The 54,789-nt window shown below is 70.0% G+C and carries 54 protein-coding genes (2 of these 54 cut by a window edge); 25 read left to right on the plus strand and 29 right to left on the minus strand.

Translation table 11 applies throughout. The features are described from left to right. Positions 1-200, minus strand: partial view of an energy-dependent translational throttle protein EttA gene (ettA, locus tag JI739_RS06595; RefSeq protein WP_201683006.1) — the 5' end (the start) only. 1,462 nt of this gene lie to the left of the window's left edge; only the first 200 of its 1,662 coding nucleotides appear in the window; it begins with the start codon at positions 198-200; the stop codon falls past the left edge of the window. Positions 201-415: 215 nt separating this feature from the next. After that, positions 416-2,632 (minus strand): DUF1631 family protein, encoded by a 2,217-nt coding sequence (locus tag JI739_RS06600; RefSeq protein WP_201683007.1) that lies wholly within the window; start codon positions 2,630-2,632, stop codon positions 416-418. 255 nt (positions 2,633-2,887) lie between these two features. Between JI739_RS06600 and JI739_RS06605 the strand changes: the two genes are divergently transcribed. The 5 genes from JI739_RS06605 (at position 2,888) to JI739_RS06625 (ending at position 7,771) form a co-directional block, all read left to right on the plus strand. After that, entirely contained in the window at positions 2,888-4,588 is a 1,701-nt protein-coding gene (locus JI739_RS06605; protein ID WP_201683008.1) for a DEAD/DEAH box helicase, read from the plus strand. 94 nt (positions 4,589-4,682) lie between these two features. Beyond that, the gene (locus tag JI739_RS06610; protein WP_201683009.1) at positions 4,683-5,471 is read left to right on the plus strand and encodes an SDR family NAD(P)-dependent oxidoreductase; all 789 of its coding nucleotides are present in this window, start codon (positions 4,683-4,685) and stop codon (positions 5,469-5,471) included. Between the two features lie 273 nt (positions 5,472-5,744). Next, positions 5,745-6,602 carry a hypothetical protein gene (locus tag JI739_RS06615; RefSeq protein ID WP_236589084.1) on the plus strand — a complete coding sequence of 286 codons (858 nt, stop codon included), beginning with the start codon at positions 5,745-5,747 and terminating at the stop codon, positions 6,600-6,602. Between the two features lie 31 nt (positions 6,603-6,633). Continuing rightward, positions 6,634-7,020: a lactoylglutathione lyase gene (gloA, locus tag JI739_RS06620; protein ID WP_201683011.1), complete on the plus strand. Its 387-nt coding sequence runs from the start codon at positions 6,634-6,636 to the stop codon at positions 7,018-7,020. Positions 7,021-7,102: 82 nt separating this feature from the next. After that, positions 7,103-7,771: a TetR/AcrR family transcriptional regulator gene (locus JI739_RS06625; RefSeq protein ID WP_236589086.1), complete on the plus strand. Its 669-nt coding sequence runs from the start codon at positions 7,103-7,105 to the stop codon at positions 7,769-7,771. A gap of 74 nt (positions 7,772-7,845) precedes the next feature. Here the strand turns inward: JI739_RS06625 and JI739_RS06630 are convergent, their stop codons facing one another. The 12 genes from JI739_RS06630 to JI739_RS06685 form a co-directional block, all read right to left on the minus strand. Next, positions 7,846-8,913, minus strand: a complete 1,068-nt coding sequence (locus tag JI739_RS06630) for a 2,5-dihydroxypyridine 5,6-dioxygenase NicX family protein (protein ID WP_201683013.1) — start codon at positions 8,911-8,913, stop codon at positions 7,846-7,848. Between the two features lie 30 nt (positions 8,914-8,943). Next, positions 8,944-9,777, minus strand: a complete 834-nt coding sequence (locus JI739_RS06635; protein WP_201683014.1) for an alpha/beta fold hydrolase — start codon at positions 9,775-9,777, stop codon at positions 8,944-8,946. Then, positions 9,774-10,550 (minus strand): maleate cis-trans isomerase family protein, encoded by a 777-nt coding sequence (locus JI739_RS06640; RefSeq protein WP_290428771.1) that lies wholly within the window; start codon positions 10,548-10,550, stop codon positions 9,774-9,776. The genes JI739_RS06635 and JI739_RS06640 overlap by 4 nt, the downstream gene beginning before the upstream one ends. Before the next feature lie 11 nt (positions 10,551-10,561). After that, positions 10,562-11,797, minus strand: a complete 1,236-nt coding sequence (locus tag JI739_RS06645; protein ID WP_201683015.1) for an FAD-dependent monooxygenase — start codon at positions 11,795-11,797, stop codon at positions 10,562-10,564. Positions 11,798-11,824: 27 nt separating this feature from the next. Next, positions 11,825-12,577: an ABC transporter ATP-binding protein gene (locus tag JI739_RS06650; RefSeq protein ID WP_201683333.1), complete on the minus strand. Its 753-nt coding sequence runs from the start codon at positions 12,575-12,577 to the stop codon at positions 11,825-11,827. Between the two features lie 11 nt (positions 12,578-12,588). After that, on the minus strand, positions 12,589-13,386 hold the full coding sequence (locus JI739_RS06655; protein ID WP_201683016.1) for an ABC transporter ATP-binding protein: 798 nt from the start codon (positions 13,384-13,386) through the stop codon (positions 12,589-12,591). Next, positions 13,383-14,381 carry a branched-chain amino acid ABC transporter permease gene (locus JI739_RS06660; protein ID WP_201683017.1) on the minus strand — a complete coding sequence of 333 codons (999 nt, stop codon included), beginning with the start codon at positions 14,379-14,381 and terminating at the stop codon, positions 13,383-13,385. The genes JI739_RS06655 and JI739_RS06660 overlap by 4 nt, the downstream gene beginning before the upstream one ends. Continuing rightward, on the minus strand, positions 14,378-15,250 hold the full coding sequence (locus JI739_RS06665) for a branched-chain amino acid ABC transporter permease (RefSeq protein WP_201683018.1): 873 nt from the start codon (positions 15,248-15,250) through the stop codon (positions 14,378-14,380). The genes JI739_RS06660 and JI739_RS06665 overlap by 4 nt, the downstream gene beginning before the upstream one ends. Before the next feature lie 22 nt (positions 15,251-15,272). After that, positions 15,273-16,406 carry an ABC transporter substrate-binding protein gene (locus JI739_RS06670; RefSeq protein ID WP_201683019.1) on the minus strand — a complete coding sequence of 378 codons (1,134 nt, stop codon included), beginning with the start codon at positions 16,404-16,406 and terminating at the stop codon, positions 15,273-15,275. Positions 16,407-16,612: 206 nt separating this feature from the next. Continuing rightward, positions 16,613-17,287: a sulfite exporter TauE/SafE family protein gene (locus JI739_RS06675; RefSeq protein ID WP_201683020.1), complete on the minus strand. Its 675-nt coding sequence runs from the start codon at positions 17,285-17,287 to the stop codon at positions 16,613-16,615. 10 nt (positions 17,288-17,297) lie between these two features. Further along, complete coding sequence (gene hemN / locus JI739_RS06680; RefSeq protein ID WP_201683021.1) at positions 17,298-18,671, minus strand: oxygen-independent coproporphyrinogen III oxidase; 1,374 nt, start codon at positions 18,669-18,671, stop codon at positions 17,298-17,300. 11 nt (positions 18,672-18,682) lie between these two features. Continuing rightward, complete coding sequence (locus JI739_RS06685; protein ID WP_201683022.1) at positions 18,683-19,120, minus strand: universal stress protein; 438 nt, start codon at positions 19,118-19,120, stop codon at positions 18,683-18,685. Between the two features lie 167 nt (positions 19,121-19,287). Between JI739_RS06685 and JI739_RS06690 the strand changes: the two genes are divergently transcribed. The 3 genes from JI739_RS06690 to JI739_RS06700 are packed head-to-tail and all read left to right on the plus strand — an operon-like array spanning position 19,288 to position 23,969. Beyond that, a complete protein-coding gene (locus JI739_RS06690; protein WP_201683023.1) occupies positions 19,288-21,525 on the plus strand; it encodes an ATP-binding protein in 2,238 nt (745 codons plus the stop codon). Positions 21,526-21,528: 3 nt separating this feature from the next. Further along, a complete protein-coding gene (locus tag JI739_RS06695; RefSeq protein ID WP_201683024.1) occupies positions 21,529-21,984 on the plus strand; it encodes a response regulator in 456 nt (151 codons plus the stop codon). Beyond that, the gene (locus tag JI739_RS06700) at positions 21,981-23,969 is read left to right on the plus strand and encodes a hybrid sensor histidine kinase/response regulator (protein ID WP_201683025.1); all 1,989 of its coding nucleotides are present in this window, start codon (positions 21,981-21,983) and stop codon (positions 23,967-23,969) included. The genes JI739_RS06695 and JI739_RS06700 overlap by 4 nt, the downstream gene beginning before the upstream one ends. 16 nt (positions 23,970-23,985) lie before the next feature. Here the strand turns inward: JI739_RS06700 and JI739_RS06705 are convergent, their stop codons facing one another. From JI739_RS06705 to rraA, 4 genes are all read right to left on the minus strand, one after another. Continuing rightward, positions 23,986-24,864 carry a PhzF family phenazine biosynthesis protein gene (locus tag JI739_RS06705; RefSeq protein ID WP_201683026.1) on the minus strand — a complete coding sequence of 293 codons (879 nt, stop codon included), beginning with the start codon at positions 24,862-24,864 and terminating at the stop codon, positions 23,986-23,988. Between the two features lie 89 nt (positions 24,865-24,953). Next, positions 24,954-25,376 (minus strand): hypothetical protein, encoded by a 423-nt coding sequence (locus JI739_RS06710; protein ID WP_201683027.1) that lies wholly within the window; start codon positions 25,374-25,376, stop codon positions 24,954-24,956. Between the two features lie 200 nt (positions 25,377-25,576). Continuing rightward, the gene (locus tag JI739_RS06715) at positions 25,577-26,770 is read right to left on the minus strand and encodes an FAD-dependent monooxygenase (protein WP_201683028.1); all 1,194 of its coding nucleotides are present in this window, start codon (positions 26,768-26,770) and stop codon (positions 25,577-25,579) included. Positions 26,771-26,772: 2 nt separating this feature from the next. Then, on the minus strand, positions 26,773-27,264 hold the full coding sequence (gene rraA, locus JI739_RS06720; protein ID WP_201683029.1) for a ribonuclease E activity regulator RraA: 492 nt from the start codon (positions 27,262-27,264) through the stop codon (positions 26,773-26,775). A gap of 145 nt (positions 27,265-27,409) precedes the next feature. Here rraA and JI739_RS06725 point away from each other — a divergent pair, with 145 nt between their 5' ends. From JI739_RS06725 to JI739_RS06760, 8 genes are all read left to right on the plus strand, one after another. After that, positions 27,410-28,888 carry an aldehyde dehydrogenase family protein gene (locus JI739_RS06725; RefSeq protein ID WP_201683030.1) on the plus strand — a complete coding sequence of 493 codons (1,479 nt, stop codon included), beginning with the start codon at positions 27,410-27,412 and terminating at the stop codon, positions 28,886-28,888. Between the two features lie 59 nt (positions 28,889-28,947). Further along, on the plus strand, positions 28,948-29,703 hold the full coding sequence (locus tag JI739_RS06730; protein ID WP_201683031.1) for an SDR family NAD(P)-dependent oxidoreductase: 756 nt from the start codon (positions 28,948-28,950) through the stop codon (positions 29,701-29,703). Between the two features lie 13 nt (positions 29,704-29,716). Then, entirely contained in the window at positions 29,717-30,781 is a 1,065-nt protein-coding gene (locus tag JI739_RS06735; RefSeq protein WP_201683032.1) for an aromatic ring-hydroxylating dioxygenase subunit alpha, read from the plus strand. A gap of 60 nt (positions 30,782-30,841) precedes the next feature. Next, a complete protein-coding gene (locus JI739_RS06740) occupies positions 30,842-32,032 on the plus strand; it encodes an ABC transporter substrate-binding protein (RefSeq protein WP_236589088.1) in 1,191 nt (396 codons plus the stop codon). 123 nt (positions 32,033-32,155) lie between these two features. Then, a complete protein-coding gene (locus JI739_RS06745; RefSeq protein ID WP_201683033.1) occupies positions 32,156-33,031 on the plus strand; it encodes a branched-chain amino acid ABC transporter permease in 876 nt (291 codons plus the stop codon). 19 nt (positions 33,032-33,050) lie between these two features. Further along, positions 33,051-34,034: a branched-chain amino acid ABC transporter permease gene (locus JI739_RS06750; RefSeq protein WP_201683034.1), complete on the plus strand. Its 984-nt coding sequence runs from the start codon at positions 33,051-33,053 to the stop codon at positions 34,032-34,034. Between the two features lie 3 nt (positions 34,035-34,037). Further along, positions 34,038-34,850: an ABC transporter ATP-binding protein gene (locus JI739_RS06755; protein ID WP_201683035.1), complete on the plus strand. Its 813-nt coding sequence runs from the start codon at positions 34,038-34,040 to the stop codon at positions 34,848-34,850. Further along, a complete protein-coding gene (locus JI739_RS06760) occupies positions 34,843-35,553 on the plus strand; it encodes an ABC transporter ATP-binding protein (protein ID WP_201683036.1) in 711 nt (236 codons plus the stop codon). The genes JI739_RS06755 and JI739_RS06760 overlap by 8 nt, the downstream gene beginning before the upstream one ends. 94 nt (positions 35,554-35,647) lie before the next feature. Here JI739_RS06760 and JI739_RS06765 read toward each other — a convergent pair whose 3' ends face one another. Then, the gene (locus tag JI739_RS06765; RefSeq protein WP_236589091.1) at positions 35,648-36,835 is read right to left on the minus strand and encodes a YihY family inner membrane protein; all 1,188 of its coding nucleotides are present in this window, start codon (positions 36,833-36,835) and stop codon (positions 35,648-35,650) included. A gap of 38 nt (positions 36,836-36,873) precedes the next feature. Here JI739_RS06765 and JI739_RS06770 point away from each other — a divergent pair, with 38 nt between their 5' ends. The 4 genes from JI739_RS06770 to JI739_RS06785 are packed head-to-tail and all read left to right on the plus strand — an operon-like array spanning position 36,874 to position 40,032. Then, positions 36,874-37,281: a DUF2069 domain-containing protein gene (locus JI739_RS06770; RefSeq protein ID WP_201683038.1), complete on the plus strand. Its 408-nt coding sequence runs from the start codon at positions 36,874-36,876 to the stop codon at positions 37,279-37,281. Next, positions 37,278-38,693: an FAD-binding oxidoreductase gene (locus JI739_RS06775; protein WP_201683039.1), complete on the plus strand. Its 1,416-nt coding sequence runs from the start codon at positions 37,278-37,280 to the stop codon at positions 38,691-38,693. Before JI739_RS06770 ends, JI739_RS06775 begins: the two co-directional genes overlap by 4 nt. A gap of 35 nt (positions 38,694-38,728) precedes the next feature. After that, entirely contained in the window at positions 38,729-39,541 is an 813-nt protein-coding gene (locus JI739_RS06780; RefSeq protein ID WP_201683040.1) for a thymidylate synthase, read from the plus strand. Then, positions 39,541-40,032: a dihydrofolate reductase gene (locus JI739_RS06785; protein WP_201683041.1), complete on the plus strand. Its 492-nt coding sequence runs from the start codon at positions 39,541-39,543 to the stop codon at positions 40,030-40,032. The genes JI739_RS06780 and JI739_RS06785 overlap by 1 nt, the downstream gene beginning before the upstream one ends. Here the strand turns inward: JI739_RS06785 and JI739_RS06790 are convergent. The 4 genes from JI739_RS06790 to JI739_RS06805 all read right to left on the minus strand — a co-directional run bounded on the left by JI739_RS06790 (position 40,011) and on the right by JI739_RS06805 (position 43,645). Further along, the gene (locus JI739_RS06790; protein ID WP_201683042.1) at positions 40,011-40,805 is read right to left on the minus strand and encodes a sensor histidine kinase; all 795 of its coding nucleotides are present in this window, start codon (positions 40,803-40,805) and stop codon (positions 40,011-40,013) included. The two genes, JI739_RS06785 and JI739_RS06790, sit on opposite strands and share 22 nt — an antisense overlap. A 127-nt stretch (positions 40,806-40,932) precedes the next feature. After that, positions 40,933-42,102 carry a PAS domain-containing sensor histidine kinase gene (locus JI739_RS06795; RefSeq protein WP_201683043.1) on the minus strand — a complete coding sequence of 390 codons (1,170 nt, stop codon included), beginning with the start codon at positions 42,100-42,102 and terminating at the stop codon, positions 40,933-40,935. After that, positions 42,099-42,917: an alpha/beta fold hydrolase gene (locus JI739_RS06800; protein WP_201683044.1), complete on the minus strand. Its 819-nt coding sequence runs from the start codon at positions 42,915-42,917 to the stop codon at positions 42,099-42,101. Before JI739_RS06800 ends, JI739_RS06795 begins: the two co-directional genes overlap by 4 nt. 194 nt (positions 42,918-43,111) lie before the next feature. Next, positions 43,112-43,645, minus strand: coding sequence for a glycine zipper domain-containing protein (locus JI739_RS06805; RefSeq protein ID WP_201683045.1), 534 nt, complete (start codon positions 43,643-43,645; stop codon positions 43,112-43,114). A gap of 185 nt (positions 43,646-43,830) precedes the next feature. On the opposite strand from JI739_RS06805, the gene JI739_RS06810 reads away from it, so the two are divergent. Next, positions 43,831-44,025 (plus strand): hypothetical protein, encoded by a 195-nt coding sequence (locus tag JI739_RS06810; RefSeq protein ID WP_201683046.1) that lies wholly within the window; start codon positions 43,831-43,833, stop codon positions 44,023-44,025. 10 nt (positions 44,026-44,035) lie between these two features. On the opposite strand, the gene JI739_RS06815 is transcribed toward JI739_RS06810, so the two are convergent. The 6 genes from JI739_RS06815 to JI739_RS06840 all read right to left on the minus strand — a co-directional run bounded on the left by JI739_RS06815 (position 44,036) and on the right by JI739_RS06840 (position 51,110). After that, positions 44,036-45,673, minus strand: a complete 1,638-nt coding sequence (locus tag JI739_RS06815) for a carboxylesterase/lipase family protein (RefSeq protein ID WP_201683047.1) — start codon at positions 45,671-45,673, stop codon at positions 44,036-44,038. 123 nt (positions 45,674-45,796) lie between these two features. Continuing rightward, positions 45,797-46,237 carry an enoyl-CoA hydratase-related protein gene (locus JI739_RS06820; protein WP_255520197.1) on the minus strand — a complete coding sequence of 147 codons (441 nt, stop codon included), beginning with the start codon at positions 46,235-46,237 and terminating at the stop codon, positions 45,797-45,799. A gap of 43 nt (positions 46,238-46,280) precedes the next feature. Beyond that, positions 46,281-46,706, minus strand: a complete 426-nt coding sequence (locus tag JI739_RS06825; RefSeq protein WP_201683049.1) for a GlcG/HbpS family heme-binding protein — start codon at positions 46,704-46,706, stop codon at positions 46,281-46,283. A gap of 25 nt (positions 46,707-46,731) precedes the next feature. Beyond that, a complete protein-coding gene (locus tag JI739_RS06830; protein ID WP_201683050.1) occupies positions 46,732-48,186 on the minus strand; it encodes an aldehyde dehydrogenase in 1,455 nt (484 codons plus the stop codon). Positions 48,187-48,241: 55 nt separating this feature from the next. Next, complete coding sequence (locus JI739_RS06835) at positions 48,242-49,972, minus strand: thiamine pyrophosphate-binding protein (protein WP_201683051.1); 1,731 nt, start codon at positions 49,970-49,972, stop codon at positions 48,242-48,244. Between the two features lie 160 nt (positions 49,973-50,132). Then, positions 50,133-51,110, minus strand: coding sequence for a Bug family tripartite tricarboxylate transporter substrate binding protein (locus JI739_RS06840; protein WP_201683052.1), 978 nt, complete (start codon positions 51,108-51,110; stop codon positions 50,133-50,135). A gap of 122 nt (positions 51,111-51,232) precedes the next feature. Here JI739_RS06840 and JI739_RS06845 point away from each other — a divergent pair, with 122 nt between their 5' ends. The 4 genes from JI739_RS06845 to JI739_RS06860 all read left to right on the plus strand — a co-directional run. After that, complete coding sequence (locus JI739_RS06845) at positions 51,233-52,126, plus strand: AraC family transcriptional regulator (RefSeq protein ID WP_201683053.1); 894 nt, start codon at positions 51,233-51,235, stop codon at positions 52,124-52,126. 230 nt (positions 52,127-52,356) lie between these two features. Then, complete coding sequence (locus JI739_RS06850; protein WP_201683054.1) at positions 52,357-53,331, plus strand: Bug family tripartite tricarboxylate transporter substrate binding protein; 975 nt, start codon at positions 52,357-52,359, stop codon at positions 53,329-53,331. A gap of 5 nt (positions 53,332-53,336) precedes the next feature. Beyond that, positions 53,337-54,053 (plus strand): class II aldolase/adducin family protein, encoded by a 717-nt coding sequence (locus JI739_RS06855; protein ID WP_201683055.1) that lies wholly within the window; start codon positions 53,337-53,339, stop codon positions 54,051-54,053. Positions 54,054-54,235: 182 nt separating this feature from the next. Further along, positions 54,236-54,789: the 5' portion of an SGNH/GDSL hydrolase family protein gene (locus JI739_RS06860; protein ID WP_201683056.1), read on the plus strand. Its footprint extends 532 nt past the window's final position; only the first 554 of its 1,086 coding nucleotides appear in the window; it begins with the start codon at positions 54,236-54,238; its stop codon lies off the right edge, out of view.

Raw genomic sequence — 54,789 nt, forward strand, 5'->3', positions numbered from 1 at the left:
GGCATGGGGATGGCTTCGCCCTCGATCTCCTTGTCCAGCCCGGCCATGATCTTCAGCAGGGTGGACTTGCCCGAGCCGTTCAGGCCCAGCACGCCGATCTTGGCGCCCGGGAAGAACGAGAGGGAAACGTCCTTGAGGATATGTCGCTTCGGCGGGACGATCTTGCCGACGCGGTTCATCGTGTAAACGTATTGAGCCATGTGCGTGTTGGGTGAGGAGTTGCCCGGCGTCTCGGTGGCGCGGGTCTTCGGAGCAGCGGACGGAAGCCAGGGCCGCTGGCTGGAGTAACCGGGGATTATCCTCCGGCGCCGAATGGGCCTGCCGGCGCGCGGCCACGCCCCGGGGCCACGGCGCAGCGGCAGCGCTTCCAATGGCAACCCGCGGAAGCGGTTTTGCCGGCCCCTGGTTGCGCCCCTCAGGGGGAATTCAGGGGGCCCGCCGCAGGCGCTTCGGGGGAAGTCAACGTATTGCGAAGGGCGGCGCGCGCCACTTCGTCGAGCGCCTGGTCGACCAGGTGCCGGTCGGCCACCACCCGGATGCGTCCGGCGGCGCGGAGCCGGTCGAGCGTGCGCCGCGACATCGAATGCGCACTGCCCCGGGGCGAGGTGAACATGAACAGCGTCTGGTGCGGGCTGGCCCAGCTCAATTGCACGCGCTCCCAGCGGCCTTGCACCTGCAGCTCGACCCAGGCACCCAGCGGCAGGAGCTGCCCGAGGTCGTCCGGCCCGTGGGCCGCTTGCAGCGGCGGCGTGTGGGCCGGCGGCACCCGGTCCGGGCCCACATAACCGGACTCTTGCGCTTCGCGGCTGGCCAGCCAGATCCCCGAATCATCGAACGCACTGGCCCCGAACTCCGAAGGCGCCTCCTGGGCCTGTTCGGACGCCCGCCGCGCGGCGGCGTTGCGCCCTTCCTGCAGCGCGCTGGCATGGATCGCGCCCAGCCGCTCGAAGAACCGGGCCGCCAGCTCGGGCGGGTAGTCGATGCCGCGCAAACCCTCCCGCAAGCGCTCCAGCAGCCCCGGCACGAGATAGGCCAGGCGCTGCAGCCGCACGCCACTGGCCGGCCCGGGCTGCACGCTCCACACCAGGTCGGCGGCCACCGCGCGCAACGCGCCCTCTTCGCTGGCCACCCCGCGCCGCAAGGTGTCTTCGGCCAGGGCCTGGGGCCAGGCATTGCGCAGGAAATCGCCGACGAACTCGGGTGCGCCCGCGACCCGCAGCAAAGGCTCGAATTCGGCCGCCAGGCGCTGTGCCAGCAGGTTGCGCTGCTCGGCGTGCATCAGCGCGCGGGCCGCCTCCTCGCGCCGTTTGCGGGCTTCGGCATCGTGCCGGTCCCAGTCGGCCTGCAGCGCCTGCAATTCGCGCCCGAAGTCGTCGCCCTGCACGATCGCGCCGCGTTCGGCCAGGCGAGCCACGGCGCCCTGCACGCCGGCCACGAACAGAGGCCCGCCTTCGTCCGCGTCGCTGGAGAACGCCAGGCTGCGCTGGGTCATCCGGTCCAGCAGGCGCCGGGCCGCATGTTCACGATCGCTGAAGAAGCGCGAGTCACGCCGCGCCAGCGCCAGGACGGTGGGCTCCAGCGCTCCCAGCTGCTGGCGGTACGCCGGCATCAGGCGCGTGTCCTGGTCCAGGTTCTCGAACATCAGCCGCACCACCTGCTCTCCCAGTTGCCGGCCCAGCCGGGGCGCATCCGGCGAATCCGGCGAATCCGTCTCGAGCCCCAGCGGGTCGGCGGCGCCGGGCGGCGCCAGTGCACGCTCGCGCTCCAGCCGCTGCACCAGCGTGTCCACCTGCTTCATCTCCTGCAGCAGCGCGAGCGAGGCCGGCACCGTGTGGAGGAACTCGCCAGGGGGCGCCGCGCGCTCGAAGTCGCCGGCCAGCAGCTTGCGCAGGCGCTCCAGCGTGAGCAGGGTCTTGGCCACCGAGCGGCTGACGGACCGACCCGCCGCCGCGCCGTCCTTGCGCCCGCCCAGCGGCACCGCCGGTTCCACCCCGGTGGAGGCCAGCCAATCGGCCATCTCGCGGTACAGCCGGCGCAGCTGGGTGCCCAGCAGCCCCGCCGAGGGCACCACCAGTGCGTCGCGTGCCCTCGAGTCCGGCACGTGCGCCCAGAGGGCCGCCTGCAGCGCCCGCACGAAGACCTCGGGCCGGACCGGATTGAGGCCCGGCTGGGCCGTGCGCCAGCCCAGCAAGGTGCTGACCAGGGCATCGAGCGCGGGCAGCACGTCCTCGACCATGCGCTCCACTTCTTGTCGGGCCCGGGCCTGCTCGATGTTCTGGTCCAGCACCTCGTCGTCGAACAGCTGCAGGTCCTCGAATCGCAGCTCGTCCGCCGGCAGCTGGTCCTTGCCACCGCCCTCGTAGACCAGCCGGGTCAACTCGGCCCGGAAGCGCTCGCGCAAGGGTTCGATGTCGGCCTGCAAGACCTCGATGGCGCGGCGCACCGCCGGCGCCTGCAGCAGCGGGTTACGACGCGGGCTGTTGGGCGCGCTGCCCAGCAGCAGGCCCTCGACCACGTTGGCGGCCAGGAGCCCGCACTGCGCCAGCAGGCTCTCCAGGCACTGGTGCAGGGAGGGCTGCAGGGCCGCGGGATCGTCCGACACACCCCAGCGCAGGTTCAACAACTTCGCCATGAACGGATTTCAGCACAGCCGTGGAACGCCTCCGGTGAGAACTTGAAACCCAGCAGGGAGCCTCGTGCGATCCATGCGACAATCGCCTTCGCTGCGCATCCAGTGAGCGTGGCACCAGCAGTCCTGCTGGGGACGAAGCGGCCAATCCGGCCGACTGGCTCCCAACTCTCAATCCGATCTGCCTCCTACTGGTCCGGTGCCCTGCATCGGTGTCGGGCTGATCCCACGCGCCACGGATCCGGCGCATCCACCTGCATGAATTTCGAAGAACTGAAACTGGCCCCGGCCATCCTCAAGGCCGTTCGCGAAGAAGGCTACGAGACCCCCACCCCCATCCAGGCCCAGGCCATTCCCGTCGTCCTCGAAGGACACGACCTGCTCGCCGGCGCACAGACCGGCACCGGCAAGACGGCGGCCTTCACCCTGCCCCTGCTGCACAAGCTGGCCATGAGCCGCAGCGCGAGCAACCGCTTCGGCGGCCTCGGCATCCGGGCACTGGTGCTCACCCCCACCCGCGAGCTCGCGGCCCAGGTCGAGGAATCGATCCGCACCTACGGCAAGCACCTGCAGCTGAGCTCCACGGTGATCTTCGGCGGCGTCGGCATGAACCCGCAGATCGACCGCATCAAGAAGGGCGTGGACATCCTGGTCGCCACCCCCGGCCGCCTGCTCGACCTGAGCCAGCAGGGCTTCCTGGACCTGTCCACCGTGCAGGTGCTGGTGCTGGACGAAGCCGACCGCATGCTCGACATGGGCTTCATCCATGACGTCAAGAAGGTGCTGGCCCTGGTTCCGAAGGAAAAGCAGAGCCTGCTGTTCTCCGCCACGTTCAGCGACGAGATCCGCGATCTCGCCAACGGCCTGCTGCGCAACCCGCAGAGCATCCAGGTCACCCCGCGCAACACCACGGTGCAGCGCATCACCCAGGTCGTGCACCCGGTGGGGCGCACCAAGAAGAAGGCCCTGCTCGCGCACATCATCCAGCAGCACGACTGGAGCCAGGTGCTGGTCTTCACCCGCACCAAGTTCGGCGCCAACCACGTGGCCGAATTCCTCAACAAGAACGGCATCACTGCCATGGCGCTGCACGGCAACAAGAGCCAGGGCGCGCGCACCCAGGCGCTGTCGGGCTTCAAGACCGGCGAGATCCGCGCCCTGGTGGCCACCGACATCGCCGCCCGCGGCATCGACATCGACGACCTGCCGCACGTGGTGAACTACGAGATCCCCAACGTGCCCGAGGACTACGTCCACCGCATCGGCCGCACCGGCCGCGCCGGCAAGGAAGGCCAGGCGGTGAGCCTGGTGTGCCTGGACGAAGAAGGCTTCATGCAGGAGATCGAGCGCTTCACGCGCCAGGACATCCCCGCACAGCCGGTCGAAGGCTTCGGACCTGAGTCGGGCGAGCGGGCCGAGCCCATCGCCATGGGCCGCCAGACCATCTGGGGCGGCGCCGGCAAACCGCCCAGCCGCGAGGTCATGGCCGCCGCGGCCAAGGCCGCACGCCAGGAAATGCTGCAGCGCGTCCGCGACAACAAGGGCACGCAAGGTGCCGGTCGCGGCAACGGCGGCGCTGGCGGTGGCAATGGCGACCGTGCGGCCAAGCCCGCGCCCGGCGCGCCGCGCAATCCCCACCATGCGCACAACGGTCCCAAGGCGCCGCACGGCCATCCGCCGCGCCACGCCCACAACGGCCCGCGCCCCCCCCAGCAGCCGCGCCGTGCTGACGCCGAGGCGCAGCCGCGCATGGGTGCGCACAACAGCGGCAGCCCGTTCGTGCAGCGCGATCCCACCCCCGTGCGGCACGGCGACGGCCAGCCGGATCCGCTGCGCACCAGCGTCGACAGCATGGGTGGCGGCCGCGGCCGCCGTGGTGGCGGCGGTGGCGGTGGTGGCGGCGGCGGCGGTGGCGGCGGTCGTGGCGGACGAGGTGGCTACGGCGGCTACGGCCGCTGATCCAGGCGCCTCGCCAGCGCCACTGACCGGCGCTCCCCGTCCTCCAGCCCCTGCAGGCGCCTGCCTGCAGGGGCTTTTTCGTACGATGCGGCGCATGACGACCGACACTTCCGCCCCGCGCATCTCCTTCGGCCTGGCCGGCCGGACCTGCATCGTCACCGGCGCCGCCCAGGGCATCGGCGAGGCCTGCGCCAGGCGGTTGGCCGAAGACGGCGCCCGGGTGGTGCTGGCGGACATTGACGATGCGCGCGGCCAGGCCGTGGCGGCCGAGCTCGGCGGCATGTACCTGCACTGCGACGTGGGTGACAAGGCACAGGTCGACGCCTGCATCGCCCAGGTCGTGCAGCGCCACGGCCGAATCGATGTGCTCGTCAACAACGCCGGCATCTTCAAGGCCGCCGACTTCCTGGACATCAGCGAAGCCGACTTCGATGCGGTGCTGCGCGTGAACCTCAAGGGCGCCTTCCTGATGGGCCAGGCGGCGGCGCGCGAGATGGCCCGCGCCGGCCGCGGGGCGATCGTGCACATGAGCTCGGTCAACGCGGTCCTGGCCATCCCCAACATCGCCAGTTACAACGTGAGCAAGGGCGGCATCAATCAGCTCACCCGGGTGATGGCTCTCGCCCTCGCGGACAAGGGCGTGCGGGTCAACGCGGTGGCGCCGGGCACCATTGCCACCGAACTGGCGGCCAAGGCCGTGCTCACCAGCGACGAGGCGCGCACGCGCATCCTGAGCCGCACGCCGCTGAAGCGCCTGGGCGCGCCGGCCGAGGTGGCGGACGCGGTTTGCTGGCTGGCCAGCGACGCGGCCAGCTATGTCACCGGCGAGATCGTCGTCGTCGACGGTGGCCGGATGGCGCTGAACTACACGGTGCCGGTGTGAGAAGCGCCGCACGGCTCGCGCTGTAGCTTCCTTTCGACAGGAGGCTGTCGCGCCCTCCTGCCCAGCCGCATCGAAACGTAACTTCTGGCCCGCGCTCCCGCCTGCACGGCCACCCGCGGGCGCGCCCTTCCGGGCTGCGTCCCACCCCCGGGCGCAACCGCCCTGCAGTCGCTGCACAGATTGCTTACCTTTCGTCGCCGAACAGCGACATCTTGTGGGAGGCGTCCTACTACGATCCCCTTTCCCGTGACTCAGCCGCATCCCTCCGCCTTCATGCCGCCTCCAGGAAGTTCCAGCCAGCCGACCGTGTCTCCCGCGCTCGGGTCCGACCAGGCGGTGCGGTCCGTGCTCACCCGCTACGGCGCCAGCAAGTGGGAGATGGCCCACGGCTACACCGGCCCGACCCGCCATCTGCCGGCCCGTGCCGGGCAGGCGCTGCGTGGCATCCCCGACACGGGCGCGCAACTCGGCAGCGGCAGCGGGATGGAAATGCTCAACTGGGTCGACCCCAGCGGCCGCGGCACCGTGCTGCCGCCGCTGATGCGGCGGCTCGACGGGCACTGGTGCTCCGACCACAGTGCCGGCAACACCTGGGGTTTCTGGTGCAAGAAGTCGGCCGCCGAGCCAGGCGTGCATCCGCTGCCGCGCAACCGCATGCCCTATCACCTGCAGGACCCTCACTTCGCCATCGTGGCGCTGAGCGTGCCGGGCAATGGTCGCAGCGGCGTCGCCTTCCAGGCGTCCAAGGCCGAGGAAAACCACGTGGCCGAGCTGGCCCTGTCGAACAACCGGCCACAGGCGCGCTGGATCGATGCCGACGGGCAGCGGGTGGTGCTCACCAGCCCGCAGGCGCTGGCGCCGCACCGGCCGGCGGTGCTCACGCTGAGCGCGCGCCCAGGCCAGCAGAGCCTGCGCGTCGACGGGGAAGCCGTGGCCGCCGCGGCCGGCGTGTTCGCCCCCAGCAACTTCGCCCAACTGCTGATCGGCTGGGGCTTCCGCAGCTACTTTCCCAACGAAGGCTTCGGCGGCCACGTCTACGGCGTCATCACCGGCAGGGGCTCGCCGGCCGAGCACGAACTCGCGCTGCTGGAGCGCTATCTCGGCACCACGGCGGGTCTCACGCTGCCTTAGGGCAGGCTGGCCGCCGCCCATAATCGCGGCCATGCGAATCCTTCACACCATGCTGCGCGTGGGCGACCTGCAGCGCGCCGTCGATTTCTACACCCGGGTGCTGGGCATGAAGCTGCTGCGCACCACCGAGCGACCCGACCAGAAGTACTCGTTGGCCTTCCTGGGCTACGGCAGCAATCCCGAGCACGCCGAACTCGAGCTGACCTACAACCACGGCGTCGACCACTACGACCTGGGCACCGCCTACGGCCACATCGCCCTGGGCGTGGAAGACGCCTACGCGGCCTGCGAGCGCATCCGTGCAGCCGGCGGCCAGGTCACCCGCGAGCCCGGGCCGGTCAAGGGCGGCACCAGCGTCATCGCCTTCGTCACCGATCCCGACGGCTACAAGATCGAACTGATCCAGCGCGACGCCTGAGGCGCGCCGGCGCGTGCGCCCTGCGGTCGAGGTGGGGCACCCACCCTACAATTAAACAGTCGATCAAATCATGGAGGAGGCCATGAGCCAAGCAAGCGCGAAGCGCCCCAGGCAGAAGGGCCCTGGCCGTCCCGAGGGCCTCAGCAACATCCGTGACGCCATCATGGACGCGGCCGAATCCCAGTTCGCCGAGCTGGGCTACGCCGGGACCAGCCTTCGCGAGATCGCCGACGCGGTCAATGTCACCCAGGCACTGATCAGCTATTACTTCGGCTCCAAGTACGGCCTGTTCCAGGAGACCTTCCTGCGCCGCGGCCTCATGATCTCCACCGAACGGATCGAGCGGCTGGACGCGCTGCTCGCCGCCGGCAAGCCCACCGTCCGCGACATCGTCCGCTCGTTCCTCTCGCCCACCCTGGCGCTGCGCGCAACCACGCAGGGGCGCGCCTTCCTGCGCCTGCAGGCGCGCCTGCACACCGAGCCGCCCGAGATCTCGTACCCGCTGCGAAGCGGCGCCTACGGGGTTTCCACGCAGCGCTACGTGGATGCCATCCGGCTGGCGCTGCCGCACCTGCGCGAGCTGGACGCCTACTGGCGGGTGACCCTGATGGTGGGCACCTACCTCTACGCCTTCTCCGACACCCACCGCATGGAGGAGATGGTGCCCGAGGGCCTGTACGACCCCGAGGACACCGAGTCGCTGATCGACCAGGTCACGCGTTTCGTCACCGGCGGCTTCGAGGCCGCCTGAGCGTCAATCGCCGGCGAGCGGCCGGCGCAGCTGCGCCAGGTCCAGCACGCCGGCGGAGATCCGCCGCAGGTGGTTCATCCGGCGCGCGCGCGCACGTCTTCGGCCATCAGCGACTCCACCACGCGGCCCTCGGCCACCACCTGCAGGTCGTCGACGAAGACATTGCAGCGCCGCATCGGGATGTCGATGTGGCAGGTGGTGGTGCGGCTGCCGCCGGCCTCGTTGTTCGGGCCGAGCGAGAACAGGAAGTTGCCGCTGACGGCGCGCGCGTCCATGCCGATCGACGCCTCGCGGTCGTACAGGCCCAGCGTGGACCAATGGGCACGCTTTTGCAGGCCCCAGCCGATGTGCGAGATGGCATAGGCCTCGGGGTCGCCGAAGGAGTCGATGTACTCCTCGAGCATCCCGGCCTCCGCCCCGCCTTCGATGCGCGTGACGAAGCCGGCCGTCACGGTCAGGGTGATCGGCTCGGTGACGTAGCTTTTCTGGGGCAGCAGGATGTCGCCCTTGTCGAGCACGATGCGACCCTCGGCCCCGCCCTCGTTGGGCCAGGTGAACACGAAGCCGCTGGGCCAGTGGTCCCAGCGCCCGGGCTGGTCGACGAAGCCGTATTCGCCCGTGACCGGGTATTCGCCCAGCGGCAACCGCAGGTCCGTGCCCGCGGCCGACGTGACGCGCATCAGGCGCCGGTCCTGCAGCAGCCTGATTCCGGCCTGCACCCGCTGGTAATCCTCCATCGTCGGCACCAGGCGCGCCAGGATCTCCGGCGGCTCCACGGCCAGCAGGATCCTGGTTCCCGATTGGAGGATCTCGTGCTGCTCGGGCGAGAACAGCAGGGTCATCAGGTCCAGCACCAGGTCGCTGGCCTTGAGCGCGGCGATGGCGGGCGCATGGCCGGTCAGCGGCGTGGTGCCCAGGTAGGCCAGCGGATCGCGGCTCAGCGACTTCTCGCCGTTGACCGGCGGCAGGTCGAGCCGGCACACCGTCGCACCCAGCAGCGCCAGCGCCGTCAGCGCACAGCGCAGGGTTTGCGGGTGCGTGCCGTCGCTGGTCAGCACCGTGACCGACTGGCCCGGCCGAAGCCTGGACAAGGTCAGGACCTGGGTCCAGGCCTGGATGAGGGCCGCATCCTGGATGGGCATGGAGGTCTCCTTGCGTTCAGTGCGGCTGGCTCACGCGAGGTCCGCGCCCAGGAAACCGGCCAGGCCGGCCATGAAGCCGTCCAGGTTGTCCCAGGGGATCATGTGGCCGGCGCCGGCGACCCGCACCGTGGCGAAATCGCGCGTGAGGCCGCGGATTTCCTGCACGTCCGCGTCGCGCACCACGTCGCCACGCTCCGCGGTCATCAGCAGCACGGGCACGGTGATCTTCGGGAGATCGGCATGGACGTCGTCGGTCTGGAAGGCCTCGAAGCTCGTGACGATGGCGCGCTCGTCGCAGGTGTGCAGCCATTGCGCGCGCAACCGCAGTTGTTCCTCGGTCCAGGTGGGGCAATACACCCGCATCTCGTCCAGCGTGATGCCGCGCCGGGCCTGCCGGATCGAGTCGACGTACCAGGGCAGTTGCGCCGGGTAGGGACGCCGGCCCGGGCCGGACACGGGCGGATCCGCGGCGACGATCCGGCTCAGGCCGCCCGGCTCGCGCGACGCGGCGCGAATCGCGATGCGACCGCCCATCGAGTGCCCGACATACGCATACCGCGCCAAGCCGAGCGCCTGGGTGAAGGCGATCAGGTCGGCGGCCTGCGCATCGAGGCTGTAGTCGAGGCCCTCACCGGCCTCGCTCAGGCCACGGCCGCGCACGTCCAGCACATAGGTGTCGAACTGCCGGCCGAAGCGCTCGGCGACGAAGCCCCAGGTGACGGCCGGGCTCGTGATGCCGGGGATCAACACCACCGCATCGCGCCCGCTGCGGACTCCATCGGAGCCGCCGTAGCGCAGGTAGTGCTGGCGGATGCCGTTCGCGTGCACATGCGCGCCGTACAGGTAGGTGCTGGGCGGGCTCATGCGGCGCCTCCTTTCGCATAGGCGCCCGACAGCAGCGCGCCCGCGCCGGGGACGACCTGCTCCAGCCCGAGGGCGCCCAGCATGGCGTAGGTGGTGGCGACGGCGGCCGTGACCACCGGCTTGCCCGTCTGCGCCTCGACCTGCGCGATGGCGGCCAGCGACGGCATCTGCACGCAGGCCGACAGAACGATGACATCGACGTCATCGGTCTTCATGCCCGCCACGATCCCGGGCAGCCGGCCTGGGTCGTGCCGGCCGACCTCGAGGTTGTCGGGGATCTCCAGCGCCCGCCAGTCGGCGACCTCGAAGCCCTCGTGCTCGATGTAGTCGATCACCAGGCGGGTCAGCGGCACCATGTAGGGCGCGACCAGGGCGATGCGCCTGGCCTTCATCACCTTCAGCGCATCGACCAGCGCACCGGCACTGGTCACCACCGGCGCCTCGCCGCCGTTGCCACGGGTCGCGCCGCCCAGCCGCTCCTGTGACTGCCGGTGGTAGCCGCGCCCCATGGCCATGATGGCGACCAGGCAGGCATAGCCCAGCACGTCGACGCGGGCGTCGCTCAGCTCCAGGGCGCAGCGGTCCGAAGCCGCGTCCATCGCCGCCAGTTCCTCCTTGTTCACATGCTTCATGCGCATGCGGGCGGAGTGGAAGGTGAAGCGCTCGGGCCGCACCTGCTCGCGCATGCGCAGCATGGCCGGGATCTCCGTCTCCATCGTGGTGTTGGAGCTGGGAACGATCTGGCCGATGCGAAAGTGGGTCTTGCTCGTCATCGCCTGCTCCTTCACACCGGGGCGCCAACGGTCGCGGACCCGAAGCGCTCCACGCACCGGGTCGCGTCGTACTCGTAGACCCATTCGGCCTTGATGCCCACCGCATTGGGGTTCCTGGCCTGCGCCCGCTGGAACTCCAGGTCGCGCTTTTTCTGCTCCTCGGGGCTGGCCAGGTGGTAGGTCTTGCCTCGCTCGCGCGCCTCCAGCTGCACGCGCGCGGTGCGGGGCCGTCGCTCGGCCTCGTAGGCGTCCAGGGCCGCCTCGACGTCGCCGCCGTGGTGCGCCAGGGCCGCGGCCAGCACGTAGCCATCCTCGATGGCCATGGCCGCGCCCTGCGACAGGAAGGGCAGCATGGGATGCGCGGCGTCGCCCAGCAGCGTGACGCGTCCCTTGGACCAGCGCTCCATCGGGTCGCGGTCGAACAGGCCCCACTTGAAGATCTGCTGCTTGTCGGTGCGCTCGAGCAGGCGGATCACGTTCTCGTGCCAGCCGGCGTAGGCGTCGACCAGCTCCTCGCGGGTGCTCGGCTCGGTCCACGACTCGGCCACCCAGTCCGCGCTCTCGTTGACCGCCACGATGTTGACGGCCGCGCCGCCCTTGACGTAGTAGGTCACGAGGTGAGCCTTCGGCCCCATCCAGAAAGAGGCGTCGGGGCTGACGAACGGCAGCGGGTGGTGCTCGACCGGCACCAGCGCGCGCCAGCACATGTGGCCGGTGAACTGCGCATCGGACCTGCCCCAGGTCTCGTCGCGCACCACCGAATGGATGCCGTCGGCGCCCACGATGAGGTCGGCCTCGAAGCGGGTGCCATCGTTGAAGTGGGCCACGGCGGTGTTCTTTCCGTGCGTGACGCCGGTGCAAACCACGTTGAAGCGCACTCGATCCAGCGGCAGTCCCTCGCTCAGGATGGCGTGGACGTCCGCCCGGTGGACGTGCCAGAAGTCGGCGCCGAAGGCTCGCGGACACACCTCGCGCAGCGGCGTGCGGAACAGCTCGCGCGCATCGCTCCAGTTGCGGCCCACCATGGCCTGCGGAAGAAAGCCCACCTGGCGCAAGCCCTCGCCCGCGCCGAGCGCCTCGATCACCTTGGCCGCATTGGGCGTGATCTGCACGCCGGCGCCGATCTCGCCGAAGCCCGACGCGCGCTCGAACAGGTGCGCCTCGATGCCGCGCTGCTGCAGTGCACGCGCCAGCGCAACGCCACCGATGCCGGCTCCCACGATGCCTACTTTCAAGGCTCTTTCCATTTCACACTCCAGTCAGTCGAAAAGCCGTCATGCACCCAGGTAGGCGCCCAACAGCTCGGGATCATTCCTCAGGCTCTCGCAGTCGCGGCTTGCGACCACGCGGCCCGTCTCGAACACGTACGCGCGCGACGCCACGTCCAGGGCGTTGTGCACGTTCTGCTCCACCAGCACCACGGTCACCCCGTTCCCCTTGATCTCGCGGACCACGTCGAACACTTCGTCGGCCATGCGCGGGCTCAAGCCCAGGCTGGGCTCGTCGAGCAGCAGCAGCGTGGGTTCGGACATCAGCGCCCGCCCGATCGCCAGCATCTGCTGCTCGCCGCCGCTGAGCGTGCCGGCCAGTTGCCGGTGGCGCTCCTTCAGGCGCGGAAACCGCTCGTAGACGGCTGCCTTGCGCCTGTCAACCTCGGCGGCGGAACGGCACAGGTAGGCGCCCATCGCCAGGTTCTCGTCCACGGTCATGGCCGGCCACACGTGGCGCTCCTCCGGACACTGGGCGATGCCGCGGGCGACGATCCTGTCCGCGGCCACCCCGCCGATGGACGCGCCATCGAACAGGATTTCCCCCCGCGTGGGCTTCAGCAGCCCGGAGATGGCCCGCAGGGTCGTGGTCTTGCCGGCGCCGTTGGCGCCGAGCAGCGCCACCACCTCGCCGGGGCGCACCGACAGGGTCACCCCGTGCAGGGCCGCCGTCTTGCCGTAGCTCACGTGCAGGTCGCGCAGCTCGAGCAAGGCATCGGTCGCCGTGGTGCCCTCGGCCGCCACCGTGCCCGGCGCCATCACGGTCTGGTTCATCCCTTTTTCCCTCCGCCGAGGTAAGCCTCGATCACCTGCGCATCACCCTGGATCTCGGCCGGCGATCCTTCGGCGAGCTTCTGGCCGAAGTGCATCACGACCACCCGGTCGGACACGCTCATCACCAGGTTCATGTTGTGCTCGACCACCAGGATCGAACGCACGATGCTGCCACGCAGCGACTTCAGCACCTCGCCGAAGGTCCGGGCCTCCTGGCTGTTCAGGCCGGCGGCCGGCTCGTCCAGCATCAGGATCTCGGGCTTGGCGGCCAGCGCGATCGACACCTCCAGCAGGCGCAGCTCACCGCACGACAGCGATGACGCCGGCGTGTCGATCCGGTGCGTCAGGCCCATGGTCTGGATGATCCGGCACGCACTCTCACGCACGCTGTGTTCCGTCCGGCGCACCGCCCGGCCCGGGAAGAACGTGCGCCAGAGCGGCTGGCGTGCCTCCAGGTAGTGCCCGGTCAGCACGTTCTCGAACACCGTCAGCGACTTCAGGATGTTCGTCTTCTGGAAGCTCCGCACGATGCCCATCTGGGCCATCTGGAAGGGCTTGCGGCCGGTGACGGGCGTGCCGCCGAAGCGCACCTCGCCCGCACTGGGGGTGTAGAAGCCGGTGATGAGGTTGAAGCACGTCGTCTTGCCCGCGCCATTGGGGCCGATGAGGCCGACGATCTCGCCCGGCCGGACATCGAAGCTCACGTCCTTCACGGCATGGATGCCGCCGAAGGACTTGCTCAGGCCCCGCACCTCCAGGGCTTGCGGCGCCATCGCCTGCACGCCGCTGCTCATGCCGGCCTCCCAGGCGCCGGCTCCGGCTCCGGTGCCGGTACCGCCACGGGCGACGGCGCCACGGCGCGGCCGCGCCACTGCATGACCCAGCCCATCAGGCCCCGCGGCAGGAACAGCACGATGCCGATCACCGCCAGCCCGAACAGGGACAGCCGCAACTCCTTGGCCTCGCGCAGGTACTCCTCGAGGAAGGTCACCAGGAGGGCGCCGACCAGCGGCCCGACCAGCGTTCCCTTGCCCCCGATCAGCACCATGATGATCATGCTGACCATGAAGGCGAAGCGGAAGACTTCAGGTCCGACGAACGAGATGTAGTGCGCGTAGAACCCGCCCGCCATGCCGGACAGCAGCGCCCCCAGCACCAGGGCCAGCATGGTGTAGTTCAACGGCCGTATGCCGATCGACTGCGCCACATAGCGGTTCTCCCGCACGGCGACAGCGGCCCGCCCCGCGTTCGAGTGGACGAACCGGTATGAAAGATAGAGCGTCAGGGCCAGCAGCACCCAGGCGATGGCGTAGTAGAACTGCTTGGCGCCCAGGTTGCCCGCCTCGGCCAGGATGGCCGGCTGCGGGATCCCGGCGATGCCCATGGGGCCGTTGGTCAGCCCGATCCAGTTGTCGGCGACCAGCCGCAGCACCTCCGCGAACGACAAGGTCACGATCACGAAGAACGGCCCCTGCAGCCGCAAGGTCAGCGCGCCGATCACCAGGCCCATCACGGCGGCCAGCAGCCCGGCCACGGGAATGGTGGCCCACAGCGGCCAGCCGTACTGGGCCGACAGGATGGCCGCCGCATACGCGCCCGTTCCCAGGAACGCGGTGTGGCCGAGCGAGAACTCGCCGACGTAGCCCACCACCAGGTTGAGGCTGCTGGCGAGCACCGCATAGAACAGCACCATGATGGCGATATGCAGGATGTACTGGTCCTGCACCAGCAAGGGGAAGACGGCGGCCAGCACCATCCATCCGATGAGGCAGTTCTTCTCGAAGTTCATGCTCGCTCCGCTCGAGTGGAGAACAACCCGTAGGGTCGCACCAGCAGCGTGAGGATGACCAGGCCGAAGCCGATGATGTCCACCCAGCCGGTCGCCACGTAGCCTCCCCACAAAGCCTCCACCACGCCCAGCAGCACGCCGCCCACGATCGCGCCCGCGAACGAGCCCATGCCGCCGAGGATCACCACCACGAAGGCCTTCATGCTCACCAGTCCGCCGACGGACACCTGCGCCGAGTAGATGGAGCCGAGCAGCATGCCGGCCAGCGACGCGATCACGGTGCCCATGGCGAAGGTCGCCGCGTAGACGTTGGCGGTGCGCACGCCAGCCAGCTGCGCCGCCATCGGGTCCTGGAAGGTCGCGCGCATGGCCCGGCCCAGGCGGGTCTTGTGGATCACCACCCAGGCCAGCGCGATCAACACCGCGCACACCGCCACCGCGAACAGCCGCAGCTTGGTCAGCACCACCGGGCCCATGATCAGCGGCCCCGAAGACAGCGGCGCCTCCACCTTCAGCGGCGCGGTGCCCACCGCCAGCAGCGCGGTGTTGGCCAGGAAGATGGACAGCCCGATGGTCAGCAGGATGCCCGGCTCCTCGCCCTGGTCGCGGATGCGCTCGATCAGCAGGCGGTCGACCAGCCAGCCGAAGGCACCCATGGCCACCGCCACCAGCAGCAGCCCGCTGAAGAAGTCCAGGCCCAGGCGGCTGGTGGCCCACCAGCCCATCACGCCACCGAGCATGTACAGCTCGCCGTGGGCGAAGTTCACCACGCGCATCAGCCCGAGGATCAGGGTCAGCCCCAGCGCGGACAGCGCGTAGAACGACCCGGTCACCAGGCCGTTGGCCAGGTACTGCGGCAACAGTTCCATGATCGGCGACGTGCTCCGTGGATCAGGGCTTGCTGGTCTGCGCCTGGGTCACGACCTTCGGCTCCTTGTTCACGATCTGCACCAGGGCCACGTCGAAGCCGTAGCCCTCGCCCTTGTCGGTGAAGCGGAAGTGGCCGTTCGGTGCCAGGTAGTCGGTCTTGCGCAGCGCGTCGCGAATCGCATCGGCGTCGGTCTTGCCGGCGCGGGCGATGGCGTCCATCAGGATGTTCATCGCGTTGTAGCCGGCCGCGCCGTACTTGCCCGGCTTCTCCTTGTAGGCCGTCTCGTACATCTTCACGAAGGCCTGGTTGCGCTCGCCCGGCAGGCTGGACGCATAGGGAACCGCCGCGTAGATGCCTTCGGAGGCCGCGCCGGTCAGGCCGATGAAGTCGGCCGTCGCCCACGAACCCACGCCGAAGATCCTGGTCTGCAGCCCCAGCTCCTTGAACTGCTTGACCAGGATCGAGCCGTCCTGCGTTTCGGCCGCGACGAACACGCCGTCGGCCTTGCTCGCGCGCAGCTTGGTCAGCAGCGTGTAGAAGTCGGTCGCGCCGTGGTCGAAGTACTCCTTCAACACGGTCTTCACGCCCAGGGCCTCCATGTCCTTGGAGAAGTCCTCGACGCTGCCGCGGCCCCAGTCGTCGTTGACGCCGATGTACGCCACGTTCTTCAGCTGCAGCTTGTCCGCGATGATCTTGCTGAAGGTCTTGGACATCAGCCGGTCGGTCTCGGCCGAGCGGAAGAAGTACTGCAGGCCCTTCTCGGTCAGGTCCGCCTTGGACGACACGCCGGTGATCAGCGGCGTCTTGTACTTCTCCGCCACCGGCATGATCGCCGCCGTCGCCGAGCTGCAGAACGCGCCCTGCAGGGCGACCACCTTGTCACGCTGGATCAGCTTCTCGGCCGCGTTGACCGAGTTGGCCGGGCGGCATTGGCCATCCTCCACCACCAGCTCGATCTTGCGACCCAGCACCCCGCCAGCCGCGTTGCGCCGTTCGACCGCCAGCTTGGCGCCGCTCAGCGACGCCTGGCCGTTGTAGGCGACCGAGCCGGTCAACGGTTCGATCACGCCGATCTTGATCGTCTCCTGCGCGCCCGCGAGGGACGACAGGGCCGCGACGCCGGCTGCGGCTACGAGCTTCTTCCAAGACTGCATCTGAGACTCCACGAAGGTTGGGCTGCGGACACCCCGGACGGCCACCAAGCCCCCCGGGAATAAATTGAACGACCAATTAATTCAGGTCATTTTTGCAGTCCGGTTTCTTCGCGTTGATAGGGGTTAACCCTTGGGAAACAGCCCCGGCAGCAGGTCGGACGGGGGGCCGTGGGAAGCGACCCAGGATGGCGAGGTCGCGCCCGCCCTCACTGGCACCAGATCGCGATCCGCTCGGCCAGGTCCATCCAGAGCGCGAACAAGGCCGCTGCGACCAGCAGGCCGCCCGCCACGCGGGTGCCCCAGTCACCGCGCAGCCGATTGCCCAGGGTGCGCACGCGTGACCAGAGCGCCGGTCCCAGCACCAACCCGGCACTGCTGCCGATGGCGAACAGCGCCATCGCCAATCCGCCCTGCAGCGCGTCGCCGGTGAGCGAGGCCACGAGCAGCGCGGACCAGAGCAGGCCGCAGGGCATGAAGATCCACAGCGCGCCGGCGGTGAAGACGCCACCCGAGCGCTGTACCCAGGGCCGCACGTGGCCCCAGGCGCGCAGGCCCGCCTGCTGCGCCCATGCTGGCTGGCGTGCCAGCACCAGCAACATCAGTCCCCACGCCAGCACCCCGAGGTGGAACACCGTCCAGGCCGGCCGCAGCACGGCCGTCTGCGTGCCCAGCCAGGCAAAACCCTGCACCGCGGTGGCGGCCAGCACGCCGGCCGCCGTATACCCCGCCAGCCGCCCGGCCTGGAAGGTCCACAGGCCGCGCCGGGCCGAATGGGGATGCGCCTGGCTCACGCCGGCACAAGCCGCGCCGCACATGGCGGCGCAGTGCGGACCGCCGGCCACGCCCATCAGCAGGGCCGCGAGGGCCAGCGAAGCGGACATGGGAGTGGCCTCAGAGGATTTTCGAGAATTGCTTGCGGTGGCGGTCGGCCTGCAGGTACCGGTCGAACACCATCGCCACCGCGCGCACGAAGTACCAGCCGTTGGCCGTGACCTGGATGCCGCTGTCGTCGAGCTGCACCAGCCCGGCCTGCTCCAGGTCCTGCAGCTGCTCCAGTTCGGCGGCGAAGGTGCTGCGGAAGTCGATCATCCAGGCCAGCTCGATGGACTCGAACAGCACCTGCCCCTGGCACATCAGCCCCATGATCACGGCGCGCCGCGTGAGGTCGTCGCGGCTCAAGGCCAGCCCGCGCGCCACCGGCAGCCGTCCCTGGTCGATCAGGTCGCACCACTCGGCCAGCGTCTTGGCGTTCTGGCTGTAGGTCGCCCCCACCCGGCCGATGGCCGACACGCCCAGGGCGATCAGGTCGCAATCCGGCTGCGTGCTGTAGCCCTGGAAATTGCGGTGCAGCCGCCCTTGCCGCTTGGCCACCGCCAGCGGGTCGTCGGGCAGCGCGAAGTGGTCCATGCCCACGTACACATAGCCGTCGTTCTCGAAGGCGGCCATGGCCGCCGACAGCATGCCCAGCTTGCTGCCGGCATCCGGCAGCTCGGCCGGCACGATGCGCCGCTGCGGCTTGAAGCGCTCGGGCAGGTGCGCGTAGGCGTACAGCGCGATGCGGTCCGGCCGCAGCCGGCCCACCTGCGCCAACGTGCGCGCGAACGATTCGGCCGTCTGCCGCGGCAAGCCGTAGATCAGGTCGATGTTGACCGACTCGAAGCCGATGCGCCGCGCCTCGTCCACCAGCGCGAACACCTGCCCGGCCGGCTGGATCCGGTGCACCGCCTGCTGCACGTCGGGATCGAAGTCCTGCACGCCGAAGCTGATTCGGTTGAAGCCCAGCGCCGCGATCGCCTGCAACCGGGCGCTGTCGACGGTGCGCGGATCGACCTCGATGGAGTACTCGCCGCCCGGCACCAGCCGGAAGCTGCGGCGAAGCATGGCCATGAGTTGCGCGAGTTCGTCGTCGGACAGGAAGGTGGGCGAGCCGCCGCCCAGGTGCAGCTGGCTCACGTTGCGATCGGGGCCGAGTTGCGCAACCTGCAGGTCCATTTCACGCCCGAGGTAATCCAGGTAGGACGCGGCGCGTGAATGGTGCCTGGTGATGATCTTGTTGCAGGCGCAGTAGTAGCACAGTGATTCGCAGAACGGGATGTGCACGTACAGCGACAGCGGCTGCACCGACGCCGGACCCTCGCCTCGCTGCCGCAGGGCCTGCGCGTAGTCGTCCGGGCCGAAGGCCTCGACGAAGCGGTCCGCGGTCGGATACGAGGTGTAGCGCGGTCCGTGGACGTCGAACCGGCGCAGCAGCTCGGGAGCCAGCATGCCCGACTCCCCTAGCGGACCACCAGCACGGGCAGCTTGCTGTGGGCCACCACCTTGGCCGCCACGCTGCCCAGGAACACGCGGCCCAGGCCCGTGCGCCCATGCGAGCCCACCACGATCAGGTCGGCGCCCTCGGTCTCGGCGGTGGACAGGATGCCGTCGAGCGCGGTGGCGTCCTCGACCAGGCGCGCCTGCAGCTGGACCTGCTCGCCACCCTGCGCCAGCTGGCTGACCTGCGCGTGGGCCTGCGCGGCGCGGTCGCGCGCCGCCGCCATGTAGGCATCGAAGCCCATCGGATTCGCCTCGCCCATGCCCAGGTACGGGTAGGGGTCGACCACGTACAGCGCGGTGAGGGTGGCGCCGTGGACCCGGGCCAGGCCGATGGCCGTGCGCGCGGCGTGCTCCGAAGCGGTGGAGCCGTCGGTCGCCAGGAGGATGTGCTTGAACATGCGAGCCTCTTCTTGTGGATTCGGATGCTGCATGGTGCCCTTCCCGGGCCGGCTGCGGCTTGATGTGTGTCAAGGTGCTGCTCATCCCCCAAGGACGGGGCTCGTCCTACGCGAGCGTGGGGTGGTTTCTGGCATGCTTGCCGGGTTTTGCTTAGATCTCATCGAAAATGAACAGCAGAGTCCTCCAGGCATGGCCCGACGGCGATCGGACCACCCTGCCCGACCTGCAGCAATGCGCGCAGGAGCCCATCCGCACGCCTGCCGCGATCCAGCCGCATGGGCGGCTGGCGGTGCTGTCCCCCGACGGCCAGCTGCTGGCCTGGAGCGGGAACTGGCCGGGCGCGCAGGCCGCGCAGCAGGCCATCGAGCCGCTGAGCCAGGCCCTGCTGGCGGTCCCGGCGGACGAAGGCCCGGCGGCCCTGGGCAAGCTCATGCTCGATGGCTCGGCCTGGGATGCCGTCGCCCACCGGCGCGGCGGGAATCTCCTGGTCGAGCTCGAGCCGGCCGGCGCCCAGTCGGGCGTCCGGGCCCCCATCTACCAGCTCACGCGCAGCTTCCTGCCGCAGCTGGAGCGGGCGGACTCGGTGCAGGCGCTGGCGGAGCTGGCGGCGGTCGAGATGAAGCAGCTGGCCGGCTTCGGCCGCGCGGTCGTCTACCGCTTCGACGAAGACGGCCATGGCCACGTGCTGGCCGAAGCGCTGGATCCCGGCTACGACAGCTACCTCGGGCATCGCTTCCCGGCCTCGGACGTGCCCGCCCAGGCCCGCGAGCTCTATCAGCTCAATCACATCCGGCTGATCGCCAACGCCAACTACACGCCGGTTCCCATCCACTCGCGCACTGCAGGCTTCGAGAAGACCCTCGACCTGTCCTTCGCCGGCCTGCGCAGCGTCTCGCCCGTGCATCTCGAGTACATGCGCAACATGGGCACGCTGGCGTCGATGTCGGTCTCCATCGTCATCGGCGGCAAGCTGTGGGGGCTCATCTCCTGCCATGACCACGACCCGCGCTACCTCGACTTCGAGGCGCGCGCCGCCTGCGAGCACCTGGGCCGGCTGTTGTCGCTGCAGATCGACGCGCGCGAGAACGGCGCCGAGGTCGAGGCCCGGCTCGAGTTGCGCAAGCTCACCCTGGAGATCGTCTCCCGCCTGGCTGAAGGCGACGCCACGCTGGAGCGGCTGCTCGACGAGTCGATCCCGCTGCTGCGCATGGCGCGCGCCGGCGGCGCCGCCGTGGTGCTGAACGACAACTGCTGGTGCACCGGCGACACGCCCGAGCCGCAGCAGATCCTGGACCTGGCCCAGTGGATCGTCGGCCGCGCCAGCCCCACCTTCGCCACCGACCAGCTGCCACAGGAGTACCCGCCGGCGGCCCAGTGGCAGCAAGTGGGCGCCGGCGTGCTCGCCATCTCCATCTCCCAGGTCCACCGGCACCTGGTGCTCTGGTTCCGGCCGGAGCAGGTGCGCAACATCCGCTGGGCCGGCCCGCCCGAGAAGGTGCGCGTCAGCGCCGACGGGCGCATCCATCCCCGCAAGAGTTTTGCGGCCTGGATGGAGCAGGTGCGCGGCCGCTCCGACCCCTGGCGCAGCGCCGAAGTGGCCGCCGCCGCCGAACTGCGCCACGCCCTGATCGGCATCGTGTTGCGCCGGGCCGAGGAGCTGGCCGACGTCGCCGCCGAGCTGGGCCGCGTCAACAAGGAACTGGAGGCGTTCTCGTACACCGTCTCGCACGACCTGCGCGCGCCCATGCGCCACATCACCGGCTACCTGGACCTGGTGCAGGAACAGGACGGCGAGCGGCTCAGCGAGCGCTCCCACCGCTACCTGGGCAATGTGCGGCACGCCGCCGCCTATGCCGGCCAGCTGGTGGACGCGCTGCTCGACTTCTCCCGCATGGGCCGCGCAGAGCTCAAGCGGGTGCCGGTATCGATGCAGTTGCTGGTGCGCGAGGTGGTGGGCGAACTCAGCCGGATGGACGATGGTGCCCGCGTGGAATGGGACATCGCCCCCGACCTGCCCACCGTGCGCGCCGACCCCTTCCTGATGCAGGTGGTGGTCCGAAACCTGCTGGGCAATGCCGTGAAGTACTCGCGGGGGCGGCATCCGCCCCAGGTGCGCATCGCCTCGGTGCGTCGCAGCGACGGCGACGGACTCGAGGTCAGCGACAACGGCGTGGGCTTCCAGCAGGCCTACAGCGGCAAGCTGTTCGGCGTGTTCCAGCGGCTGCACAACGCCGAGGACTTCGAGGGCACCGGCATCGGGCTGGCCAGCGTGCGCCGCATCGTCGAGCGCCATGGCGGCACCGTCTGGGCTCACGGCGAGCCCGGCCAGGGGGCGCGCTTCGGCTTCATCCTGCCAGGACAGGACACGCCCCCATCCATCGGACAACAAAAGGAAGTGGAGTAACCGATGCTCAAACCGATCCTGCTGGTCGAGGACGACCTGCGCGACCTGGAGCTCACGCTCATCGCGCTGGAACGCAGCCAGCTGGCCAATGACGTGGTGGTGGTGCGCGACGGCGCACAGGCACTCGACTACCTGTTCCGCGAGGGTGAATGGCGCGACCGGCCCCAGGGCAACCCGGCCGTGGTCGTGCTCGACCTCAAGATGCCCAAGGTCAATGGGCTGGAGGTGCTGCAGCGCGTGCGCCAGGCCCCGGACATGCGCAGCATGCCGGTGGTCATGCTGACCTCGTCCGAGGAAGAAGCCGACGTGGTGCGCAGCTACGAACTGGGCGTCAACGCGTACGTCGTCAAGCCGGTCGAGTTCAAGCGGTTCGTGGCGGCCATCGCCGAGCTGGGCGTGTTCTGGGCCGTGCTCAACGAGCCGCCTCCGGGTTCCAGAAAGGCCAAGCGCAGCACATGAAAGATTTCCAGTCGGCGCTGGCGCCCGCGCCCCGCGCTTCCGCTGCCTCGCTGCGCGCCCTGCTGCTCGAGGATTCCCGCTTCGATGCCGAGCTGTTGCGCGAGAAGCTGCTGGCCAGCTATCCCGAGGCACGCCTGGCCGTGGTGGGCAATGAGCGCGATTTCCGCGACGCCTTGCAGCTCGGGGGCTGGGACGTCGTGCTGTCCGACTACGAGGTGCCCGGCTTCGACGGTGAACAGGCCCTGAAGCTCGCCCGCGAGCTGTGCCCCGGCACGCCCTTCATCTTCGTGTCCGGCGTCATCGGCGAGGACAACGCGGTCGAGATGCTCAAGCGCGGCGCCACCGACTACGTGAGCAAGGGCCGCCTGAGCCGGCTGCCGCTGGTGGTCGAGCGTGCGCTGCGCGAGGTCGGCGAGCGCGTGGCCCGCGGCGAGGCGCAGCTGCGCCTGCGCGAGGCCAACGACATCTACGCCCGCGTGGTCGATTCGCTGCGCGGCTACGCCGTGATCCTGCTGGACGAGCGCGGCGTGGTGCGCTCCTGGAACCAGGCCGCCTGCGAGATCTTCGGCCTGTCCCGCACGCAGGCCATCGGCAGCCCGCTGGAGCGCCTGTTCACGCCCGAGGACCGCCAGGCCGGCGTGCCGCAGATGGAGCTGGCCCAGGCGGTGCGCCGCGGCAAGGCCGACGACAACCGCTGGCTGATGCGAAGCGACGGGCTGCGGCTGTGGGCCGAGGGCGTGCTGATCCCCCTGCACGGCGACCAGGGGCAGCACACGGGCTTCTGCAAGATCGTGCGCGACGCGACGGCCGATTACCGCGATGCCGAGGCGCTGCGGGCCGCCAAGGAGGAAGCCGAGCGCGCCAACAAGGCCAAGGACCGGTTCCTGGCGGTGCTCTCGCACGAGCTGCGCACCCCGCTGGCGCCCATCGCCACCGCCGCGCACCTGCTGGAGCGGGTCGCCACCGTGCCCGAGAAGTACCGCAACCTCCTGCCCATGATCCAGCGCAACATCGCGCTCGAATCCCGGCTCATCGAGGACCTGCTCGACCTCACCGCCATTTCCGCCGGCAAGCTGCACCTGAAATTCGAGACCGTGGACATGCACCGCGTGGCCCAGACCGTGGCCGACATGCTGGACGCCCAGATCCAGGAAAAGCACCTGCGGCTCGAGTTGCACCTGCAGGCATCGCACAGCCTGATCGACGCCGACGAAGCGCGCATGCAGCAGGTGGTGTGGAACCTGGTGCGCAATGCCGTCAAGTTCACGCCCGAGGGCGGACGCATCGAGCTGCGCACCGCCTCCGAGGACGACATCTTCGTGCTGCACTGCGTGGACAGCGGCATCGGCATCGACACCGAGGCCCTGCCGCGCATCTTCGGCGCCTTCGAGCAGGCCGACCAGGAAGTCTCCGGTCGCTTCGGCGGCCTGGGCCTGGGGCTGGCGATCGCCCGTGGCCTGGTGCTGGAGCACGGCGGGCGCATCCAGGCCTCCAGCGCCGGCCGTGGGCAGGGCGCCACCTTCACCCTGCGCCTGCCCCTGCACCAGGCCAGGACCGGCACCGACGAAGCCACGGGCACGGGCGCGCTGCCGGCTCCGGACACGCAGGGCAAGCGGGTCTTGCTGGTCGAGGACAACCTGGACGCGGCCGAGACCATCGCCATGTGCCTGGAGAGTTTCGGCTGGCGCGTCACGCACGTGGCCACCTGCGCGGCGGCCCTGGAGGCGGCCAACGGCGATTCGTTCGACGTGGTCCTCACCGACCTGGGCCTGCCGGACGGCAGCGGCATCGACGTCGGACGGGCGCTCAGCCCGCGGCTGCCGGTGGTCGCGCTCAGCGGCTACGGCGCCAGCCCCGACCTGCGCCGCTCGGCCATGGCCGGCTTCTCGGGCCACCTGGTGAAGCCGGCGCAGCCGGACGACGTGCACGCCGCGCTGCAGAAGGCGCTGCGCAACCGCGAGGCCGCCGGCTCGGACGCGGGCTGAAGGCCCGCGCCCCTCGTCAGCACCTCACCACCCCTTCGATACAGCTCACGCAGCAGCCGCCCACCAGGATGCGGCCGCTCGCCATGTCGCAACTGAGCGCGATCCGTCCATCGCGCCCGACGGCCACGCCCTGGGCACTGGTGAAGCGCGAGCCGAAGGTGCCCGTCTGCCCGGTGTCGCGGATGAAAGCCGCCACCGCCCCATTGCCGCTGCCGCAGACCGGGTCTTCGGCGATGCCCTGGGCGGGTGCGAAGGCGCGGACCTCGATCGCCGCATCGGCGCCCGGCGCCTGCGCGCCGAACACCACCACGCCAGCGGAGCCGGTGCGGCCGTCGAGCTCGGCCAGCCGCGCCAGGTCGGGGCGAAGGGCGAGCACCGCCTCGGCGCTCGCCAGCTGCACCACGGTCCAGATCGGCCCGACCTCGATGCGACGCGGCGGGTGGGGGTCGCGAAGGGCCGTTCCCAGGATGGACGCCAGCTCCTCCACCTGGGTCGGCTGCAGCAGCTCATGCCGCGCCGTCGGCAGTTCGAAGGCCAGCTGCCGGGCGCCGTCGACGCTGGACACCGTGAGCGCGATCAGCCCTGCGCCGCACTCCTGCACCAGCTGGCCGTCGCGCGGAACGATCGTTCCGGCCTCCAGCAGCGCATGCGCCGTTCCCAGGGTGGGGTGGCCGGCGAACGGCAACTCGGCGCGCGGCGTGAAGATGCGGACCCGGTAATCGGCGCCCGGCTGCGTCGGTGGCAGCACGAACGTCGTCTCGGACAGGTTGGTCCAGTTGGCGATGCGCTGCATCTGCGATGCGTCCAGCCCGCTCGCATCGAGCACCACGGCGACCGGGTTGCCGGCGAACGGCACGCGGGTGAAGACATCGACTTGCTTGAAGGATCGGTTCATCGGTGAAAGGCCGCCAACGGCGGTCGTTTGAAACGACGACACCCGCCGGCGGCCAGGCGCCGGCGGGTGTCGCTATGGAAAATGGAACCTCAGGTCGCCGCGCTGGCCTTGGGCATGACCGAGGGGCGCGACTCCGCCCGCAGCACCTGCACCAGCATCAGCACCGCGCCCAGCAGCACGCCGATGGAAGCAATGCCCAGGATCGGCCCCACGGTGGCCTCGGGCGCCACCTGCCCATAGAGCAGGAACAGGCCGATGGCCAGCACCGCCGTGCCCAGCTGGTGGCAGGCCGTCTGCGCCAAAGCCCACTTGACGCTGCTGGCCGGCAGCCAGAGCCGGTAGATCACCGCGAAGATCGCCGACAGCACGAAGCCCAGCAGCAGGATGTGGGCGTGGGTCACGTGCTGCACATGGTTCTGCGACGACGCCATGTAGATCCCCAGCACCATCCCGATGATGGCGAAGACCAGGCCATAGAGAAGATGCCAGCGGGAAATGCGATCGATGTTCATGTTGCTGTCTCCAGGGTTGCTGTTGTTGAAGACGTGCGGGCGTTCTCGAACGACGCGTGGACCACGCTCAGAACGAGCTCCAGCTCGTCGCCGTCTTGCGGCGCGTCGATCATAGGCATCGCGGGCGCCGTCCGCCAGTGCGCGATGAGGCACGCAGACCACGGACCGCAGGTCATCCGCAGACGACCCGCGAAGGCGCTTCAGCCTGCCTCGACGGGCACCGGGTCGTACAGCCAGGCCAGGCTCTCCAGCGCGGCCTCGTCGCTGCGCGTGAGCATCTGCCGGCGCAAGTCGGCGTACGGGCCGGCCGCGTGATAGACCTCCCAGTACAGGCGCGACTCGTACTGCACGCGCACGGCGCGCGGCTGGCGCACCCGCTGGTAGTCGGCCAGTGCCTGCACCGGGTCCTGCGGCTTCGCGTCCAGGCACTCGGCCAGCGCCACGCCGTCCTCGATGGCCTGGCACGCGCCCTGCGCCAGGGCCTGCAGCATGGCGTGCGCCGCGTCGCCCAGCAGCGCCACGCGGCCGTCGTGCCAGGCAGGCACCGGCTCCATCACGCCGATGTCCCAATGCCGGCTCGTGTCGACGAACCCGAGCAGCCGCCGCGCGTGCGGGTGCACGCCGGCGAAGATCTCGCGCAGCTCCTCCGGCTCGCCGGCGCCCGGCAGGCCCAGCGGGTGGCGCCGGCTGCGGAACACCGCCACGATGTTGAAGCGCTCGCCGCCGTGCAGCGGGTAGGTCATGAAGTGGAAGCCCGGGCCGGCCCAGAGCACCACGCGGTTCTCGTACAGGTCTTCCGGGAAATCCGCGCGCTCGACCACCGCGCGATAGGCCACGTAGCCCAGGCGGCGCGGCGAGTTCTCCGTGCCGCAGAGCTGGCCGCGCACGGTCGAATGCACGCCGTCGGCGCCGACCAGGAACTCGGCGTCCAGAGCCGGCCCGGACCCGGCCTGCACCCGCACCCGGTCGGGCAGCTGTTCGTAGCCGCGCAGCCGGGCGCCGGCGCGCAACTCGATCTCCTCGAATTGCGCGCAGCGCTCCAGCAGCGCCGCATGCAGGTCGGTGCGGTGGATCACCGCGTAGGGCTGCCCGAAGCGCGCCTGGATGGCGTCGCCGAAGGGCAGGCGCGTGACCTCCTCCAGCGTGAAGATGTCCCGCATGACCCCGGCCTCGGGAAAGCTGCAGCGTGACTTCACCGCATCGGCCATGTCCAGGTGCTCGAACATGCGAAAGGCATTGGGCCCGAGCTGGATGCCGTAGCCGATGGGACGGATCTCCTCGGCCTGTTCCAGCACGAGCACGCGGCGGCCCTTCTGCGCCAGGGCGATCGCGGCCGCCAGGCCGCCGACGCCGGCGCCGGCGATGACGATGGGCAAGGCAATGGTCGACTCCATGTTCAGCGCTCCCCGGCGACGGAGAGCTCGCGCGGGCTGAGCACCACCGCATCCTCGTCGGCATAGACCCAGCAGCCCGCCTCGAACGACACGCCGCCGAAGCTCACCGCCCGCTCCAGCGAGCCCTCGCGTTCGACGTTGCTGCGCCGGGCGGTGGTGCCCAGCGCCTTGATGCCGATGTCCATGCCGTCGATGGTGGCGCTGTCGCGGATGCAGCCGTGGATCACCACCCCGGCCCAGCCATTGCGCACTGCATGGCCGGCCAGCCGGTCACCCAGCACGCCGATGCGCAGGGAGCCACCGGCATCGACCACCAGCACCCGGCCCTCGCCGGGCCGCGACAGGCAGGCCAGCACCGGCCGATGGTCCTCGTTGGCCCACAGCGGCAGGCACGGCCCCGAGAAGCGCCGGCGCCGGCCGAAGTGCCGCCATGGCACCTCGCACACCTGCACCAGGTCGGGATGGGCGTCGAACAGGTCGGCGGTCGATGTCATCGGGTCTCCTGCGGGCAACCGCGCCATGCTAAGCGCCGGGCTGATTAGCGCTCCTTATCCACGCCATAAGCCGACCGGGCATGACGCCGCCGGCCCCCCTGCCTAGACTGCGGCGAGCGCCGACCCCGGCGCAACGGACAACAACATGCATGGAGACAACTTCGATCCGGACCGCGTCGATCTGCCGTCCGGATGCCTCATCGGTGGCGAGCGCGTGCCCGGCGACGGCACGGTCACCGAGGTCCGCCGCCCCTCCGACGGCAAGCTCGCCCGGGCCGAGGCCGGCGCCAGCGCGTCCCTGGTCGACCGCGCGGTGACCGAGGCCCGGCACAGCCTCAAGAGCAGCGGCTGGGCGGAGATGGAGCCGCGCCAGCGCATGGCCATCATGCGGCGCTGGGCCGACCTGGTGGACGCGCACGCGGACGAACTGGCGCAGCTCGAAGCCACCGTCTCGGTGCGCGTGGTGTCCTCGGTGCGCCTGCGCGACGTGCCCATGACGGCCGAGATGATCCGCTTCTACGGCGAGTGCATCGACAAGATCGAAGGCGCGGTACTGGCCACGCGCGGCAACCGCTTCAGCACCCTGGTGCGCGAGCCCTATGGCGTGGTGGCGGCGATCTCGCCCTGGAACACGCCGATGCTGCTGGCCACCCTGAAAATCGCGCCGGCCCTCGCAGCCGGTAACGCGGTGGTGCTCAAGCCTTCGGAGTTCACCCCGTACGCCATCCTTCGCGTGGCCGAGCTCGGCCTCCAGGCCGGGCTGCCGCGCGGCATCCTGTCCATCCTGCCGGGCACCGGGGCGGAGACCGGCACGGCGCTGGTGCGCCACCCGGGCGTGGATTACGTGGCCTTCACCGGCTCGGCCTCCACCGGCGCGCGGGTGATGTGCGACGCGGCCACCAGCGGCCTGAAGCCGGTCTCGCTCGAACTCGGCGGCAAGAGCCCGCAGCTGGTCTTCGCCGACGCGCCCGACCTGGACGCGGTCGCCACCCTCGTCGCCGCCTCGGTCTGCGCCAACGGCGGACAGGTCTGCTTCGCCGGCACCCGCCTGGTGGTCGAGGCCTCGGTGGCCGACCAGCTGGTCGAACGCATCGCCGCCCGGATGGACCGCATGCAGGCCGGCCCCACCTGGGATGGCGCGACCACCCTGGCGCCCATCGTGTCGCCGGCGCAGATGAAGCGGCTGGAATCGCTGCTCGATGCGGCCGAGGCCGCTGGTGCCCGCAGGCTGCACGGCGGCGGGCGCATCGACCCGGGCCTTGGCGGGCTGTTCTACGCACCCACCATCCTCGGCGGCATGGCGGACGACAACCCCGCGGTGCGCGAGGAACTGTTCGGCCCGGTGCTCGCGGTGCAGACGTTCCAGGATCTGGAACAGGGCCTGCGCCTGGCCGACCATCCCAGCTACGGCCTCGCCGGCGGCGTGCACACCCGCGACATCGCCAAGGCGCTGAAGGCGGCGCGGGCGATCCAGGCCGGCACCGTGTGGGTCAACCACTACGGCCCGAACACCGACCCGAACCAGCCCATGGGCGGCTACAAGCAGTCGGGCTTCGGGAAGGACTTCGGGGTGATGGGCCTGGAGAAATTCTTGAAGACGAAGAACATCGCGTTTCAGATCTGACCCCCCAACCGCCTATCGGCGACTCCCCCCGGGGGGTGGCACTGGAGAAATGAGGACACATGTCACAGCTTGAAGGAAAGATCGCCCTGGTCACCGGTGGCGCCTCGGGCATTGGCCTGTGCTTCGCGCGCCGACTGGCGCGGGACGGCGCCATGGTGGTGGTGGCCGACCTGCGGGGCGCTGAGGAGGCGGCCGCGGGGCTGCGTGCCGAAGGCTTCGAGGCCGCTGGCGCCACAGGCAACGTCGCCGACGAGGACGATGTGCGCCGCATGGTGCAGGTGGCCGCCGGCCTGGGCGGGCTGGACATCGTGGTCAACAACGCCGCCATGTTCAGCTCCCTGCAGCCGGGCTCCTTCGCCGAGATCACCGCGCAGCAATGGCAGCAGGTGATGGCGGTGAACACGCTGGGTCCGTTCCTGGTGGCCCGGGAGGCGGTGCCGCTGATGGCCGCGCGCGGCGGCGGCAGCATCGTCAACGTCGCCTCCAACACGGTGCACAAGGGCGCGCCGGGCCTGCTGCACTACGTGAGCAGCAAGGGCGCGGTGATCGCCTTCACCCGCGCCCTGGCCCGCGAGCTGGGGCCCAAGGGCATCACGGTCAACGCCATCGCGCCGGGCTTCACGCTGAGCGACGGCGTCATGGGCAACCCGGCCTACCAGAGCACCTTCCGGGCCGCTGCGCAGGACGCGCGAGCATTGCGCCGCGACCAGCTGCCGGCCGACCTGGAAGGCGCCCTCGCCTTTCTGGCCGGCCCCGATGCCCGCTTCGTCACCGGCCAGACCCTGGTGGTGGACGGCGGCAACGTTTTCTCCTGAAAGGGCCGACGACATGTGGCTGAAGAACACCTGGTATCCCGCGGCGTACGCCAACGAACTGGACGAGCCTTTCCTGGCGCGGCGCATCCTGGGCACGGCGCTGGTGCTGTACCGCGCTTCCGACGGCACCGTCACCGCCCTGGAGGACGTCTGCCCGCACCGCTTGATGCCGCTGTCGGTGGGGCGCCGGGTCGGCGACGACATCCAGTGCGGCTACCACGGCATGCGCTTCGATGTCGAAGGCCGCTGCCTGGAGGTGCCGGGCCAGACGCAGGTGCCGGCGGCTGCCACGGTGCGCCGCTACCCCACGGTGCAGCTGCATGGCTTCATCTGGATCTGGATGGGTGACGAGTCCCTGGCCGACCCCGCCCTGATCCCCGACCTGCACTGGAACGACGACCCCCACTGGACCGCCTCGCGCGGCTACCACCACGTGGCCGCCGACTACCGCCTGCTCAACGACAACCTGCAGGACCTCAGCCACGAGACCTACGTCCATGCCCGCACCATCGGCAACGGCGAAGAAGAAACCATCGCCAACTTCCCGGTGAAGGTGACGGTGGAGGCCAACCGCGTGGTGCGCGCCTGGCGCGAGATGCCCAACATCGTGCCGCCGCCCTTCTTCTCGGCCGTGCTGGACCACCCGCCGCGCATCGACCGCTGGCAGTGCGCCATCCACCTGGTGCCCGGCATCAACATGACCTACCTGGGCGTCTATCCGGTGGGCCAGCCGCGATCGGGCGCTGCCGTCATGCACGTGCTGCACCTGGCCACGCCCGAGACGGAAACGTCGTGCCACTACTTCTGGTCCGGGCTGCGCAACTTCAAGCTCGAGGACAAGGCGCTGACCGACATGATCAGCAAGGCCGTGGGCGACACCCTGGCCGAGGACAAGGTGGTGCTGGAACACCAGCAGCGCAAGCTGGCCGAGATGGGCGCGCCCGCCGTGCCGCGCGTGGCGATCCGCCTGGACGAGGCGCCGCTGCGCGCGCGCCGCCTGCTGGACGAGTGGCTCCAGCGTGAGCGCGAAAACCCCGGATCGGTGATTACCCCCGTGCCGCTGGTGCCGGCGAGTTGAGAGACTCGCCGGGCCGCCGGCATCGCCGCGCATAGCAAGACATCAACAGGAGCGAGACAAATGCAGTGGATCGACAAGCGAATCGGCGGCCTGGTGGCCGTCGGCATGGCCGCCATGATGGCCGGCACCGCGGCCCAGGCCGCCGAAGTGAAGGTGGGGCTGCTCGGGCAGTTCGCCGGCCAGTACAGCTGGTGGGGCCAGGAATACCGCCGGGGCATCGAGATGGCCCTGGCCGAAGTGGGTGGCAAGGTCAACGGCCACACCATCAACATCGTCGAGCGCGACGAGGGTGGCATCAACCCGCAGCGCATCCGCCAGCTCACGCAGGAGCTGATCCAGCGTGACCGCGTGCAATACATCATGGGCGGCACCTTCACCCCCACCGTGATGGCTGCCGGCACGGTGATCACCCAGGGCAAGGTGCCCTACATCGTGTTCAACGCCGGCACGTCGTCGGTGACCACCACCTCGCCCTACTACGTACGCGTGGGCGTCACCCAGTGGTCCATGAACGTGCCGGCCACCAAGTGGGCCTACGACCAGGGCGGCCGCCGCGCCGCGATCCTGGTGGCCGACTACAGCCCCGGCCACGACGCCTCCGAGGCCTTCAGCACCAGCTTCAAGCAGGTCGGCGGCCAGATCGCCGACGAGATCAAGGTGCCCATGGGCACGGTGGAATTCACGCCCTACATCCAGCGCCTGCGCGACATCAAGCCCGACTACACCTTCGTCTTCATGCCGGTGGGTCCCATGTCGGTCGGCCTGGTCAAGGCCATCCAGTCCGCCGGGCTGGACAAGCAGGGCAACAAGGCCATCTACACCACCGAGCTGCAGGACAACGACCTGCCGGCCATCGGCGACGCCGCCATCGGCGCGCTCTCGTCCTTCCACTACAGCTCCTACCTGGACAACCCGCGCAACAAGGCCTGGGTCAAGGCCTACCAGGACAAGTACGGCAAGAACGAGCAGCCCGGCATGGCGACCATCGCCGCCTATGACGGCATGCAGGTGCTGTTCCAGATGATCAAGGCCACCAACGGCCAGCCCGACACCGAGAAAGCCATCGCATCCACCCGCGGCATGAAGTGGGACAGCCCGCGCGGCCCGGTGTCCATCGACGCCAACCGCGAGATCGTGCAGAACATCTACATGCGCCGCGTCGAGCGCATGCCCGACGGCAACCTGGGCAACAAGACCATCGCCACCTTCCCCAGCATCGAGGAGCCGTGGCACAAGACGCAGAAGAAATAAGGCGCGGATGAACCCGCGGTGCGGCGCACCTGCGCCGCAAGTGCTTCTTCTCGGCGCGGCCCCATCGGGGCCGCGCGTGCATCCGGCCCGCGCACCCGGCGGGCCACTCCCGAAAGGCAATGAATGGGGACCTCCCTGTCGACCCTGATCGCGCTGGGCATCAACGGCCTGGTGTACGGGGCCATCCTGTTTCTGCTGTCCGTGGGCCTGACGGTCACGCTCGGCCTGATGCGCATGCTCAATCTCGCCCACTGCGCCTTCGCCATGGTGGGCGGCTACTTCGCCTGGGCCCTCTCGGCGCGCGGCGGGCTGTCCTTCTATGCGGCCGTGCCGCTGGCGGTGCTGGGCACCGTGGCCCTGGGCTACGTGCTGGAACGCACCGTCTACCAGTGGGTGTACCGGGCCACCGAACTGGGGCAGGTGCTGATCACCATCGGCCTGACCTTCGTGGCCATCGCCCTGATCAACCTGGCCTTCGGCGGGCTGATGCAGCAGGTGGCGGTGCCACCGGCGCTGTCCGGCCAGATGCAGGTCGGCCCGGCGACCGTGCCCGTCTACCGCATCTTCCTGCTGGGGGTGTCGGGGCTGGTGGCGCTGGCGCTGTGGCTGGGCCTGGAGCGCACCGGCTTCGGCGCCCGCCTGCGCGCCACGGTGGACAACAAGCGCATGGCCAGCTGCGTGGGCATCCACGTCGAGCGGCTGCTGTCGATCACCTTCGCGCTGGGCTGCGGCCTGGCCGCGCTCGGCGGCGCGCTGGGCAGCCAGATCCTGCCGCTGGAACCGTTCTACGGATTGAAGCATTTGATCCTGGTGCTGATCGTGGTGGCGGTCGGCGGCCTGGGCAGCCTGCAGGGTTCGGCCATCGCCGCGGTGGGCCTGGGCATCATCGACACGCTGGGCCGCTACTACCTGCCGGAGATCGGCGGATTCCTGCTGTACGGCCTGGTGCTGGTGCTGCTGCTGATCCGGCCGCAGGGCCTCATGGGCCGGGCGGCCTGAACGCAACGAGGAACGCAAGATGACTCCAGAAGAACGCACGCGCCACCGCGCGGCCTTCTACACCCACCGCTTCGGCAGGATCGACGCCGCCCTGGCGGCCTTCGCCGTGGCGGTGTGGTGGCTGTGGCCGCTCTACCTGCCGCTCGCGGTGAACGTGATCGTGATGATCATCCTGGTGATGGCGCTGGACCTGGCGCTGGGCTGGGGTGGCATCGACGCCCTGGGCCACGCGGCCTTCTACGGGCTGGGCGCGTACTGGGCCGCCAACTGGGCGATGCACCTGTCGCCAGAGCCGATCACCGGCCTGGTCACCGCCGGGCTGGCGGCCGCGGCGCTGGGCGCGGTGACCGGGCTGGCGGTGCTTCGGGCGCGCGGGCTGACCCAGATCATGCTGACCCTCACCGTGGCCACGCTGATGTACGAAATCGCCAACGCCGCCAAGCAGTGGACCGGCGGCGACGACGGCCTGACCGGCTTTGCGGTGGCCCCGCTGTTCGGCGCGTTCGAGTTCAGCATGATGACCTCCACCTCGTACGGGTACGCGCTCGGCGTGCTGCTGGTGGTCTACCTGCTGTGCCGCTGGCTCGTCAACTCGCCTTTCGGCCTGTCCATCCGCGGCATCCGCGAGAACCCCACGCGCATGCGGGTGCTGGGCATCCCGGTCGACCGGCGGCTGCTGCTGCTCTACACGATCTCTGCCTTCTTCGCAGGAATCGCCGGCGCGCTGGCGGCCCAGACGACGCAGGCCGTGGGCCTGGATTCGCTGGCCTTCGTGGTCTCGGCCAACGCCGTGATCATGCTGGTGCTGGGCGGCGCCGGAACGCTCTATGGCGCCTTCCTGGGCGCGATGCTGTTCGTCGTGGTGTCCGACCGCGCCGCCGCGCTCGACCCGGCCAACTGGCTGCTGGGCCTGGGCCTGATGTTGATCCTGATGGTGCGCTACGCGCCCGACGGGGTGTTCGGCCTTCTCCAGCGCGGCAAGCGCGAAGCACGGAAGGACTGAGGCATGGCCGTCATCTCGCAGGAGGCGCCGGCCTCCGCCCAACGAACGCTGGCCGCCACCGAAGGGCCGCCCGCGCTGGCCGTGCGCGGCCTCAACAAGCACTACGGCGCACTGCACGTCACGCGCGACGTCTCGCTCACCCTGGAGCGCGGCGCCAGGCACGCGATCATCGGCCCCAACGGCGCGGGCAAGACCACCCTCATCCACCAGATCAGCGGCCTGCAGAAATCCGGCTCCGGCCAGATCCAGCTGCTCGGAGTGGACATCACCCGCTTCTCGCCCGAACGTCGCGCCCGCCACGGGCTGGCGCGCACCTTCCAGATCAACGCCCTCTTCACCCGCCTCACGGTGATGGAGAACATCGGCCTGGCGGTGTCGGCCCGCCATGGCCTCGATGGCAGCCTGGGCCGCCCGCTGCAGTCGCGCGCGCAGGTGCTGGACGACGCCGCCGCGCTGCTGTCGCAGCTGGGGCTGCTCGACCTGGCCGAGCGCCGGGTCGCCGAGCTCGCCTACGGCCAGCGCCGCATGGTGGAGATCGCCCTGGCCCTGGGCACCCGGCCGCGCGTGCTGCTGCTGGACGAGCCGGCGGCCGGCGTGCCCTCCGACGAAGGCAAGCGCCTGTTCGACCTGCTCGACCGATTGCCCGAGGACGTGGCGGTGCTGGTGATCGAGCACGACATGGGCCTGGTGTTCCGTTTCGCCCGTCGCATCACCGTCATGGTGGAGGGACAGGTGCTGGTCGAAGGATCCGTGGCCGACATCCGCGCCGATCCGCGCGTGCGCGAGGTCTACTTAGGGAATTCACACCGTGACTGACATCCTCGACATCCAGGGCCTGCGCGCGGGCTACGGTGACAACGTGGTACTGGAGGACGTGTCCGCCTCGGTCGCCTCCGGTGGCTGCCTGGCCGTGCTGGGCCGCAACGGCGTGGGCAAGACCACGCTCCTGTCCAGCGTGATGGGCCTGACGCAGGTGCATCATGGCCACGTGACGCTGCAGGGGCTGGACCTCACCCGTCTGCCGCCGCACGCCCGCGCCGCGCGCGGCCTGGCGCTGGTGCCGCAGGAGCGCGAGATCTTCGCGTCGCTGTCGGTGCACGAGAACCTGCTGGTCGCCCGCCGTCCCGGCGCATGGACGCCCGAGCGGGTCTACGAACTATTCCCGCGCCTGCTGGAGCGACAACGCAACATGGGCAACCAGCTGTCCGGCGGCGAACAGCAGATGCTGGCCGTGGGACGCGCGCTGGCGCAGAACCCGCAGGTGCTGCTGCTGGACGAACCCTTCGAAGGCTTGGCCCCGCTGATCGTGGAGCAGATCGCGCAGGCCTTGAAGCGCCTGCGCTCGGAGCACGCGATCACCATGGTGCTGGTGGAGCAGCACGCCGAACTGGCGCTGGAGCTGAGCGACACGGCCATCGTGCTGGATCGCGGGCAGGTGGTGTGGCGAGGCGCCAGCGCGGACCTGGCGGCGGATTCGGCGCGGTTGGCGAGCTTGATCGGGTTTGCGGAACAGGGGTGAAAGCCCTGGGCCTGCGTTCGCCCTGGGCCTCCCACGCGATCGAAGTGGCGTGCGCCCCCCGAAGAACGGGCGCAGCCGCCGGAGGCCCTCCCCCTCAGATCGTGTCCTTCAAGTAAATCCCCGACAACCGCCCACTTCGCCACAGTCGCTCGGTCGCCTCCGTCAGGGGCAGCAGCAGCTGCCGCACCAGCGGTTCCACCGAGGTCGACTGCACGTCCGCCAGCAGGATGTAGCGGCCATCGCCCCCGCCCGAGGCGTCCTGCAGCAGGCCGACCCAGTCCAGCGCCTGCAGCACGTCCAGCACCGGCTCCAGTTGCAGGTCCGTCACCTGCAGCTCGCGCGTCAGCTCGTCGATCGACAGCCCGCGCCGCACGCCCGGACGGGCTCGCTCGAGCACCCGCAGCACCTGCAACGCCAGCTGGAACTGCCAGCCATGGCCCTCGGCCTGGCGGTGCGGGCCCGCGGTGAGGCTGGGCAGGTAGGCGGTGAGCACCGCGCCCAGCAGCACCACCATCCAGGCCACGTAGATCCACACCAGCAGGATCGGCACGGTGGCGAAGGCGCCATACACGGCGGAGTAGGTCGGCACGGCCGCGAGATACAGGGCCAGCAGCTGGCGCGCCACCTCGATGCCGACAGCCGCGAACAGCCCGCCGATCCACGCATGCCGGGCCCGCACCGGGGCGTTGGGCGCGAAGCGGTAGATCGCGGCCATGCCCGCGGCCAGCAGCAGCAACTCGGCCCAATCGAGGACGGCGAGGGCGGCCTCGGGCAGGCCGCTCACGAAACCGCGCGAGGCCGACAGCACGTAGGAGCTGATGCTCACCGAGGCACCCAGCACCAGCGGACCCAGCGTGAGCGCGGCCCAGTACAGCAGCAGCCGCTGGCCGATCGGCCGCGGCCGGCGTACGCGCCAGATGCCGTTGAGCGTGCCCTCGATGGTCATCACCAGCGACACGGCGGTGAACACCAGCACGGCCAGGCCGAGCACCCCCACCCGGCTGGCCTTGCCGGCGAACTGGGTGAGGTAATTCATCACCTGGCGCGAGATCGCATCGGGTACCAGGCTCTGCATCAGCCAGGTCTGCAGCGAGGCCTCCAGCTTGGAGAAAACCGGGAACGCCGTGAACACCGACAGCACCACCGCGAAGAACGGCACCAGGGCGATGGTGGTGGTGAAAGTGAGGCTGCCGGCCGACACGCTGAGGCGGTCTTCGGAGATACGCTCGCCCAGGGTCTGGGCCGCCGAGCGCCACGGAAACCGCAGGAGCGCTTGGAGCATCGGCCGGGCTTTCATCGGCCGCTATGATGCCACCGCCCATGCCTGCCCCCGCTCCCCCGCAAGTCCACGCGGCGCCTGCCGTCGCGTCCCCTCCGGCAGGCATCGCCGCCAGCCGGCGCCTGGCCGCCGCCAGCCTGCTCGGCCTGATCGTCCTGGGCCTGGCCTGGGAGCTGTGGCTGGCGCCCATACGGCCCGGCGGCAGCTGGCTCGCGCTCAAGGTGCTGCCCCTGTGCATCCCGCTGGCGGGCCTGCTTCGCAACCGCCTCTACACGTACCGGTGGGTGAGCCTGTTGGTGTGGATCTATTTCACCGAGGGCGTGGTCCGGGCCTGGAGCGACCGGCCGCCCTCCTCCTGGCTGGCGATGGTCGAGATCGGGCTTTGCCTGCTGCTGTTCCTGGCCTGTGTGCTGCACGTGCGCGTGCGACTGCGGAAGCCCGTCCCATGACCCAAGCCCTCGTATTCCAACTGCAGTCCCTCCTCGGGCCCGCCCACGTGCTGGTGGGCGGCGACCTCGCCGCCTACGAGGTCGACTGGCGCAAGCGCTCACACGGCAAGGCCCTGGCCGTGGTGCGGCCCGGCTCCACCGACGAGGTGGCCGCCGTGGTGCGCGCCTGCGTCGCCGCGGGCACGTCCATCGTGCCCCAGGGCGGCAACACCGGCCTGGTGGTCGGCGGCACGCCCGACGCGTCGGGCACGCAGGTGGTGCTGAGCCTGCAGCGCATGCAGGCGGTGCGCGAACTCGACGCCGCCAACATGACCGTGCTGGTCGAAGCCGGCTGCGTACTGCAGACGCTGCAGGAGCACGCCCGGCAGGCCGGCTTTCTCTTTCCCCTCAGCCTCGCGGCCGAAGGCAGCTGCACCATCGGCGGCAACCTCGCCACCAACGCCGGCGGCACGCAGGTGCTGCGCTACGGCAACGCGCGCGACCTGTGCCTGGGCGTCGAGGTGGTCACGCCGCAGGGCGAGATCTGGAACGGCCTGTCGGGCCTGCGCAAGGACAACACCGGCTACGACCTGCGCGACCTGTTCATCGGCAGCGAAGGCACGCTGGGCATCATCACCGCGGCCACGCTCAAGCTGTACCCGCTGCCGGCCGCCACCCTCACCGCCTGGGCGGCAGTGCCCGGCATGGATGCCGCCGTGCAGCTGCTCGGCATGGCTCGCGCTCGCCTGGGGGCCGGCCTCACCGGCTTCGAAGTGATGGGCCAGTTCGCCCTCGGCCTGGTCGCCAAGCACTACCCGCAGATGCGCGTGCCCTTCGTTCACGACAGCCCCTGGTGCGTGCTGCTGGAGAACGCCGACCACGAGTCCGAGGCGCACGCGCGCGGACAGTTCGAAGCGCTGCTGGAGGCCGCCGTCGAGGCGGGCTGCGTCACGGATGCCGTCGTGGCCGAGAACATCGCCCAGGCCCGCCAGCTGTGGCATGTGCGCGAGAGCATCCCGCTGGCGCAGGCCGAGGAAGGCCTGAACATCAAGCACGACATTTCGCTGCCGATCTCGCGCATCCCCGCGTACTGCGCCGAGACCGATGCCCGCCTGGCCCGGGAGATCCCGGGCATCCGCCTGGTCAACTTCGGCCACCTGGGCGACGGCAACCTGCACTACAACGTGCAGGCGCCCGAAGGCGGCGACCCGGCGGCCTTCCTGCGCGAGCAGGAGGCACGGGTGAACGAGCTGGTCTACGAGCAGGTGCGCCGCTTCGACGGCTCCATCTCGGCCGAGCACGGCGTGGGCAGCCTCAAGGTGGATGGCCTGCCGCACTACAAGAGCCCGGTGGCCATCGACATGATGAAGGCCATCAAGCGCGGGCTGGACCCGCGCAACCTCATGAACCCCGGAAGGGTCGTGCGCGCCTGAACCGCGGCGCCGCACGCCATCGCAAGCGAATCGACATGTCCCCCCGCCCCGTCCGCACCCCCTACGAAGACTTCATGCGCCATGTGCACACGCATGGCACGCCCAAGACCGACCGCACCGGCACCGGCACGCGCAGCGTGTTCGGCCACCAGATGCGCTTCGACCTGAACGAGGGCTTCCCGCTGGTGACCACCAAGAAGGTGCACCTGAAATCCATCATCGTCGAGCTGCTGTGGTTCCTGCAGGGATCGAGCGACAACAACTGGCTGCGCGAGCGCGGCGTGACCATCTGGGACGAATGGGCCCGCGAAGACGGCGACCTGGGGCCGGTGTACGGGGTGCAGTGGCGCAGCTGGCCCACGCCCGATGGCGGCCACATCGACCAGATCGCCGAAGCCATCAAGACCATCCGCACCCAGCCCGACTCACGCCGCATCATCGTCAGCGCCTGGAACGTGGCCGACATCCCGAAGATGGCGCTGGCCCCGTGCCATGCGTTCTTCCAGTTCTACGTGGCCGACGGCAAGCTGTCCTGCCAGCTGTACCAGCGCAGCGCCGACATCTTCCTGGGCGTGCCCTTCAACATCGCCAGCTACGCGCTGCTCACGCACATGATGGCGCAGCAGTGCGACCTGGGCGTGGGTGACTTCATCTGGACCGGCGGCGACTGCCATATCTACAGCAACCACACCGAGCAGGTGGAGCTGCAGCTGTCGCGCCAGCCCTATCCCTACCCGGTGCTGAACATCAAGCGCCGCCCGCCTTCGATCTTCGAATACGCCTACGAGGACTTCGAGGTGCTCGACTACCAGTGCCACCCGGCCATCAAGGCGCCGGTGGCCGTGTGATGCAGCTGGGCCTGATCTACGCGCGCGCCCGCAACGGCGTCATCGGCGTGGGCGGCGCCCTGCCCTGGCACCTGCCGGCCGACCTGGCCCACTTCAAGGCAATCACCCACGGGCAGCCCGTGATCATGGGCCGCAAGACCTGGGATTCGCTGCCACCGCGGTTCCGCCCACTGCCCGGTCGCCGCAACATCGTGGTGACCCGCCAGCCCGACTGGTCCGCCACCGGCGCCGAGCGCGCGTCGTCACTGGAGCAGGCGGTCACGCTGTGCGAAGGCAGCGCGCGCGCCTGGGTGATCGGGGGGGCCGAGCTGTACGCACTGGCCCTGCCCCACGCGCAGCTGGCCGAGGTGACCGAGATCGACGCTGATTTCGAGGGCGATGCCCATGCGCCCACGCTGGGTCCGCCATGGGCCGAGCAATCGCGCGAGACCCACGCGAGCGACGAGGGCCTGCGCTATGCGTTCGTGCGCTACGTGCGCACCGGCTCCTGATCGGCCATCACCGGCACCGTCGGAATCGTGAGCTCGAAGGTCGTGCCCTCGGCGGCGGTCGAGGTCACGCCGATCCATCCGCCATGCGCCTTGGCGATCTCGTTGACGATGTGAAGGCCCAGGCCGACGCTGGTGCTGGCGCCGGCCGCGGCGTCGCCCCGGGCCAGCGGCTCGAACAGGCGCGGGAGCGCTTCCTGCTCGATCGGCTCGCCGTGGTTGTGCACGCTGAGCGTGAAACGATCGGCTCCGATACGGCTGCACACCGTGACCGGCGTGTGCGCAAAGCCATACACCATCGCGTTGCCCACCAGGTTGCCCAGCAGCTGCACCAGCCGGTGCGGATCGACCTGCACGGGCCCGGCGCCCGCGTGAACGTGACGGAGCTCGCGGTCGGGAAACACCAGCGCCAGCTCCTCCACCGCATCGCACACCAGCGCGCGCGCGTCGCCCACCTCGCGTGGCGTGACCGCCAGCCCGGCGCCGGCGCGCGACTGGATGAAGTCCAGCAGGTCGCCCACGAGCCGGTTGGCGCGGTCTCCCGCGCGCAGCATGCGGTCGATGATGTCCAGCTGCTGCGGCGTGGCTCCCATGCGCGCCAGCAGCTGCGCGCCCACGTGCATGGTCGACAGCGGGTTGCGCAGGTCGTGGCTCACGATGCCCAGGATCTGCTCCGAAAGCGCCGCCCGGTCTGCCGTGTCTTCGGCCAGGCCCTGCCACGGACACTCCTGCGGGGGGAATCGGGAATCGAGAGCCTCGGGCTCGCGGGTTGGCACGAGTGGCGTCCTCCTCGATCAGGGTTGGGATGTCTGGTCGCAAGGCTCGCCCTTGCGGGACCGTGAAGGAATTCTAGGCAGCAGAGCTGAAGCACCCGTATCGATGTGCTTCAGCCTGTATCGCCCCTCAGGGCGCTGCCGGGACGCTCGCGGGCGCGACCTCTTCCGGGTGGCGCGGCAGCAGCACGGTGAAGGTCGTCCCTTCCTGCGCCGAGGAGCTGACCTCGACCCGGCCCTGGTGCGCCTTGGCAATTTCCCGCACGATGAACAGGCCCAGTCCGACGCTGCTCTTGAGGCCCAGCTCCGCATCGCCGCGCGACATCGGCAAGAACAGGTTCGGCTTGAGATCTTCTGGAATCGGCTCGCCCAGGTTGTGCACGGACAACGCGAAGCGGTGCGCTTCCACCTCGGTGCGCACCGTCACCGGTGCATCGGGCCGGCCATAGGCCATCGCGTTGCCCACCAGGTTGCCCAGGAGCTGCACCAGCCGGTCGGGATCGGCCGACACGCATCCTTCGCCGCCCTGGAGATGGCGCAGCGCGCGGCCGGGGAAAGCCAGCGACAGTTCGTCCACCGCCTCAGCGATCAGCGCATGCAGCTGCACCGGCCGCGGCGTGACCACCAGCCCCGAGCCCAATCGCGCCCGGGTGAAGTCCAGCAGGTCGGCGATCAGCCGGTTGGAGCGGTCGCCGGCGCGCAGGATGCGTTGCACGATCGCCAGCTGCTGCGGCGTCGCGTCGAGCCGCGCGAGCAACTGCGCGCCGGTCTGGATGGTCGACAGCGGGTTGCGCAAGTCGTGGCTGACGATGCCGATCATCTGCTCGGCGAACAGCGCCCGGTCCTTCGCTTCTTCCTGCAGGCGGCGGGATTCGGCCAGCACCACTTCGAGCCGGCGGCGCGACTGCACCAGCTCGCGCTCGTAGGCATCGCGGTCGCGCGCCACGTACATGGCCACGTGGTGGACCACCGCACCGTCCAGCTCACGCCGGGTGGCATTCAGCACCATCGGAATGGTGTGGCCGTCGCGGTGCCGCACCTCCAGCTTCACTTCGGAGACCGAGCCCTGCATCTGCAGCAGCGGCGTCCAGTGGGTCTGGTGGAAGATGCGCCCGCCCATCGTCAGCAGGTCCTGCAGCTTGAGCTTGCCCTTGAGTTCGTCGCCGCTGCGGCCGAGCCATCGGCACAGCGTGGCATTGGCGTGCAGGATCAGGCCGCTGCCGTCGGTCTGCATCAGGCCGCACGGCGCCTCGTCGAGCGCCTCGAGCGCCCGGGCGAGCGCCGAGGCGTCACCGGTCATGTCATCGACCCATGCAGGCCCTGGGCGGCCAGGAAGGTGTCGATCGCATCCGAGCTGGCGCCGGGCGCGCTCATGTGGGGACAGTGCCCCTGGTTGTCGATCACCACCAGGGTGCTGCGCGGCAGCTGGCGAGCCAGGTACTCGCCCACCGCCACGGGGGCGATCAGGTCGTCGCTGCATTGCAGGATGAGCGTGGGCGCGTCCATGCGCGGCAGGTCGGCGCGGTTGTCGGACAGGAAGGTGACGCGCGCGAATTGCTTGGCGATCTCGGGGTCGGTGCGGCAGAAGCTGTTGGTGAGTTCCACCGCCAGCTCGGGTTGCCCGGGTGCGCCCATGATGGCCGGGGCCATGTTGGACGACCAGCCGAGGTAATTGCTCTCCAGCGTCTCCAGCAAGGACTCGATGTCGCTGCGCTCGAAGCCGCCGAAATAGTCGCCCTCGTTGATGTAGCACGGCGAGGGGCCGACCATCACGTGCGCGGCGAACAGGCTGGGATCCTTCAGGTGCGCCAGCAGGCCGATCATGGCGCTGACGGAATGCCCCACGAAGATGGCCGGACCCTGGCGGTAGGCCCGCGCGAGCTCCACCACGTCGCCGGCATAGCCGTGCAGCGAGCCGTACTTCACCGGGTCGTAGGCGCTCAGGTCCGAGTTGCCGCTGCCGACCAGGTCGAACAGCACCGTGCGGAAGCGCCTGGCATAGGCCGGCTGCATGAAGCGCCACATGTTCTGGTCGCAACCGAACCCGTGCGCGAAAAACAGGGTGGCCGGGCCGTCACCTTGAACGTGGACGTTGTGTTTCTTCTGCAGATCCATGGGGGGGAGAGGGGGTTTCGCGATGCACGCGGACGGTACATCACACTCTGCAGTTTTTAGCACGCGAACGACGGTGCAGCCGCCGGCTCCTTGTAGGAAGAGCGCGCATCTCGCCCCGCTGCCAGGAAATCACGGCCCTGCCGCTAGCCGGGCCGCCCGGTCACGACTGACCGGCCCGGTAGGCGCTCGGAAGCTCAGTGCTTGCCGTTCTTGTGCCAACCCAGCGCGCGGCCGGGCGGATGGCCCTTGTGCTTGTGCTTGTGCTTCTTGCCCGCGTACCCAGGCTCGACCACCACCGGCGCACCCACCACCATCGCAGGCGCGGCCGTGATCATCGGCCCCGCCATCGTGGGCCGCCGGTCCTGCGTCACCGAGCGGCCGATCTCGGCCCCGAGCGCGCCGCCGGTGCCGGCGCCGATGACCGCACCGGTCGAGCCGCCCACCTGCTGCCCCACGGCCGCGCCGGCGGCACCCCCGAGGGCCCCGCCCACCACGGCGCCGGTGCGGCCCGATCCCTGGGTCACCGTGCCGGCGCCGGCCGCGCCGCCGATGGCGCCTCCGATCACCGCACCCTGCGGCCCGCCCACCTGGTTGCCGATGGCGGCACCCGCCGCGCCTCCGACGCCGCCACCGAACACCGTTCCCAGGTCGGTGGCGAAAGCCGCGCCCTGCAGGCCGGCCAGGAGGATGGCGAGGATCGAGGTGATGCGCCGGCTGTTGGACGTCATGAAGGCTCCCGTTGCTGTTGAGTCGGCGAATTCTAGGCAGCCGAAGGTCAACGGCGGGTTACGGATGTGCTTCCGCTTGTATCCGCCAGGCGCATGCGTCCTACATGCGGTGCCTGCGGCTGCCTCAACCCGGGGCACTTGCCGGGCCGTTAAGCTGGGCCCATCGCATCCGCCAGACTGCATCGATGGAACACCTGACCCAGAAGCTCCGTGAATGGAGCGCCGCCCATGCCGAAGCCCGCAAGGCCGAACATGCGTTCTCCCAGCAACAGAGGGGCGCGCCGACCGACTTGCAGGACCGCGCGCGTCAATTGCGGCAACAGGCCGACCGCCTGCACCGTCAGATCTACGATCAGATCGGCAGCCGTCGGCCCTCTTGAGACGGGCTGATCAGAAAGGCAGCGACCGGCCCAGCCGGCTGGCATAGAACGCGTCGAAGAACTCGAGCGCCGGCATGAAGGGCACCGGGCCGGCCTCGATGCGCTCGCCCAGCACCATCACCTGGCCACCTCGGCCGCCCTTGAACGCCGGCCACGCCGGCAGTCCGTCGCCGTTGGGATTGCCGCTGCGCGCGAAGTTGACGAGGTAGCTCGACGCCGCCGCCGCGAGTTGACGGTCCGCCGGCTGGTAGGGCCGCGCGGGTGAACCGCGGTCCAGGTTGTCGTTGAAGTACACCTGCGCCACCGTGTGGTAGGCGCCGAAGTCCTCCGCGCGCGGCTGCTCGGGAAAGCGCTGGTCGGGGTAGTACGGCGGGCGGCGCGTGAAGAAGTACAGGTAGGTGGGCGACTGGCCGTGCGCCGCGTGGGCCCTGGCGATCGACCACGGCTGCCACGCGAACTGCCCGTCGCGCAGGGGTGCGAAGGCCATCGCGCGCACGTCGGCGTCGCCCTGCACGGGGTACACGCGCTTGAACGCATCGGCCATGTCACCGAAGCGGGCCGTGGCGGCCTTCTCGTAGCCGGCCAGGTCGCGTGCGAAGGGCGGATAGGGCGTGCCCTCGTCGGCGTTCCATCCCAGCAGCAGCGGCACGTCGTTGATGCGCTTGCCGGCGAAGGACTGGTCCAGCGACTCGGGCACCACCCAGCCATCGACGATGGGCGCATTGATGGCGCCGGCCACGTTGATCAACTCGTGCGGCAGCCGGGCCCGCAAGGCGGCAAGGTTGGCTCCGCCCAGGTTCTTCGCGAAGGACAGCCCTGCTGCCTCGGCCTGCTGCAGCGTGGGGTTGGGCCGCTCGGTCGGCATGGTGCCCAGGCTGGACAGCATCATGCGGTGGAACAGGCCCTTGGCCAGCGGCGATCCCAGCAGCGCACTGGCCATGCCGGCACCGGCGGACTCGCTGTAGACGGTCACGTTGCCGGGGTCGCCGCCGAAGGCCGCGGCGTTCGCCTGCACCCACTTGAGCGCGGCGATCGCGTCCTGCAGGGCGTAGTTGCCCGAGGACTTGTCGGGCGACTCGGCGGTGAGCTCGGGGTGCGCCAGGAAGCCCAGCGGGCCGAGCCGGTAGTTGATGGTCACCACCACCGCGCCCTTGGCCGCCAGCCCGCTGCCGTTGTAGTTGGGCTGCGAGCCCGAGCCGATCATGTAGCCGCCGCCATGCAGGTACAGCATCACCGGACGCTTGTCGCTGCTGCGCGGCGCGGCGCCGGTCCACACGTTGAGAAACAGGCAGTCCTCGCTGGTGCCCTCGGAGGTCTGGTACAGGATGGCGCCGATGCGCCCCGGCGGGCGATCGCCCTTGATGCAGGCCGGCGGCATCGATTCGGTGCGACGCACGCCGGTCCACGCCGTCACCGGCTGCGGCGGCTTCCAGCGCAGCGGGCCGATGGGCGCGGCGGCATACGGGATGCCCTTGAACACGCGCAGGCCGGGTGTGGACTCCAGCGCGGCGGAGATCGCGCCGCCGCTGATGGTCACGACATCGCGCGCGGCCACGTAGGTCGCGTCGGCCGCGGCCGCGGTGGCGGTCACGCCCAGCAGCAGGCCGGTGGCGCAGGCGAATGTCTTGAAGGTGTGGAAGAAAAACATGTGATCAGCTTTCCATGAGGCGCCGCCCGACCGGTGCGGCGAGGCGAGGCGAGGCGATGCTAGGCAGCGCGGGCTGAAGCGCCAAGACGCTGCAGTCGATAAAGACAATCCATTCGGTGGATATCAGCGGCCACGAAATCGCGGCTCGCGCCGGTCCAGCCGGGCCCGGATGCCCTCGGTCTTGTCCTCGGTGGAGAACACCGTCTGGAAGGACCGCCGCTCGAAACGCAGCCCGCTTTCCAGGCCGCTGTTCAGGCCCTCGAGCACCGCCTCCTTGACCAGCTGCAGGGCCAGCGGCGGCAAGGCCGCCAATTCGATCGCGATCGCCAGCGCCCGGGGCTCGACCTGGTCGTCGTCCAGCATCTCGGTGAGCAGGCCCATCGCCAGGGCAGCCGGGGCACCGAAGGGCTCGCCGCGCAGCAGGATGTTCATCGCGGCGAACTTGCCCACCGCCTGCACCAGCCGCTGCGTGGCACCGCCACCCGGCATCAAGCCGACGCGCACCTCGGGCTGGCCGAAGCGCGCGCCGCGTCCCGCCAGCAGGATGTCGGCATGCATGGCCAGTTCGCAGCCCGCCGGGCCGGCCCCCGGGCCAGCCCACGGTTGCTCACCCGCTGACCAGCCCCGCCGCTTCCACCCCGGCCTGGCAGATCAGTTCGTCTTCGTCACCGGTACCCCCGCTGGCGCCCACGGCGCCCAGCACGTGGCCCTGCTTGTCCTTGATCACCACCGCGCCGGTCTGCGGCAGGAACTTGCCCTCGGCCGTGGCGGCCAGCGACACGAAGAAGTTGGGGTTGTCCTTGGCGCGCTGGCCCAGCACGCGGCTGGAGACGCCCATGCCCACCGCGCCCCAGGCCTTGGCCCGGGCGATGTCGAAGCGGAACATGCTGGCGCCGTCCTCGCTGGCGAAGGCCTTGAGGTTGCCGGCGGCGTCGAGCACGGCAATGCCCATGGGCTTGTAGCCGTTCTCGCGGGCCTTGGCCACGGCGGTGGTGATGATCTGGTTGGCTTGCTGCAGCGTGAGGCTTTGCATCAGGTCGGGCTCCTTGTAATGGATTTCAGAACGGATAGTGGCGCGGCTGGGTCTGCAGGGTGATCCAGCGCAGTTCGGTGAACGCGTCCACGCCGGCGCGCCCGCCGAATCGACCATACCCCGACTCCTTGACGCCGCCGAACGGCATCTGCGCCTCGTCGTGCACCGTGGGGCCGTTGACGTGGCAGATGCCCGATTCGATGCGGCGGGCCACCTCGAAGGCCGAGGCCAAGTCGCGGCTGAACACCGCCGAGGACAGGCCGTAGGGGTTGTCGTTGGCGCAGGTGATCGCCTCTTCCACGCCCTTGACGCGCACCACCGGCTTCACCGGGCCGAAGCTCTCTTCATGGTAGATGCGCATGTCGGCGGTGACGTGGTCGAGCACCGTGGCGGGCATGAGGGTGTTCTCGGCCTTGCCGCCGCACACCAGCTTGGCGCCCTTGGCCAGCGCGTCGTCGATCAACTCGTTGCAGCGGTCCACGGTGCCGCGGTCGATCACCGAACCCAGCACCACGGGCACCCCCTTGCGCGGATCGCCCAGCGGAAGCGCCTTGGCGCGCTCGGCCAGGCGCGCGACGAATTCGTCGGCGATGGCCTCGTCGACCACGATGCGCTCGGTGGACATGCAGATCTGGCCCGAGTTGGCGAAGGCGCCGAAGATGGTGGCGTTGACCGCCTGCTCGAGGTCGGCGTCGGCCAGCACCAGCAGCGGCGCCTTGCCGCCGAGTTCGAGCACGGCCGGCTTGAGGTACTTGGCGCAGGTCTGCGCGATCAGCTTGCCCACGCGGGTGGAGCCGGTGAAGTTGACGCGGCGCACCGCGGGCATGGCCACCATGGCCTCGACCACCTGGCCGGCGTCGTCGGGCGCGTTGGTCACGAAGTTGACCACCCCCGGGGGCAGGCCCGCGTCCTGCATGGCCTCGATGATCAGGCCGTGGGTGGCGGGGCACAGCTCGGAGCCCTTCAGGATCACGGTGTTGCCGCAGGCCAGCGGCGTGGCGATGGCGCGCACGCCCAGGATGATGGGCGCATTCCAGGGCGCGATGCCGACCACCACGCCGGCCGGCAAGCGCAGGCCCATCGCCAGGCTGCCGGGGGTGTCCGAAGGGATCACCTCGCCACTGATCTGCGTGGTGAGGGATGCCGCCTCCTGCAGCATGCCGGCGGCCAGGTGCACATTGAAGCCGGCCCAGGCGCCGGAGGCGCCGGTCTCGGCGGCCACGGCCTCGATGAACCGGGGCGTCTTGGCCTCGAGTGCGGCGGCCGCCTTGAGCAGCAGGCCCCGGCGCTCGCCCGGACCCATGGCCGCCCAGGCCGGGAAGGCCTTCGCCGCGGCTTCGACCGCGCGCTGCGCATCGCGCACGCTGGCCGCCGGAGCGCGCGTGGCGACCTGGCCGTCGAGCGGGTTGCGGCGCTCGAAGGTGGCGCCCGATTCGCTGGCGGTCTGCTCACCGCCGATCAGCATCTTGATGTCTTGCATGGTGTGTCTCTCTGTCGCTCGTGGAAACCCGTTGAAGAAACCGACGCCGGACCCGTCACGACGATCGAACGCGGGTCAGCGCATCGAAGCCGAAGCGGTTCATGGCGCCGAACATCGGCATGGCCGGATGCGGCACGAAACGCGTGCGGCAATCGAGCACCGCAGGCAGCCCCGACGCGAGCGCGCGGGCGATCGCGGGGCCCACCTGCTCCACCTCGGTGACCACCTCGCCGTGGCAGCCGAAGCCGCGCGCGATGGCCGCGTAGTCGGTGCCGTCCAGGCGGCTGCCCAGCTCGAAGTCCATGCCGTGGCGCTGGCCGAACTGGATGACGCCCCAGCTGGCGTTGTTGTGCACGATGCTGAGCACCGGCAGCCGGTAGCGGCGTGCGGTGTCCAGCTCGGCCAGGGTGAAGCCGAAGGAGCCGTCACCGGTGATCTGCACCACGGGCCGATCCGGGTGCGCCGCCTGCAGCGCCATCGCGTACGGCAGGCCGAAGCCCAGGTGGCTCATGCCCGGTTCGTGAAAGCGCGTACGCACGTCCGGCACCGGGGTGAAGTCGTTGCTCCAGAAGCTGGTGTGGGCCCCGTCGTAGACGGCCAGCGCATCGGCCGGCAGCGCCATCGCGATGGCCTGGGCCAGCGCGGCCGGATGCATCACCTCACCGCGCTCGGCGGCCATGGCAGCCAGCTTGGCCTCGTGCGCGGCGCGCACGGAACGCGCCGCCTGCAGCCACCCGCCATCGACCTGCGCGCCGAGCTGCTCGCCGCCGGCGGCCAGCAGGTCGTCGAGCGCGGCACGTGCGTCGGCCTGCATCGCCACCTCGTGCACCACGGGCTGGCCCAGCGCACCGGGGTCGGTGTTGATGCTGATGGTGCGGTGGCCGCGGCGGGCGAACGGGCCCTGCTCGTCCCACATCCAGGACGACCAGCGGCAGCCCAGGCTGACGATGACGTCGGCCTGCTCGAAGGCGCTGCGCACGGCCTCGCCGGAGATGATGCCGGCCTGTCCGATGAAGTGCGGGCTGTGGCTGGGCACCACGCCCAGGCCCATCTGGGTCAGCACCACGGGCGCGCGCAGGCGACGGGCCAGTTCGCGCACGCGGTCCTGCGCCCCGCTGGCCACCACGCCGCCACCGGCCACCACCACCGGCCGCCGCGCCTGGCGCAGCAGCGCGATGGCGTCGGCCACGGCGTCGGCGTCGGGGCGCACGCGGCCCATGGCGCGGTAGCGCGCGGGCGGCAGGTCGAACTCGTCGTCGGCGAACTCGACGGCCTGCACCAGCACGTCGTTCGGGATGTCTAGGTGCACCGGCCCGCGCCGGCCCGACAGCGCCTCGCGGAAGGCGCGGCGCACCAGCTCCGGCAGCCGCCGCGCGTCCTGCACCACGACGTTCCATTGGGTGACGGCGCGGGTCACCGAGACGGTGTCCAGGTCCATGAACATGCCGCTGTGCGGGTAGCAGGCGGCGCGGTGCTGATTGGTGGTGATGGCGATCAGCGGCAGGTTGTTGCCCCAGGCCGTGCCCAGGCCCGAGGCCAGGTTGAGCCCGCCCGGCCCCATCTCGGCCACGGCCACGGCCACCCGTCCCGTGCCCAGGTGGCAGGCCGCGGCCATCATGGGCGCCACGGCTTCGTGCCGCACGCCGATGAAGCGCATCTCGGGCTGTTGCGAAACCGCGTGCAGGATCGGTCCGAGCTTGCCGCCGACCAGTCCGTAGACCTCGCGCACATCCTCCGCGCGCAGCAGGCGGACCAGCGCCTGTGCTCCGGTCAGTTGGATTGGCATCTCAGGTCTCCCATTTCTTGCGTCGAGGGCTGCAATGAAGCGGCCTCATCAGGCTGCGCGCAGCGCAGACCGTTCCAGTGGCTACCGCGGAACCGGCTTTGCCGGGCCGCTGGTTGCGCCGCCCTGGGGGGAGGCGGCGAAGCCGCTTCGGGGGGGGTCATCATTCCTCTGCGGAGAAGCCGGTGGCCTTCACGAGCGGCACCCATTTGGCCAGATCGGCACGGACGAGCGCGGCGAAGTCCTCGGGCGAACGCCAGCTCGGCACCAGGCCGGCCTTGGTCAGCGAGGCCTGGTAGTCGGGCTGCTGCAGGCCTTCGCGCACCAGCGAGGCCAGCCGCTGCACCTGGTCCTGCGGGGTGCGCGCCGGCACGAACCAGCCGAGCCACTCGGTCACGGCGATGTCCTTGAAACCCTGCTCCACCAGCGTGGGCACCTGCGGCAGGAAGGGCGAGCGCTCGGCGCTGCTCACGCCGAGCGAGCGCAGGCGGCCGGCGGCCACGTGGGGCAGCACCTCGGCCATCACGCCCACGGTGATGGGGATCTGTCCGCCCACCACATCGCTCATCATGGGCGCGCCGCCCTTGTAGGGCACGGCCTGCAACTCGACGCCGGCCGCGCGCGACAACAGCATGCCGACGAAGTGCGAGGACGAGCCCGCCGCCGGCACGCCGTAGCTGGCCTGGCGAGGGTTGGCCTTGGCCCAGGCCATGAAGTCGGCGATGGTGCGCACGTTGGCCGGCACGGCCGGGCCCGCGGTCACCGACAGCGAGTAGCTGGCCGGCGTGGTGACGGGAACGAAATCGGCCAGGGTGTCGTAGTTGAGCTTCTTGTAGATGTGCGGGTACAGCACCATCGGCGAGCTCGGGATCTGCAGGACCGTGAGGCCATCGGGGGCGGCGCGCTTGACGTGCTCGATGGCGATGCGGCCACCGGCGCCCACCTTGGACTCGACCAGCACGTTGCTGGCGTACTTGCCGCGCAGGCGCTCGGCCATCGGACGCGAGACCTGGTCGCCCATGCCGCCGGCCGGGAAGCCGGAAATGATGAAGGCGTTGCCGGCGATCTGGGCCGCGGCGGTGCGGCTGAAGCCGAGGGCCGACAAGGCGGCGGTGGTGGCGAGGAAATGTCTCCGGTCCATCGTTGTCTCCTGGAAAGGGGGCGGGGCAGTGAAGGTGCGAATGGTGCCGATCCGGCACCCCGGCCGCCATGGACGAATCGGCCGACAACAGGTACTTTTCCGGCCTTGATCACCATCTGCCCATGAAAACCCCCGAAAGCCCCCTGCTGCTCGTCCCGTTTCGAGAGGTGCGCCATTTCCAGCCGGACGATTGCCTGCACTACGAACCCATCTCGATTCGCGCCCACGAGCTGGACTGGACGATTCCGGCACACCGGCACGAGGGTTTGCACCAGTTCCAGTACCTGGAAAAAGGGAGGATTTCCGGCACGATCGACGGCCGCCCCTTCGAGGTCCGGGCGCCGGCCCTGATCATGCTGGCGCCCGGCTCGGTGCACGGCTTCAGCTACACGCCCCATGCGGTGGGGCACCAGGTCACCATCCCATCGGCCACGCTGCGCCAATTGCTGGGCGGCTCGCAGCTGGTCGACTCGGAACTCGGCGCCTCTTTCGTCGTTCCCCCCGGCCGAGACGCCGAGCCCGAGTGGAAGTCGCTGTTCCAGCGCATCGCCGCCGAGTTCCAGGCCCAGCACGCCGGCCGCGCCCACGCCCTGCTGGCCAGCGCCACGCTGCTGGCGGTGGAGTACCTGCGGCGGCGGGGCGAGCTGGTGTCGCAAGAGCGCCGTCCCGGGGCGCGCGACACGCTGGTGCAGCGTTACCAGTCGCTGCTGGAACAGCACTACCGCGAACACCACCCGCTCGCCTGGTATGCCGAGCAGCTGGGCGTGACCGCCGACCACCTGAGCCGCACCTGCCGCGCGGTCTGCGGGCTGTCGGCGCAGCAGGTGCTGCACGACCGGCTGATGCTCGAGGCGCGCCGCCTGCTGGCCTACACGCCCATGCCGGTGGCACGGGTGGCCGAGCACCTGGGCTACGCCGACACCGCCTACTTCAGCAAGTTCTTCGCCCGCAGCGTGGGCCAGACACCCTCGCAGTACCGCGGGGCGGTGGCCAAGGGCGTGCGGCAGGACGCCTGACCAGCGCCTGCCGAGGGGCGTGCTGTCATCCGTTCCGGGGACAGCGCCGGGTCCCCGCGTTCCTGGACTCCACTGCGCCGGTCGCCTCCCGCATCGGTGCCGACTTACCGCCAGCGCGGCCTACCGCAGGGCCGACGTGCCGAAGGCGATGCAGCTGGCGGCACGGGCCAGGCATTGTCCGGCTACACCACGCATAAACTAAGCGTTCTTAGTATTTTCCGGGAACACCGATGAAGCAGCTTCGGGCACGCGTGCGTGCCATCGCCACCCTGGCCCTGTGCGCCGTCGCGCTGGCGGCCCATGCGCAGCAGAACTACCCCGCCAAGCCCGTGCGCATCGTCGTGCCCTATGCCACCGGCGGCGGCTCCGACATCCTGGCGCGGCAGATCGCCACCGGCCTGCAGGGCCTGTGGGGACAGGGCGTCGCCGTCGAGAACAAGGCGGGCGCGTCCGGCAACATCGGTACGCAGGACGTGGTGCGCGCGGCCGGGGACGGCTACACGCTGCTGCTGCAAAACAGCACCATGTCGAGCAACCTGGGCGTGTACGGCAAGCTGCCCTACGACCCGGCCAAGGACCTCACGCCCATCATGGTGCTGGGAGTCACGCCGATCGCGTTGGCCGCGCATCCTTCGCTCAACGTGAGCGACGTCAAGGGATTGGCCGCCCTGGCGAAGTCCAAGCCCAGGACCCTCAGCTACGGCAACTGCGGCATCGGCACGCCCCAGCACTTCGTGATGGAACTGGTCAAGCAGAAGACCGGCGTCGACGCCACGCCCGTGGGCTACAAGGGCTGCTCGCCCGCGGTGACCGACGTGCTCGGCGGCCAGGTACCGCTGGCCATCGTGAGCGCCAACCTGCTGGCGCCGCACGCCAAGAGCGGCAAGCTCAAGGTGCTGGGGGTGTCCTCGGCAACGCGCTACAGCCTGCTGCCCGACACCCCCACGTTCGAGGAGCAGGGCCTCAAGCCCTTCGACTTCAACATCTGGTATGCCCTGATGGGCCCGGCCAACCTGCCGCCCGCCGTGGTGAGCAAGATCGCCGCCGACGTGGGCAAGGTGCTGCAGGACCCGCGGGTCAAGGAGAACCTGGCCACCGCCGGCGTCGAGCCGCTCTCGGGCGACGCCGCCGCCCTGAACAAGCTGATCCGCGAGGACAACCAGCGCTACGTCGACCTGGCCAAGAGCGCCAACATCAAGGAGTGATCCACATGACCGACCACCCGCTGCTGGACGCCGAGTCGGTGGCCCGGCTCGTGCAGGCCAACCACATCCTGTTCGCTCAGGGCGTGGTGGATGGGCTGGGACACGTGAGCGTGCGCCACCCGAGCCGGCCCGAGCGGTTCCTGCTGTCGTGCAATCGCGCGCCGGCCATGGTGCGCCCCGAGGACATCGTGTGCTACGACTTCGACGGCAACGCCGTCACGCCCGATGCGCCGCGGCCGTATCTCGAACGCTTCATTCACGCCGAGATCTTCCGCGCGCGGCCGGACGTGATGTCGGTGGTGCACAGCCACTCGCCCAACGTCATTCCCTTCGGCGCCACCCGCCAGCGCCTGCGGCCGATCTTCCACATGGCCGGCTTCCTGGGCGAGGGCACGGCGCACTACGACATGCGCGATGCGGCCGGCGACACCGACCTGCTGGTGCGCAACCCCGAGCTCGGCCGCTCGCTGGCCGAGGCGCTGGGCGGCTGCACCTGCGTGCTGATGCGGGGGCACGGCTCGACCACCGTGGGCACATCCGTCGAGCAGGCGGTGTACCGCGCGATCTACGCCGAGGTGAACGCCCGGCTGCAGTCGCAGGCGATGGGCATGGGCGAGGTGACCTATCTCACGCCGCGCGAGGCGCAGCTGGCGGCCGAGGCCAACGATTCGCAGATCCAGCGCTCGTGGGACCTCTGGTGCCGCTCGGTGCAGAAAGCCTGAAAGGCGCGTCCGCGCACGCCGGGGTCCGATCGCGATGACCGCGGCGACCGCGCGATCCGCTTCAACAAAGGCTTGTTACAACTTCACTGCGCGCCGCATGGGCGCGGTGCTAGTGTGGCCCGCGTGCCGCCAGCCCCGCTTCGCGGGCGCGGCCTTCGTTCCGTCGTCGAGAGGGGATCGCGATGCAAGCCAAGTCGTATGCGAAGCGCGGGTGGTTGGTGATCCTGGCCCTGCTCGGCGGGGCGGCGGCGGCCAACACGCTGACCCAGAACGTCTCGTGGACCATCGACCGGGCCCAGACCAGCACCAAGCTGCGGATCGTCGCCTACGGTGATTCGATCTACGCCGGCTACAACGGCTCGGTCTACAGCGTCGCCAAGTACGCGGCGCCCACGGTCGATGCGGAGTACCTCTCGGCGCTGTGGAAAGCCGACATCGAGAGCGTGCGCCGCACCAAGTCCGGGGCGGTGGCCGAGGACATCTACCGCAACAAGATCGTGGCCGAGCGGTCGCACATGCAGGCCAGCAACACCCGGGTGGTGACCTTCGAGATGTGCGGCAACGACGGCCTGCAGGCACGCACCGCGTTCAAGCGCCAGACCGGCACCTGCAACTACGCGGGGCTGGAGGCGGCGGTCGCCAGTTGCCAGACCTACGTCGCCGCGGCGATGGACTTCATCAACGCCAACGCCTATCCCGGTACCCAGCTGAAGATCGTGAGCAACCTGTACTACCC

Origin of the sequence: Ramlibacter aurantiacus (genome assembly GCF_016722895.1) — a bacterium.
GTDB lineage: Bacteria > Pseudomonadota > Gammaproteobacteria > Burkholderiales > Burkholderiaceae_C > Ramlibacter > Ramlibacter aurantiacus.

What these genes read in the sequence shown, in the direction of transcription:
- JI739_RS06600 (WP_201683007.1), bottom strand. Translation starts at nt 2,632, where the DNA reads ATGGCGAAGTTGTTGAACCTGCGCTGGGGTGTGTCGGACGATCCCGCG.
- JI739_RS06605 (WP_201683008.1), top strand. Translation starts at nt 2,888, where the DNA reads ATGAATTTCGAAGAACTGAAACTGGCCCCGGCCATCCTCAAGGCCGTT.
- JI739_RS06610 (WP_201683009.1), top strand. Translation starts at nt 4,683, where the DNA reads ATGACGACCGACACTTCCGCCCCGCGCATCTCCTTCGGCCTGGCCGGC.
- JI739_RS06615 (WP_236589084.1), top strand. Translation starts at nt 5,745, where the DNA reads ATGCCGCCTCCAGGAAGTTCCAGCCAGCCGACCGTGTCTCCCGCGCTC.
- gloA (WP_201683011.1), top strand. Translation starts at nt 6,634, where the DNA reads ATGCGAATCCTTCACACCATGCTGCGCGTGGGCGACCTGCAGCGCGCC.
- JI739_RS06625 (WP_236589086.1), top strand. Translation starts at nt 7,103, where the DNA reads ATGAGCCAAGCAAGCGCGAAGCGCCCCAGGCAGAAGGGCCCTGGCCGT.
- JI739_RS06630 (WP_201683013.1), bottom strand. Translation starts at nt 8,913, where the DNA reads ATGCCCATCCAGGATGCGGCCCTCATCCAGGCCTGGACCCAGGTCCTG.
- JI739_RS06635 (WP_201683014.1), bottom strand. Translation starts at nt 9,777, where the DNA reads ATGAGCCCGCCCAGCACCTACCTGTACGGCGCGCATGTGCACGCGAAC.
- JI739_RS06640 (WP_290428771.1), bottom strand. Translation starts at nt 10,550, where the DNA reads ATGACGAGCAAGACCCACTTTCGCATCGGCCAGATCGTTCCCAGCTCC.
- JI739_RS06645 (WP_201683015.1), bottom strand. Translation starts at nt 11,797, where the DNA reads ATGGAAAGAGCCTTGAAAGTAGGCATCGTGGGAGCCGGCATCGGTGGC.
- JI739_RS06650 (WP_201683333.1), bottom strand. Translation starts at nt 12,577, where the DNA reads ATGGCGCCGGGCACGGTGGCGGCCGAGGGCACCACGGCGACCGATGCC.
- JI739_RS06655 (WP_201683016.1), bottom strand. Translation starts at nt 13,386, where the DNA reads ATGAGCAGCGGCGTGCAGGCGATGGCGCCGCAAGCCCTGGAGGTGCGG.
- JI739_RS06660 (WP_201683017.1), bottom strand. Translation starts at nt 14,381, where the DNA reads ATGAACTTCGAGAAGAACTGCCTCATCGGATGGATGGTGCTGGCCGCC.
- JI739_RS06665 (WP_201683018.1), bottom strand. Translation starts at nt 15,250, where the DNA reads ATGGAACTGTTGCCGCAGTACCTGGCCAACGGCCTGGTGACCGGGTCG.
- JI739_RS06670 (WP_201683019.1), bottom strand. Translation starts at nt 16,406, where the DNA reads ATGCAGTCTTGGAAGAAGCTCGTAGCCGCAGCCGGCGTCGCGGCCCTG.
- JI739_RS06675 (WP_201683020.1), bottom strand. Translation starts at nt 17,287, where the DNA reads ATGTCCGCTTCGCTGGCCCTCGCGGCCCTGCTGATGGGCGTGGCCGGC.
- hemN (WP_201683021.1), bottom strand. Translation starts at nt 18,671, where the DNA reads ATGCTGGCTCCCGAGCTGCTGCGCCGGTTCGACGTCCACGGACCGCGC.
- JI739_RS06685 (WP_201683022.1), bottom strand. Translation starts at nt 19,120, where the DNA reads ATGTTCAAGCACATCCTCCTGGCGACCGACGGCTCCACCGCTTCGGAG.
- JI739_RS06690 (WP_201683023.1), top strand. Translation starts at nt 19,288, where the DNA reads ATGAACAGCAGAGTCCTCCAGGCATGGCCCGACGGCGATCGGACCACC.
- JI739_RS06695 (WP_201683024.1), top strand. Translation starts at nt 21,529, where the DNA reads ATGCTCAAACCGATCCTGCTGGTCGAGGACGACCTGCGCGACCTGGAG.
- JI739_RS06700 (WP_201683025.1), top strand. Translation starts at nt 21,981, where the DNA reads ATGAAAGATTTCCAGTCGGCGCTGGCGCCCGCGCCCCGCGCTTCCGCT.
- JI739_RS06705 (WP_201683026.1), bottom strand. Translation starts at nt 24,864, where the DNA reads ATGAACCGATCCTTCAAGCAAGTCGATGTCTTCACCCGCGTGCCGTTC.
- JI739_RS06710 (WP_201683027.1), bottom strand. Translation starts at nt 25,376, where the DNA reads ATGAACATCGATCGCATTTCCCGCTGGCATCTTCTCTATGGCCTGGTC.
- JI739_RS06715 (WP_201683028.1), bottom strand. Translation starts at nt 26,770, where the DNA reads ATGGAGTCGACCATTGCCTTGCCCATCGTCATCGCCGGCGCCGGCGTC.
- rraA (WP_201683029.1), bottom strand. Translation starts at nt 27,264, where the DNA reads ATGACATCGACCGCCGACCTGTTCGACGCCCATCCCGACCTGGTGCAG.
- JI739_RS06725 (WP_201683030.1), top strand. Translation starts at nt 27,410, where the DNA reads ATGCATGGAGACAACTTCGATCCGGACCGCGTCGATCTGCCGTCCGGA.
- JI739_RS06730 (WP_201683031.1), top strand. Translation starts at nt 28,948, where the DNA reads ATGTCACAGCTTGAAGGAAAGATCGCCCTGGTCACCGGTGGCGCCTCG.
- JI739_RS06735 (WP_201683032.1), top strand. Translation starts at nt 29,717, where the DNA reads ATGTGGCTGAAGAACACCTGGTATCCCGCGGCGTACGCCAACGAACTG.
- JI739_RS06740 (WP_236589088.1), top strand. Translation starts at nt 30,842, where the DNA reads ATGCAGTGGATCGACAAGCGAATCGGCGGCCTGGTGGCCGTCGGCATG.
- JI739_RS06745 (WP_201683033.1), top strand. Translation starts at nt 32,156, where the DNA reads ATGGGGACCTCCCTGTCGACCCTGATCGCGCTGGGCATCAACGGCCTG.
- JI739_RS06750 (WP_201683034.1), top strand. Translation starts at nt 33,051, where the DNA reads ATGACTCCAGAAGAACGCACGCGCCACCGCGCGGCCTTCTACACCCAC.
- JI739_RS06755 (WP_201683035.1), top strand. Translation starts at nt 34,038, where the DNA reads ATGGCCGTCATCTCGCAGGAGGCGCCGGCCTCCGCCCAACGAACGCTG.
- JI739_RS06765 (WP_236589091.1), bottom strand. Translation starts at nt 36,835, where the DNA reads ATGCTCCAAGCGCTCCTGCGGTTTCCGTGGCGCTCGGCGGCCCAGACC.
- JI739_RS06770 (WP_201683038.1), top strand. Translation starts at nt 36,874, where the DNA reads ATGCCTGCCCCCGCTCCCCCGCAAGTCCACGCGGCGCCTGCCGTCGCG.
- JI739_RS06775 (WP_201683039.1), top strand. Translation starts at nt 37,278, where the DNA reads ATGACCCAAGCCCTCGTATTCCAACTGCAGTCCCTCCTCGGGCCCGCC.
- JI739_RS06780 (WP_201683040.1), top strand. Translation starts at nt 38,729, where the DNA reads ATGTCCCCCCGCCCCGTCCGCACCCCCTACGAAGACTTCATGCGCCAT.
- JI739_RS06785 (WP_201683041.1), top strand. Translation starts at nt 39,541, where the DNA reads ATGCAGCTGGGCCTGATCTACGCGCGCGCCCGCAACGGCGTCATCGGC.
- JI739_RS06795 (WP_201683043.1), bottom strand. Translation starts at nt 42,102, where the DNA reads ATGACCGGTGACGCCTCGGCGCTCGCCCGGGCGCTCGAGGCGCTCGAC.
- JI739_RS06800 (WP_201683044.1), bottom strand. Translation starts at nt 42,917, where the DNA reads ATGGATCTGCAGAAGAAACACAACGTCCACGTTCAAGGTGACGGCCCG.
- JI739_RS06805 (WP_201683045.1), bottom strand. Translation starts at nt 43,645, where the DNA reads ATGACGTCCAACAGCCGGCGCATCACCTCGATCCTCGCCATCCTCCTG.
- JI739_RS06810 (WP_201683046.1), top strand. Translation starts at nt 43,831, where the DNA reads ATGGAACACCTGACCCAGAAGCTCCGTGAATGGAGCGCCGCCCATGCC.
- JI739_RS06815 (WP_201683047.1), bottom strand. Translation starts at nt 45,673, where the DNA reads ATGTTTTTCTTCCACACCTTCAAGACATTCGCCTGCGCCACCGGCCTG.
- JI739_RS06825 (WP_201683049.1), bottom strand. Translation starts at nt 46,706, where the DNA reads ATGCAAAGCCTCACGCTGCAGCAAGCCAACCAGATCATCACCACCGCC.
- JI739_RS06830 (WP_201683050.1), bottom strand. Translation starts at nt 48,186, where the DNA reads ATGCAAGACATCAAGATGCTGATCGGCGGTGAGCAGACCGCCAGCGAA.
- JI739_RS06835 (WP_201683051.1), bottom strand. Translation starts at nt 49,972, where the DNA reads ATGCCAATCCAACTGACCGGAGCACAGGCGCTGGTCCGCCTGCTGCGC.
- JI739_RS06840 (WP_201683052.1), bottom strand. Translation starts at nt 51,110, where the DNA reads ATGGACCGGAGACATTTCCTCGCCACCACCGCCGCCTTGTCGGCCCTC.
- JI739_RS06845 (WP_201683053.1), top strand. Translation starts at nt 51,233, where the DNA reads ATGAAAACCCCCGAAAGCCCCCTGCTGCTCGTCCCGTTTCGAGAGGTG.
- JI739_RS06850 (WP_201683054.1), top strand. Translation starts at nt 52,357, where the DNA reads ATGAAGCAGCTTCGGGCACGCGTGCGTGCCATCGCCACCCTGGCCCTG.
- JI739_RS06855 (WP_201683055.1), top strand. Translation starts at nt 53,337, where the DNA reads ATGACCGACCACCCGCTGCTGGACGCCGAGTCGGTGGCCCGGCTCGTG.